Below are 46,860 nucleotides of genomic sequence, written 5' to 3' on the forward strand. Positions count from 1 at the left end.
AATACCTTTCTTGCCCCCCCAGGGCGACCGCACCCCCCCTCCCCCACCCCCACCCCACCCCCCCCAGCCTCCTCCCTCCCCCCTCCCCCCCCCCCCCCCCCCCCCCCCCCCCCGTAGCCGTACGTACGAGAAGGGGTTCTGCTCAGCCCCAGCCCCGCGCGTCCTGCTTGAGGGCGGTGTCGACCGTCAGGGCCGTCGCCACCACGAGGCTCAGCAGCGGCTCGGGCAGCTGGTAGTGGATCTGCAGGACGTAGTTGTCCGCCGTCGTGAACAGCGTCTTGGCGAGGCCTTCCCAGGTCTTGGTGATCCGGGCCACCTCGTTGTCCGCGTGGTCGACGATCGCGAAGTTCCACGCCCGCCAGTTCTCCGCCTTGATCGCGCCGACCTGCTGGCCGTTCGCGTTCATCGCGAAGTTGATCTTCCCGATCATGTTCTTCTGCACGATCTCACCGACCGGCGAGCCGTCCGGGCGGGTCACGACGACCCGGGACTTGAAGATCTTCGCGGGCCGGGTCAGCACCAGCTGCGGCTGACCGTAGGCGTCGCGGATCTCCAGCTTGTGCGTCATGAACTGGTCGAGGCTGGAGACGAAGCGCAGGATCTTCTTCAGCGCGCTCTGGCCGACCTCGACCACCGAGCCGATGTCGCGGCCGTTCTGATCCATGACCTTGTACTCGTTGGTCAGCTCGATCAGCTTGGCCTTCTGGTTCACGACCAGGACCGGCTCGGTGAAGAGGGTGCCGCCACCGGGCCCGCCGGCCGCGACGCCGGCCTGCTGCTGAACCTGCCGCTGCACCTTGGCGTCAGCGGTCTGCTGCTGCGGGATGTGCGCGGCGGGCTGCTGGGGCGCGGCCTGCTGGGCCGGGTTCGTGTGCTCGGTCCACTGCGCGCCGTCCCAGTAACGGAGCGTCTGGGCGGCCCCGTGCGGATCGGGGTACCAGCCTGCAGGTGTGTTCGATTGCGTGGTCACCGGGGCACACTACCCTGCTGTGACCCGTACCTGACCAGTCCGCACGGAGCGGTGTTCATCGCCCGTTCACCCCGTGATGATGGCCGGGTCGCTCACGCCGGGCTGCCCGTTCTCGACGTGGCCGGCGAAGCCGCGCAGGAAGGCCGCGTCGGCGTCCGAGGTGACCGTGAGGTCGTACCAGCGCTCGCTCGCCTCGAGGGTGATGGTGTTCTTCACGGTGGCGCCGGGCCGGACGGTGACCGTGACCGGGCTGCCGCCGTAGCGGTTCACGAGCTTCAGTTTCACCGTGCCGGAGCCCTTGTTGGTGAAGGTCAGCTCGACGTCGTCGCCGACGTAGCGGGCCGTGACCTCGGGTCCGGCGACCTTGTTACGGCCCTTGAAGAGGCGCAGGAAGCCGTTCGGGCCGTGCACGGCGAGGTCGTACGAGCCGCCGGAGTAGGCCGAGTTCCAGGTGTCGGAGAGGGTCTTGCCAGCCTCGGTGGTGTAGGGCCAGGGGCCGTCGGTGCGGTTGTTGGAAGTGACCAGGAACGCCGCACCCGCCTGCGCGCCGGAGGCGAAGGAGAGCGTGAACTTCCCGGCCGCCGTGTCCGCCGAACCGTCCACCACCGGGGCGTACTTGAGCGGTCGGGTGGGACGCGAGCCGCGCTCCTGCTTGGGCAGGGCGGGGTTGGCCGGCGGGACGGGCACGTAGTCGGGGTGCCGGTCGTGGTCCGGCGGCTGGTAGCCGGCCGTGGAGGGCAGCGTGACCGGCTGGGTGTCCTTGCGGGAGAAATCGAAGGCGGCGGTCAGGTCGCCGCAGACCGTGCGGCGCCAGGGCGAGATGTTCGGCTCCTGGACACCGAAGCGACGCTCGATGAACCGGATGATCGAGGTGTGGTCGAAGGTCTCGGAGCAGACGTAACCGCCCTTGCTCCACGGCGAGACGACCAGCATCGGCACCCGCTGGCCGAGCCCGTAGGGGCCGGCGGGGTGGCTGTTGTCGCCCTTGAACAGGTCGAGCTTGGGGTCCACGGTCGACAGGCCCTGGGCGGCGGAGGCCGGCGGGAAGGGCGGGATCACGTGGTCGAAGAAGCCGTCGTTCTCGTCGTAGGTGATGAACAGCGCCGTCTTGCCCCACACCTCGGGGTCGGCGGTGAGCGCGTCCAGGACCTGGGCGACGTACCAGGCGCCGTAGTTGGCGGGCCAGTTGGGGTGCTCGGTGAAGGCCTCGGGGGCGACGATCCAGGAGACCTGGGGCAGCGTGCCCGCCTCGACGTCCGCCTTGAGCTGGTCGAAGAAGCCCTCGCCCTTGCGCGCGTCGGTGCCGGTGCGGGCCTTGTCGTGCAGCGGGTCGCCGGGCTTGGCGTTGCGGTACTGGTTGAAGTAGAGCAGCGAGTTGTCGCCGTAGTTGCCGCGGTAGGCGTCGTTGATCCAGCCCCAGGAGCCGGCCGCGTCCAGGCCGTCGCCGACGTCCTGGTAGATCTTCCAGGAGACGCCGGCCTGCTCCAGGCGCTCGGGGTACGTCGTCCAGCCGTACCCCTTCTCGTCGTTGCCGAGGACCGGGCCGCCGCCCTTGCCGTCGTTGCCGGTGTAGCCCGTCCACATGTAGTAGCGGTTGGGGTCGGTGGAGCCTATGAAGGAGCAGTGGTAGGCGTCGCAGATGGTGAAGGCGTCGGCGAGCGCGTAGTGGAAGGGGATGTCCTCGCGCGTCAGGTACGCCATCGTCGTCGAGGACTTGGCGGGCACCCACTTGTCGTACTTGCCGCCGTTGAACGCGGTGTGCCCGTCGTTCCAGCCGTGCGGGAGGTCCTGGATGAACGCCATCCCCAGGTCGTCGGCGTCCGGGTGGAAGGGCAGGATGTCCTTCGTGCCGTCGGACTGCTTCCAGACGGACTTGCCGTTCTGCGTCACCGGACGCGGGTCGCCGAAGCCCCGCACGCCCCGGAGCGAGCCGAAGTAGTGGTCGAACGAACGGTTCTCCTGCATCAGGACGACGATGTGCTCGACGTCCTCGACCGAGCCCGTGCGGTAGGTGGCGGGCAGGGCGGCCGCGCGCTGGATGCTGCTGGACAGCGCGGTGAACGCCGTCGTGGCGCCCGCGAGTTGAAGGAAGCGCCGCCGGTTCACTTCGGTCATGAGTGAGGGTCCTCTCGTCCTTCGTTCCTGACGTACGCGATGCCGCCGGATGACGGAATCTGCGCGCAGCGAGTGTTCCAAGAGCAGCAAACGTCAGGGAAGGGTCTGATGGCGCCGATGTGAAAGTCGTCGGTACGACAGGGGTTGAGGCGCGAGCCGCGCTCTGACTGCTACAGGGTGCTGGGCGCAGGCAGTCGTCGTGCGGTCTCCTCGGCGGCCGTCCGGCCGTGGGCCGCCCGGATTTCGGCGGTGAGGTCGGCCGCGCTCACCGTGTGCTCGGGCGTCTCCCCGGCTTCCTGCACCACCGCGGCCAGGGCGCATCCGAGCTGGGTGGCTCGCCGCAGGGGCCGGCGCCAGGCGATCCCGGTGAGGAACCCGGCCCGGAAGGCGTCGGCCACGCGGGCCGGGCCGGTGACCCCGGCGGCGAGGGCGGGGATGCGCACCGGACGGCTGTCGCGCACGGCGATGCGGACGCCGGCGGGGCCGAGGGTGGTCACGCAGACGCCCACCCGGTCCAGGAGCTGCGACCGGGTCCAGCCCGTGCGCTCGTGCAGCAGCGAGATCCCCGGCTCGTCGGCGAACAGGTACCGCGCGCCCTCGACGAGCCGCCTGGCCTCGTCCCGGGCGAGCCCGTCCACCTGCCCGGCGGGGTCCACGGCGACCGGGACGCCGAGGTCCCGGCAGGCCGCAGTGTGCGCCGGCATCACCTCGGGGCGGCCCTGCGTCACGAGGGCGAGGTCGAGACCGCCCGCCCGGCGGGCCGCCGCGCGCACATCGACGCGGTCGGCCTCCGCCGGCGCTCCGGAGTAGAACGCGGCGATGCGACGGCGGTCCGCGTCGGTGGTGCACTCCAGGCGTGCGGTCCGCAGCCGGTCGCTGACCAGCAGCGCCCCGGTGTCGACGCCGTGCCGCTCCAGGCGCTCCCGTTGTGCCGCGAAGTCCGCGCCGACCGCGCTCAGCAGCACCGGTCCCAGGCCGAGCAGTCCCAGGCCACAGCAGACGTTGGTGGCCGCGCCACCGGTCGTACCGTCAGGTCGTCGACGAGGAACGACAAGGAAACGCTGTCCAGTTGCCCGGCGAGCAGCTGCCGGGTGAAGCTCCCCGGAAAGGTCATCAGATGCTCGGTGACGACCGGTCCGGTGACGGCGATCCGCATCGGGTCAGTCGCCCTGGAGCTGCGCCTGCAGTCCCATGTGGTCGACGAGGGGCCACACCTCGCTGACGAGGCCGTCCCGCAGCCGGTAGAAGACGTGGGCGCGCTGCGAGACCGACCGGCCCGTGGGAGCGTGGCCCCGGAAGGTGCCGGTGTGCCGTCCGGTGGTCACCCCGCGCACGGCCACGACGTCGCCCTCGGAGACGATCCCCTCGATCTCGAAGTGCAGGTCGCTGAACGACTCGTGCAGGGAGCGCCAGGTCGACCTGATCACCTCGGGCCCTGTCTCGCCCGAGTACAGCGCGTTGTGCATGACCGCGTCCGGGGCCGTGATCTCGTCGGCGATCCGGTCGTACTTCCCCTCGTTCACGGCCTCCTCGTACAGCCGCAGGATCACGGCCTTGTTGGCCTCGGCGACACTCGTCATCGGCTCACTCCAGGATCGCGGCGGCGCCGGCCCGGGCCGGCGGGGTGGTCGGTGCCGTCAGCATCGGCACCGACCGTCAAGAAGTCCTGGAGAACGGGTGAGGTATGCCGCCCTGGGCGGGGCCACCTGCGACGACAGCGGCACATCAGTGGTTCTTCAGTGCCGTCTCCCATGGTCGTCGCGGTAGGCGACCCCGAGGAGATGTCTCGCATGAAGGCTCTGGTGCTGTCGGGCGGTTCGGGCACCCGCCTGCGGCCGTTCAGCCATACGATGCCCAAGCAGCTCATCCCGATCGCCAACAGGCCCGTACTGGAGCACGTCCTGGGGAACGTGCGGGAGCTGGGGGTCGTCGACGTCGGCGTGGTCGTCGGCCACCACGCCGAGGAGATCGCCGCCGTCGTCGGCGACGGCTCACACCTGGGTCTGCACGTCACCTATCTCCGCCAGGACCGGCCCCTGGGGCTGGCCCACTGCGTGCTGCTGGCCCGGGAGTTCCTCGGTGACGACGACTTCGTGATGCTGCTGGGCGACAACGTGCTGCCCGACGGGATCCGTTGCGTCGCCGAGGACTTCGCGGCCTCACGGCCGGCCGCACAGCTCGCCGTGCAGAAGGTCGCCGACCCGAGCGCCTTCGGCGTCGCGGAACTCGACGCGAGGGGCGAGGTGCTGAGGCTGGTGGAGAAGCCGGGCACCCCTCGCAGCGATCTCGCGCTGATCGGCGTCTACTTCTTCACGCCCGCCGTCCACGAGGCGGTGCGGGCCGTCCGGCCCAGCGCCCGGGGCGAGTTGGAGATCACCGACGCGGTGCAGTGGCTCGTGCGGCGCGGGATCAGGGTCGCGGCCACGCAGTACGCCGGCTACTGGAAGGACGCCGGCCGGGTCGACGACGTGCTGGAGTGCAACCGCCGGCTGCTGGAGGAGGTGCGGCCCGCGGTCGACGGAGTCGTCGACGCCGCGAGCTCGCTCGTCGGACCGGTGGTCGTGGAGGCGGGCGCGCGCGTGGTCCGGTCACGGATCGAGGGCCCGGCCGTCGTCGGGGCGCACACGCTCGTGGAGGACAGCCGCGTCGGCCCGTACACCTCGCTCGGGCGGGACTGCGTGCTGCGCGGGGCCGAGGTGCACGGCTCCATCGCCCTGGACGGAGCACGGCTGTCCGGCGTCCGCGGACTGCACGACTCGCTCATCGGCCGCTGGGCCGACGTCGGCCCCGGGCGGCACGGCGCGCGCAGGCACCGGCTCGTGGTGGGCGACCACTGCCTGGTCGAGGTGGAGCCGTGAGGATCCTGGTCACGGGCGGTGCCGGGTTCATCGGCTCCCACTACGTCCGGACGCTGCTCAGCGGCGGATACGGGCCGGCGGGCGTCTCGGTCACCGTCCTGGACAGCCTGACGTACGCGGGCGACCGCGCCCGGCTGCCCGAGCGGCATCCGCGGCTGGACTTCGTCCACGGTGACGTCCGCGACCTGACGCTGCTCTCGGAGCTGCTGCCGGGTCACGACGCCGTGGTGCACTTCGCCGCGGAGTCCCATGTCGACCGAGCCATCGCGGCACCGGCCGAGTTCGTCTCCACCAACGTCGCCGGCACCCAGACACTCCTGGAGGCCTGTCTGCGGGCTCGCGTAGGCCGCGTGGTGCACGTCTCCACCGACGAGGTGTACGGCTCCCTCGCCGAGGGCGCGTGGACCGAGGCGGCGCCGCTGCAGCCCAACAGCCCCTACGCCGCCTCCAAGGCGGGCTCCGACCTGATCGCCCGCTCCTACTGGCGCACGCACCGGCTCGACGTGTCGATCACCCGTTGCTGCAACAACTACGGCCCCGGTCAGCACCCCGAGAAACTGATCCCGCTCTTCCTCACCCACCTGATGGAGGGCCGGCAAGTTCCGCTGTACGGCGACGGGCGCAACGTGCGGGAGTGGCTGCACGTCGACGACCACTGCCGGGCGGTTCACCTGGTGCTCACCCGGGGTCGCGCGGGAGAGGTCTACAACGTGGGCGGCGGCACGGCGCTGACCAACCTGGAGCTCACCCACCGGCTGCTGGCCCTGTGCGGTGCCCCTGCCTCGATGATCCGGCGGGTTCCCGACCGCAAGGGCCACGACCTGCGGTACGCCCTCGATGACAGCAGGATCCGCGGGGAGCTGGGCTATCGCCCCCGCATCCCGTTCGCCGAGGGGCTCGCGTCCACGGCCGCCTGGTACCGCGCCAACTCCGCGTGGTGGAGGGCCGCCAAGTACCCGAACGGGGCCGCGCATCCGCGCGCGGAGCGGACGCTGCGCAGCGGCTGACCGCGGGCGCTCCGCCCGTCCACGGGGAACGGCCGCAGCCGCCCCGTCACGCCGGGTGCGACACGATGCGGGGCAGTGCCTCGGCGAGCGCCGCACGCCAGGGGCGCGGGGCCGTCAGGCCGAGCGCGTGCCAGGCGTCGTGGCCGAGGACGGTGCGGCCGGGGCGCCGTGCGGCCGACCGCATCCGGTGGCCGGCGACGGGGCGGATCCGCTCGGGGTCCTCCCCCAGCAGCCCGAACACCGTACGGGCCAGGCCGCACCACGTGGTGCGGCCCGCGTTCGTGGCGTGGTGCACCCCGGTCGCGCCGGCCCGGGCCAGGGCGACGATGTCCTCCGCCACGTCGGCGCTCCAGCTGGGCTGGCCCCACTGGTCGTCGACCACCTCGAAGCGGGCCCCCGTCCGGGCCCGGCCGGCCACGGTCCGCACGAAACTGTGCCCGTGCTCCCCGTACAGCCACGCGGTGCGCACCACCGCCCCCGTCTCGGGCAGCAGTTCCAGCACCGCCCGTTCTCCGGCCAGCTTGGTCCTTCCGTAGGCGTTGAGCGGGCGGGGCGGGGCGTCCTCCGGGTACGGCAGGACCGACGTCCCGTCGAAGACGTAGTCGGTCGACACATGCACCAGCCGGACCGCTTCGCGGGCGCAGAGCGCGGCGAGACGGCGGACCGCCGCGGCGTTCACCCGGTGGGCCGCCTCCTCGTGGGCCTCCGCGTCCTCCACCCGGGTCCAGGCCGCGCAGTTGACCAGGACGGCGGGCCGATGGCGCCGGACGGCGTCACGGACGGCACGGTCGTCGGTGATGTCCAGCTCCCGGCGTGTCGCCGCGACGACGGGTGTCCCCGACCGGCGCAGCGACGCGACGAGATCGCGGCCGAGCAGGCCGCCCGCGCCGGTCACCAGCCAGCGGTCGCTCACGGTTCGGGCTCCCGGCCGTCGACCAGGTCCGCGGCGGACACCACGCGGACGTCCGGTATGGGCACGATGAACCTGCCTCCTGCGGCCAGGTAGTCCTTCTCCTTGCGGAGGATCTCCGAGGCGTAGTTCCAGGCCAGCATCAGGTAGTAGTCCGGCGGCGTCCGCTTCGCGGGGGCCGGCGGCCGCACCGGGATCCGGCTGCCGGGCAGCAGCCTGCCCTGTTTCGCCGGGGTGGTGTCGACGCAGTACGCGACCGTGCGGGCGTCGATCCCGCAGGCGTTGAGCAGGGTGTTGCCCTTGGCCGGCGCGCCGTAGCCGGCGACGGTGTGTCCCTCGGCGGTGAGGGTGCGCAGGAGTGCGGACAGGGAGGAGCGGGTCCGCTCGACACGGGCCGCAAATGCCCGGTAGGTCGCGTCGGCGCCCAGCCCCAGCGCCTCCTCCTCACGCAACGCCGCCGCCACGTCGTCCGACTCCGGCAGGCGGCTGTGGCGCAGGCCCGCGTGGACGACGATCGAGCCGCCGTGCACCTCGTCGGCGCGGTCCACGGCGAGGATCCGCAGGCCGCCCCGTGCGAAGAGCCGCCGCAGCGTGCCGACGGAGAAGTAGGAGAGGTGCTCGTGGTAGATCGTGTCGAACTGGTTGTGCCGCAACAGGTTGGCCAGGTACGGCACTTCGACGGTGAACACGCCGTCCGGGTGCAGCAGGGCGCGCACCCCGTCGAGGACCTCGGTGACGTCGTCGATGTGCGCGAACACATGCCGCGCGAGGATCAGATGGGCCCGGCCGTGCCGGTCAGCGACCGCGGCCGCCAGGCGCGGGTCGAAGAACTCGGCGAGTGTCTCCACGCCGTTGGCCTGTGCCACGGACTGCAGGTTGCGCGCGGGATCGATGCCGAGGACGCGCACTCCCGCGTCGCGGAAGGCCATCAGCTGGGTGCCGACGTTGCTGCCGATCTCCACGACCAGGGCGCCGGACGGGATCGCGAACCGCCCGACGGCGTTGCGGGCGAGCCGCCGGATGTGCTCGGTGACCGTTGCGGAGTCGGATGACACGTACGGGTAGTCGCGGAACATCAGAGCGGGATCGACCACGTGCCGCAGGCACATCAGACGGCAGCCGCGGCAGTGCACCACGTCGAGCGGATAGCGTGGTTCGGCGGCCGCCGGAGCCCCGGCATCGAGGTATGCGTTGGCCAGTGGCTGAGTGCCGAAGGAGACGACGTCGGCCCAGTCGTCGCCGCCGCAGACCCGGCACCGGGTCACTGTCCGCAGGGGCTGCGCCATCACGGTCATCGCTGCTCTCCTCTCACTTCGCGGTGTCCGGGGCGCGCTCGCCGGGCGCACCGTCCGGCTGGTGCCGTACCGCGGCCCGAAAGGTGCCGGCGTCGCGCTTGAGCGCGTCGGGCAGCCGGGTGCCGAGCCCCGCCTCCTCGTTGCGGCCCTTGTGCAGGACGGCGAGCGAGTGGAAGAAGTGGATCGCGACGACGGTGCGGTCCGTCTCCTTCGACTCGTAGGTGTGGTCCGACAGCAGGTCCTCGTAGTTGAGGCCGTCGACCAGCGACTTCAGGTATCCGGTGGTGGTGCTCGTGGTGGCGAAGTCGCTGCTGGTCCCGCCGAAGGAGGGCCAGTACGACGTCTGCAGGTCCTCGACGGCGTAGAACCCGCCGGGCCGGACATGCGGGAACAGCGCCTCGAAGCTGGTGATCTGGTCGGCGCAGACGTGGCTGCCGTCGTCCACCACGATGTCGATCGGGCCCGTCCGGGCGACGACCTGTTCGAGGAAGGCGGGATCCGACTGGCTGCCGAGGAAGGTCCGCACGCGCCGGGTGTCGACGACCGACTTGTCCGTGACGTCGATGCCGTAGACCATCGCGCGCGGGAAGTACCGCTTCCACATCTGCAGTGACGCGCCGCCCTCCACGGGGTTCTCGTCGCCGCCCACGCCGATCTCCAGGACCGTCAGGGGCCGGTCGCGCAGGGCGGCGAAGAGCGACTCGTAGTGCCGCGTGTACCAGTGGGAGCCCCACTTGTCGCTGCCGAACCGGGCGGCGAGCCGGCTCAGGTCGCCGTGCTGCCGGTGCCTGTCCTCGAGGACCGCGCACCAGTCGACGCCGTCGCCGCGCGATCCGGCGGTGAGCACCCGGGCGACCTCGTGGGGGCCGTCGTGGGCCGCCGCCCGGCCGAAGACGGCACGGTAGAGCGCCAGGAAGTCCAGCAGTGTGTGGCTGATGTGCACGTCGACCCGGGAGTCCGGCTTGGGAGGGCCGTCCGGGCTCCACGGGAACTCGGCGGTCCGGACCGCGCCCCTGTGGTCCGCGGTCACGGTGTATCCGTGGGCGTGCACGCCGGTCCCGATGTCGTACTGGATCACCAGGCCGTGCGCGGGCAGGGCGGGGCCGAGGTCGTAGAGGATCTCGTGGAAGAGCCGGTCCAGCACGGGTACGTACCCGGTCCTGCTGACCAGTTGCAGGACGTCGTCGTCCGGGTGGTCGGCGGTGGCGAGCATCTCCGGCAGGGGGTCCGCCGCGGTGGTGTCGGTCACGGCTGCCTCCGTACGGCCGTCTCGGGGCCGGACGGGGTGGCGGCCGGCCGGGGCTGTCGCCGCTCGGCGGTGAGTTCCGCCAGCCGGGACACCAGGTCGTTGGGGCTCGGCAGGTGCGTGAGGCCGGCGCGCAGGGTCGCGGCCCCGGCCTGGAAGGAGGGGTCCTCCAGGAGCCGGACGAGGCCCTTGCGCACCTCGTCCGCGCCGAAGGCACTGTCGATGTCGGGGCCGACTAGTCCGGCTCCGTGCCGGGCGACGAACCGCGCGTAGTCGGCGGAGACTCCGGCTTTCCGGGCGACGACCAGCTGGGGCACGCCGTGGGCCCAGGCGGCGGCGAAGGTTCCGCCGCCGCCGTGGTGGATGATCGCCGCGCAGGTCGGCAGCAGCAGGTTGAGCGGCACATAGTCGACGAGCCGTACGTTCGACGGCACGCGCTCGACCGTCGCCAGCTGGTCGGCGTTGAGGGTGGCCACCAGCTCGACGTCCAGGTCGGCGACCATCTCCAGCAGGTCGAGCATGGGCAGGGTGCTGTTGCGGTCGAAGAACTGGCGTCGGCTGGTGCCCAGGGTCAGGCACACCCGTGGCCTCTCCGGCGCGGCCCGCAGCCAGTCGGGCATGGCCGCCGTTCCGGTGTAGGGGACCCAGCGCATCGGGAGATACGGGTGCTCGACCGGCAGGCGCAGTTCGGCGGGCAGCGGGTCGATGCTCCACTGGCCGACGAGCAGTTCTTCGTCGAAGTGCTCGCCCAGCCGGTCCAGTTCGGGCCGCATCAGGTCCGCCATCCGGTCCGTGGGGAGCGCGGTTCCGGGGCGGGCCAGCTCGGCCAGGAAGCGGGAGCGGGTCCAGGCGAAGTAGTCGGGGCCCCACAGGAAGCGGGCGTGCGCGGCCCCGCAGGCGCGGGCGGCGAGGGGGGCCGCGAAGAACATCGGGTCCCACAGCACCAGGTCGGGCCGCCAGGCCCGGGCGAAGGCGATCAGATCGTCGGTGACCCGCCGCTGCGCGGGCCGGTCGGCGGCCGCGTAGGCCATCCAGAACGGGGACATGAGGTAGCGCCGGATCAGCTGCCACAGGTCCCGCTCCGCGGGGTCGCCCGCGAGCGGATCGACGATCCCGTCGATGCGCGGATCCTCGGCGCACTCCTGCACCGCGGCGCCCAGGTCCGTCGGTTCCCCGACCGGCACGGCGGTCAGCCCGGCGGCGGTGATCGCTCCGGTCAGGTCCGGATGACCGGCGAAGCAGACCTCGTGTCCCGCACCCTGCAGGGCCCAGGCGAGCGGGACGTAGGGGTGGAGGTGAGGGATCGACGGCATGATCGTGAAGAGGACTCGCACCTTGGTCTCCCATCGGGGCGTGCGCCGCTCGGGACAGGGGCTTTGGGGCATCGGGACGTGGCGCCGGAAGCGCTGCCGTCCAGCGTCGATGTGCGCCGTGAAGAAGCGCTGAGGAACCGGTAAGTGCACGCGAGGGGCCGTCCTCCGTCAGAGGAGCTTCAGCGGATCTGGAGGGTGCTGCGGAGAATCTGGGCCAGTCCGCCTTCCGCCGACGTGGGGAGTGATCACCGATGACAGGTCCGGAGTCCGGCAACCGTGACGTCGTCCTGCGGCTCTACCAGGAGGCGTTCAACGAACGGCGCTACGACGAGGTCACCAGGGATCTCGTGGCGCCGGACGCCGTCATGCACCACGCCCCCTACCCGGAGCGGGGTCCGCAGGTGGTGAATGTGACCTGGGGGGCGCTCCACCGGGCGTTCTCCGACGCGGAGTTCACCGTGGAGCGGATCGTCGCCGAGGGCGATCTGGTGGCCGTGCTGGGCGTGACCACCGGCACGCACACCGGTCCGTTCGCCGGTACGCCGCCCACCGGCCGACGGGTGTCGGAGCGGGCTCAGGTCTTCTACCGGCTGAAGGACGGCCGGATCACGGACATCTGGGCGATGGTCGACCGGCCGGGCCTGCTGCGGCAGTTGACCGAGCACTGAGGGACATACGGAACGCCGCCGGCCCTTCAAGGCCGGCGGCGTCCGCGTGTCATGTGCCGCGATGAAGGCCGGGGGACCGCCCGGGATCAGTGGGATTCCGCGGGCTCCTTCACCGGTGCTGCCGGCACGGACACGCGCCTGCGGATGAACAGGGCGGTGACCACCGCGGAGGCGAGCGCGAGCGCCGCGGTGACGAGGTACACGGCCGTCAGTCCGTGCGCCCCGGCCTCGTGCAGGGCGGTCAGACCGGTGTGCCGGCCGCCGCTGAGGGCGTCGACACCGGCATCCGGGTCGGACACCTTGCCGACGAGGTCGTGGCGCACGGCGTCGACGAAGAACACCCCCAGCAGGGCCACTCCGAGGGCCTGGCCGAGCTGGCGGAAGGTGGCCATCGCCCCGGAGCCCATGCCGGCCCGCTCGGGGGGCACGGACGCGAAGATCGCGGTACCGCTGGCGGGCATGCCCACGCCGATGCCGATGCCCATGACCGCGAGGCCGGGAAGGATCGTGACCCAGTCCGACCCGCCGTCGACGAGGATGCCGTTGAGCACACAGCCCACGCCGATCAGGAGCAGGGACAGCGGGATGGTGATCCGCGGGGAGACCTTGCGCAGCCGGGGCCCGGTCAGGGTGGAGGCGAGGAAGGTGCCCACCGCGAGCGGCAGCAGCGCCAGTCCCGCCTTGATCGCGCCCAGTCCCAGTGCCGACTGCAGCCACAGCGAGGTGAACACGAGGCAGGCGAAGCCCCACGACGAGGCCACCGCGCTGAGCATGAGGGACAGGAAGGAGGCGTTGGTCATGAGCTTCAGGTCGAGCATCGGATACGGGCTGCGCCGCTCCACGCCGACGAACAGCACCAGGGCCAGCGCCGCGACGGCGAGCAGGCCGAGGACGGTGCCGGAGCCCCATCCGTCGTCCCCGACCCGGATCAGGGCGTAGGTGAGGGCGCCGGAGCAGAGCGCGAAGCTCACGATGCCGGGCACGTCGACGCGGGCCTTCTCCGGCTGCTTGGACTCCTTGACGCACACTGAAGTCAGGATGTAAGTCAGCACGCTCACGGGGACGTTGACGTAGAAGATGGCCCGCCAGCTCATGCCCTGGGTCAGCAGGCCGCCGAAGATGGGGCCGACGGCGGCGGCCACGCCGATGACCGCCGACCACACGCCCATGGCGGTGCCCCGGTCCTTCTCGTCGTAGGTGGTGCCGAGGAGGGCCATGCTCGTGACGAACATCGCGGCGCCGCCGACGCCCTGCACTCCGCGCGCGGCGATCAGCACGCCCGGACTGGTCGCGAGGCCGCACAGCAGCGAGGCCGCACCGAACAGGGCCAGGGAGAGCAGATAGGTCCTGCGGCGCCCGAACAGGTCGCCGAAAGAGCCCGAGCTGAGCGTCAGCGCGGCGAGCACCAGCGTGTAGATGTTCAGCACCCACTGCAGGCTCGTCAGCGAGGCGTCGAGCCCGTCGGCGATGTCGGGCAGGGCGACGGTCACCACGGTGGTGTCCACGATGAGCATGAACGACCCCAGACACACCGCGACGAGGGGCCACCATTTACGCATGAGATTTCCTTTCGTCCTCCGGTCACCCAAAGGATCGGAAAGGAGGAGAGGCGAAGCCAGCCGGAAGGGGTTTGGCGACGAATATCTGCGTGCTCTTCAGGCCCGCGGTGAATATCGCCTCTCGCGTATCAGAATCTGACCTTTTCCCGCGTGAGGTCCGGCAGGACGGCACCGGCGCGTTTGATCGTGCGGTCCACGGTCGCCGTCTCCATGCTGCGCACCGCGTCCAGGGAGGCCACGCTCTGGGTCAGATACCGGTACAGGTCCCCGTGGTCGCGGCAGATGACGGAGGCCATCAGGTTGGTGGGACCGGTGGTGACCGCGGCGAACCAGACCTCGGGGTGCCGGGCGAGGGCTTCTGCGACGGAGACCAGTGCGGACGGCCGCACGGACATCCACAGCCGGGCCTCGCAGCGGTAGCCGAGCGCCGCGACCGGCAGGTCGAGCTCGTAGGAGAGGATGCCGGTGCGCCTGAGGTGTTCCAGGCGTCGTTTGACGGTCGACTCCGACCAGCCGGTGCCGTCGGCCAGTTCGCCGTATCCGGCCCGGCCGTCGCGGGAGAGGATCTCCAGCAGGGCGTGGTCCTCCTCGGACAGGCTGACCGGCCCGTCGTCCACCACGGGCGGCTCCGGCAGCAGTTGCTCGACCTGGTCGGGGGTGAGCGACTCCATGCCGGACCAGGTGCGCGGGGTGGCGAAGCCCTGGAGCATCGAGTGCGCCGTGACGGAGACGACGCGGTGGGTGCGGGAGAGCTTCTGCAGCAGGAGGGTGTCGTCGCCGTGGGCGCGGGCCTGGGTGCTGCAGACGATCTCCGTCCCGCCGGACAGCAGGTGCACCCAGAACGTGTCGCCGCGTCGGGCCAGGGCCGTGGCGATGGCGCCCGACGCATCCGGAGTGCAGTGCAGGCGGATGGTCCAGGGCGCATAGCCGAGCAGGCTGAGGTTGACGGAACCGACCACCCTGAGCAGGCCGGCCCCGCGCAGCCGCCGGTAGCGGCGGGCGATGGTGCTGTCCGAGATGCCGAGCACCTTGGCGATCTTGCTGAAGGGTGCCCTTCCGTCGATCTGCAGCGCGTGCGCCAGATCGCGATCGAGACGATCAAGTGTGGGGGTATCCATCCGGCAAGGCTAACCGGTGCCGAAATCCATCAGAAGGACCGTGGAGTTGGCGGACTAGATCGGGAGGCCCAGGCACATTCCTCCGGTGGCGTCCAGCAGGTGGCCGGTGGTCCAGCGGCTGTCCTCGGACGTGAGGAACGCGACGACGCCGGCGATGTCGTCCGGGTGGCCGATCCGGCCGAGTGCCGTGGCGGCGGCGATGCCCGCCATCGCCTCGGGGTGTTCCTTCAGCGGCGCGATCATGTCGGTGTCGGTGACGCCCACCGCCACGGAGTTGACGGTGATCCGCCGCGCGCCGAGGCTGTGCGCGAGGGTGCGGGCCATGATGTCCAGGGCGCCCTTCGTCATGCCGTAGACGAGTTCGTGGGACACCGCGATCCGGGTCACCGACGAGCTGATGTTGACGATGCGGCCGCCGTCGTTCATCAGCGGCAGGGCCCGCTGGACGATGAAGAACGGCGCCCTCACATTGACCGCGAAGACACGGTCGAAGCCGGCTTCCGAGGCGCCGGCGACGGATCCGGAGTGCCCCACCGCGGCATTGTTGACCACGATGTCCAGCGGCCGTCCGGCCAGCCCCTCGGCCAGCCCGGCGAACAGCCGGTCGAGGTCCCCCTCGGTTCCGAACTCGGACCGGACGAGGAAGCCGCGGCCCCCGGCCGCCTCGATGGACGCCAGCGTCTCCTTCGCCCGGTCGGCATGCGTGGCGTAGTGCACGGCGACCAGCGCGCCCTCGTCCGCGAGCCGGCGGGCCACGGCCCGTCCGATCCCGCGCGACGACCCGGTCACCAGTGCCGTCTTCCCGGCGAGCTTCCCCATGGACGAACTCCCGTCTTCCGTCACGGCCGTGGGCCACAGCAGGCGGATCGAGTCTCCCGAGGCCGTCCCAAGAGCCGCTGAACAGTTGCTGAAGCGGCCTGGCCCGCGCCGACGACATGCCCGTTTACGGGTTCCTCAGCGCCTGTGGAGGAGCCGAAGTGACGCTTGGCGAGGTGCGGTTGGAACGTTGTCGAGCGATACCGGATGGGATGCCTCATGCCTGACGTTCAAGTTCCGGTTCTGGTGGTGGGCGGCGGCATGACGGGCCTCGCCGCGGCCCTGTTCCTGCGGCAGCAGGGCGTCGACTGCCACGTGGTGGAACGCAACACGTCCGTGTCGCAGATGCTGCGCTCCACCCATGTCAGCCCGCGCACCATGGAGTTGCTGCGCACGCTCGGCATCGAGCGGCGGGTGCGGGAGGTGGCCGAGCGGTTCGTCCCGGGCCGGCTCTGGTCGGCCGGAAACCTGCCGCCCCGCCACCTGCCGCGCGCCATCATCAGGGCGGGCTCCCTGGCCGACCTGGCCACCGGTGACGCCGTCGTGATGGCGGAGGGGGAGAACGACTTCCACGACATCGGCCCGTCGGAGGCGGTCTGGTGCGGCCAGGACAAGGTCGAGCCGATCCTGCTGGACGAGGCCCTGCGGCGAGGTGCGCACCTCGACTTCGGCACCGAGCTGGTCTCGTTCACCCAGGACGACGACGGGGTGAGCGCGGTCCTGCTCGATCGCGGCACGGGTGCGCGGCGGACCCTCCGTGCGCGGTTCCTGATCGCCGCGGACGGCGCGCACAGCCCCGTACGCAAACGGCTCGGCATCGAGCTGGAGGGCCACGGCAGTCTGGGCCATGTCTTCAACGTGCTGTTCGACGCGGACATCGAGTCCCGGCTGCGCGACCGGCGCTTCATGATCCTTTACCTGACCGACCCCGACGCTCCGGGCATGCTCTTCCGCCTCGACGAGGGGCGATGGATCTACGGCGTCTTCGGCGACCCCACGGTCCTGGCCCCCGAGAGGATCTCCTTCGAGGAGTGCTCCGCGCTGGTGCGCAAGGCGACCGGCGAAGCCGATCTGCCGGTTCGGGTACGGGAGACCAAGGGCTGGTGGATCGGCCACGGCATCACCGGCACCTATCGCGCGGGCCGCGTCCTCCTCGCCGGCGACGCCTGCCACGTGATGCCGCCGACCGGCGGTTTCGGCGCCAACCTCGGTGTCCAGGACGCCGCGAACCTCGCCTGGAAGCTGGCCGCCGTGCTCCACGGCTGGGCCGGCGAGTCCCTGCTGGACACCTATGAGAGCGAGCGCCGGCCGGTGGGCCGGGCCACCATCGACCAGGCCTGGATGCGGCACATGCGGTGGAGCGACCCTCAGGACGCCACCCGGCGCGACGAACGCGACCAGACCGTCGTCACCACGGCCTACCGCTACTCCTCGTCCGCCCTGATCGGCGCCGAGCACGCCGAGCCGTTCGGCCATGAGCTGGAGATCGACGGCCGGCCCGGCATGCGGGTGCCGCACGCCTGGCTGACGCTGCGGGGCAGCCGGGTCTCCTCCGTCGACCTCACCGGCGAGCGGTTCCTGCTCTTCACCGGGCCCGAAGGCCGGCAGTGGGCGGCAGCCGGGCGGGCGGTGGCCGAGCGGCTGGCCGTCCCGCTCGACGTGCTGCCCCTAGGTGCCCCGGACGGCCCGCTGGATCCGCACGACGACTTTCTGAAGGCCTGCAGGCTCGCTCCGGGCGGGGCCCTGCTGGTCCGGCCGGACGGTTTCGTGGCCTGGCGCTGCGACGGCGCCGCCGGCGACGCGGAGCGCGCCCTCGAGGACGCCCTCACCACGATCACGTCCCGCTCCCCGCTCGAAAGGAACTCCGCGTCATGACGGATCTCCGTCCCGCCGCCGGTCCCACCGTCGGCATCGCACCCGAGAACGGCTACTTCACGACCGTCAACATCTTCCACACCTCCCCGGAACGGCAGGCGGCGCTCACACAGGTCCTCGTGGACGGCATGCACCTGCTGGAGAGGCAACCCGGTTTCGTCGCGACGAGCCTGCACCGCAGCCATGACGGCCGGCACGTCGTGGCCTATGTCCAGTGGGAGTCGAGGGAGGCCTTCGAGGCCATGCGCGCCCGTCCGGACGCCCAGGGCCACTTCCGGTCCGTCGGACGCCTCGTCGACTCCGTCGACGCCGTCGCGTGCCGGGTCGTCCACAGCCACGACCGGTCCTGAACCGCGCTCCCGCGAGCCGCGGCCCCGCCACCCCCGCCCGGACCGACCCCGGATCATCTGAGGAGCCCTCATGCGCGCAGTGACCATCCCGTCGTTCGGCGGCCCCGACGTCCTGGCCGTCGCCGACCTGCCCGTCCCCGAACCCGGCCCCGGCGAGGTGCGGGTACGGGTCGCGGCCGCCGCCGTCCACCCCCTCGACATCGTCGCCCGGTCGGGCTTCCTCGGCCCGATGCTCCCCGCGGGGCCGCGCTACGTCCTGGGCGCCGACGTCGCCGGCACGGTGGACGCCGTCGGCCCCGGCGTGACCGGCCTGCGCCCCGGTCAGCCCGTGATCGGCATGTCCGACTGGCCCGACACCAAGAGGGGAACCCAGGCCGAGTACGTGGTGCTGCCGCACGACGTCCTGGCTGCGGCCCCCGACGGCGTGGACCTCGCCACGGCCGCCACCCTGCCGCTGAATGCACTGACCGCGCGTCAGGCCCTCGATCTGCTGGGCCTGGAGCGGGGCGACCTCCTCGCCGTCACCGGGGCGGCCGGCGGGGTCGGAGGCTTCGCCGTGGAACTGGCGCGGCACCGGGGGCTGGCGGTCGTCGGGGTCGCGCGGCCGGGGGACGAGGAGTTCGTGACCGCCCGGGGCGCGACCTTCGTCGCCTCGTCGCCGGACCCGGGCGCCGCCGTGCGGGCGGTCGCGGCGAGCGGTGCGAGCGGGCTGCTGGACGCCGCCGCCATCGGGGCCGCCGCCCTGGACGCGGTGCGGGACGGCGGCGTCTACGTCGGCGTCACCCCGCCCTTTCCCCCGCCGCCGGTGCGCGGCGTCCGCACCGAAGTCGTCCTGGCGCGCGGCCTGTCGGAGCAGCTCGCGGAGCTGGCCGCGCTCGTCGCGGAGGGACGCCTGTCGCTGCGTACCCCCAAGGTCTTCCCCTTCGAGCAGGCGGGCGAGGCGCACGCCCTGGTGGCCGAGGGAGGCGTCCGCGGCGGCGTCGTGCTCGTGCCGTAGCCGGCCGTGTGCCGCCGCTCCCGTCGTATGCAGGTCACCGAGATGCAGATCCCGGACGCGTTTCTGCTGGTCCCGGAGTACCGCCGGGACCGGCGTGGGGCCTTCTTCGAGATGTTCCGCCACGAGGAGGTCTCGCGGGCGGTCGGGCGTCCGCTGACGATCCGCCAGGGCAGCTGTTCCGTTTCCCGGCGCGACACCATACGCGGCGTCCATGGCAGCGCCGTGCCGCCGGGCGAGGCCAAGCTCGTCACCTGTGTGCGGGGTGCGGTCCTCGACCTCGTGGTCGACCTTCGGACGGGTTCGCCGGCCTTCGGACGGTACGACAGCGTCCTGCTGGATCCGGGGTCCGGGGCCGGGGTCTACCTCTCACAGGGACTCGGCCACGCCTTCCGCGCGTTGGAGGACGACACCTGTGTCACCTATCTGACCTCGACGGAGTACGCGCCGGAGGTGGCCGTCGGCGTCCATCCGCTCGACCCCGCGCTGGCGCTGCCCTGGCAGCTGACCGAGCCGCCGGTCCTGTCGGACAAGGACGCCGACGCGCCGACACTGGCACAGGCGGAGGCGGCCGGACTGCTGCCGCGGTACGAGGACTGCCTCGCGCTCTACGCCGCCCTGGCCGCCGGCCGAACGCCCGCCGGCTGACCCGTCGACGCCACCGCGAGGGGGGGGGGGGGGGGGGGGGGGGGGGGGGGGGGGGGGGGGGGGGGTGGCGGGGGGGGGGGGGGGGGGGGGGGGGGGGGGGGGGGGGGGGGGGGGGGGGGGGGGTCCCCCCCCCCCCCGCCCCCCCCCCCCCCCCCCCCCCCCCCCCCCCCCCCCCCCCCGCTGGCGTCGACGCTAGGGCTTGTGGGCCACCACCAGTCGTTCCGTGGCCGTGATGGGCTGGACGGAGATGTCGGTGAACCCCGCTCCGGTCAGCCAGGTACGGCACTGTGCCGCCGTGTACTCCCCGCCGCCGGTGCGCACCAGCCGCATGTTCAGGCTCATCAGCAGGGAGCGCTCGGGGCCGCGACGGTCGTCGTCGAGCAGTTCCTCGTAGATCAGCAGCGCACCACCGGGGCGGAGCGCGTCGTACGCGCGGCGCAGGAGCAGGACGCGGGTGTCCTCGTCCCAGTCGTGCAGGACGTGTCCGAGGACGAGGACGTCTCCCTCGGGCAGCGGGTCGGTGCGGAAGTCGCCACCCTGGAAGGTGACGCGGTCGGCGGTGCCGAGCCGGGCCATGTGCTCGTCGAACAGGGGCTTGAGCGGCGGCACGTCGAAGCACGTTCCACGCAGCCCGGGGTGGGCGCGCACCAGATGCGCCAGCAGGTTGCCGCGGGCCCCGCCGAGGTCCACCACCTGCTCGCGCGCCGACCAGTCGAAGCGGTCGGCCAGGCGCCGCGTCACGGCCGCCGACACGCTGTCCATGGCGTCCATGAAACCGCGCACCTGATCGAGGTCCTGGTACCAGTCCGTGAACGACTCCGTGCCCTCCTGCCGGCCGCCGCTGCGCAGCAGCGCGGTGAGCCGGCCCCAGGCCGGGTAGAGGGCGTGGCCCATGAAGGCGAGGAAGCCGCCGACGTAACCGTCCTTGCCGCGGTCCAGATAGCGCGCGGCGGCGGGCGCGTTGGCGTACCGCTCCCCTTCGCGGTGCAGCAGCCCGAGCGCGGTCAGGGCGTCCAGGTGGTCCCCGGCCGCGCCGGGGTCGAGACCGAGGGCCCGGCACAGTTCCGCACGGCCGGCCGGACCTTCGGCCTCGAGCCAGGTGAACAGGCCGAGTTCCACGGCGCTGAACAGCGCCTGTGCCCGCCAGAACCCGCCTGCGATGTCCATGACCCTCTGCAGTTCGGCATCCTCGACGGCGTCGCCGGCTGCGTCAACGGACCCCATGGAGCTCTCCTCTCGTGGAAGTGATGTCCTGCATGATCAGCGAGGTGACGACCGCGGGGTGCGCGGTGTGGAAGAGGTGTCCGCCGGGCACCACGCGCAGGTCGAACCGGCGTGAGGTGTGCCGCTCCCATCCGGCCACGGACTCGGGGCCGGACAGCGGATCGTCCGCCCCTGCCACGGCGACCAGGGGGACGGGCAGCGGCCGCGGCGGGCGCGGTGGCAGCCCCGCGAGCCAGCCGATGTCGCTGCGGAGCACGTCGACCACGCGCGCCCGCACCCGAGGGTGTTCGAGCACCGCGCGCGGAATGCCGCCCAACTCGGCGATCTCGGCCAGAAGTTCGTCGTCCGCTAGTCGTGCCCAGCGCTTCGCCCACGGACAGTCGAGGTGGGCGGGCCGGCAGGCCGCCAGGTACAGGCGGACGGGTACCGGCCCTTGTCCGCACAGGAGTTCGCCGGTCGCGAGGTGGGCGAGGATCCCGCCCATGCTGTGGCCGTAGAGGGCGAAGGGGCGGTCGATGCGGTGGCGCAGCGCGGCGACCAGTTCCGCCGGATCGAAGCGCGGGGATTCGCCGATGCGGTTCTCGCGTCCGGGCAGTTGCACGGGCTGCACCGCGACGCGCGGGCCCAGCGTCCGCCGCCACGTCAGATAGTGGGCGCTGCCGCCGCCCGCGTTGGGCAGGCAGAACAGGAGCGTCTCCGCCTCGGCAGGCACCGGTCCGCCGAGGAACCAGCGCGCGTACGGGTCAGGAGCCACCGTCGCCGTCCGGGGTGTGCCGGTGGACGTGTACGACCTCGCAGAAGATCGGCACGATGTCATCGGTGATGGCCCGGCAGGCCTTGAAGTGGTCCTGCACGTCGGGGTGTTCGTGCATGGCGTCGAAGTCCGCCCTGCTGCGCCACTGCGCGTAGTTGATCACTTTGGTGCCGTCGTCGCTCTTGTGGAGGTTGGCGGAGACGAAGCCGGGGAAGCGCTCGATGACGTCGGTGGCGTCGAGGATGACGTCGTAGAGGCGGTCCTGGTCGGCCGGCTCCACGGTGAACACGTTGACCAGGGTGTAGTGGTGGTCCTCGAGACGAACGGTGCCCATGGGGGCAGCTCCCTTCGGAGGGTTCGCGGGCGGGTCAGACGGCCCGCACGACGAGCGCGGAGTTGAAGCCGCCGTGGCCGCGGGCCACGACGAGGGCGGCTCGGACCGGCACCCGGCGGGGCGCGCCGACGACCAGGTCGATCCGGTGGTCCGCCGGGACGTCGCCGATGTGCACCGCGGGCGGCACCACGCCCTCCCGCAGGGTCATCAGCGCGGCGAAGACGTCGAGGGGGGCGCCGCCCGCGTACAGCCGGCCGGTCATGGTCTTCGGCACGCTCACGGGGACGGCCCGGGGGCCGAAGACCTCCGCGAGGGCGTTCGCCTCCGCCGCGTCCGGTCCGGGTGTCGCGGCGCCGTCGGCGAACACGGCGCCGATGTCGCCGGGGTCCAGCCCCGCGTCGTCCAGCGCGCCGCGGATCGCCCTGACGAGGTTGCCGGGGCGTCCGGAGCCCGGGCGGGGGTCGAACGTGGCCGCATGGCCCGCGATCTCCCCGTACACGGTCCGGGCCCCACGGCTCTCGGCGTCGTCGAGGGTCTCCAGGACGAGTACGGCCCCGCCCTCGCCGGGTACGTAGCCGGCCGCCGCGCGGTCGAACGGCAGGTAGGCACGGGCGGGGTCCCGACGGGTGCTCAGCAGTCCGTTGGGTATCTGCGCGGTCAGCCCCCACGGGGAGAGCGGCGCGTCGAATCCGCCGCCGAGCACGACCCGCAGGTCTCCGCGGCGCAGCCGTCGCCGGGCGGCCGCCAGCGCGTCCAGTCCCCCGGCCTGTTCGGTCACCAGCACGCTGCCGGTTCCCCGGGTGCCGTGCCGGATCGACAGCTGCCCGGTGTTCACCGCGTAGAACCAGGCGAAGGACTGGTAGGCGCTGACCCGCCCCGGCCCCTGGCTCCACAGCTTCTGCAGTTCGCGCTGGCCGAACTCGAATCCCCCGCAGCCGCTCGCCGTGATCACGCCGGCGTCGAAGTCGCCCACGTCCGCCAGGGACACGTCGGCGTCCCCGAGGGCCTGGTCGGCGGCGGCGAGGGCGAACTGGGTGACCCGGTCCGTCTGCGGGAGCAGCCGTCCGGGCACCTGCTCGGCCGGTACGAAGCCGGGGACCTCGCCGACGACGCGGACCGGATAGCGCGAGGAGTCGAACCGGGTGATCGGCCCGAGACCGCTGCGGCCCGCGAGGGTCGCCCGCCACTGCTCCTCGGCACCCAGCCCGTTGGGGGCCACGACACCGGCCCCCGTCACCACCACGCGTGCCGTCATGCCGTACCCCCCTGCCAGCGCCGCAGGACGGCCGCGCTCTGGAATCCGCCGAAGCCGCTGCCGACGGTGAGCGCCGAGTCCACCCGGGCCTCCCGGGCGACCAGCGGCACATAGTCGAGGTCGCACTCCGGGTCGGGGTGGCGCAGATTGGCGGTGGGCGGTATCACGCCGTGCTCGACGGCGAGTGCGCAGGCGGCGATCTCGATGGAGCCGACCGAGCCCAGGGCGTGTCCGATCATGGACTTGATGGAGCTGATCGGCACGTCGTGGGCGGCCGGGCCGAGCGCCCGTTTGAACGCCGCCGTCTCGTGCAGGTCGTTCTGCTTCGTGCCGGAGCCATGGGCGTTGATGTAGTCGAGGTCCTCGGGGGCGAGGCGGCTCTGGGCCATCGCCGCGCGGATCGCCTCCGCCATCTCCGCGCCGTCGGAGCGCAGTCCGGTCATGTGGTAGGCGTTGCAGCGGGTGGCGAATCCGGCGAGCTCGGCGTAGACGTGGGCGCCGCGCCGGCGGGCGTGGTCCAGTTCCTCCAGGACGAACACGGCTGCGCCCTCGCCCAGGGCGAACCCGTTGCGGGTGCGGTCGAACGGCCGGCAGGCGCCCGCCGGATCGTGGTTGTCGGGCGAGGTGGCGCGCAGCGCGTCGAAGCAGGCGTAGGTGATCGGCGACAGCGGGGCGTCGGTGGCCCCGGTGATCACCACGTCCGCGGCGTCGTCCCGGATCAGGTCCAGGGCGTGCCCGACGGCGTCGAGGCCGGAGGTGCAGCCGGTGGAGACCACGGTCGCCGGGCCCTCGGCGCCGCACGCCCAGGCGACCTCGCGGGCCATGGAGGACGGGACGAAGCAGTCGAAGAGGGTGTCGGCGGCCAGCCGGTGATCGACCAGCCACTCCCGGCCGCCTGAGCTGACCCGCACGTACTGGCTCTCCAGGCCCATGGTGAGGCCGACGGCCGTGCCCATGCTGACGCCGACGCGGGCGGGGTCGGTGCCGTCCGGTTCCAGACCGCTGTCCTCCATCGCCTCGGCGAGGCCGACGAGCGCGAACTGCACCATCCGGTCAAGGCCCTCGGCCTGCCGGCGGGTGAGCCCGGCGGCCAGGGGGTCGAAGTCGACCTCGCCCGCGATGCGCGACCGGAATCCGGTGGCGTCGAACAGCGACACCGGACGGGTCGCGGACCGGCCCGAAGTGATCTGTTCCCAGAAGGGTTTCGCACCGACGCCGCCGGGTGCGACGACGCCGACACCGGTGATGACCGCCCGGCGCATGCTCACTTTCCCACCACCGGCGGAGGGGCACTCGGCGACGCCGGCTTCTCCACCTCGACGTGGCCCTCCTCGGGGCTGGGCGCGAGGGGTGCCATCTGGAACACGAGGAGGGCGGGCTCCGTGCCGCGGTTCTCGTAGCGGTGGGAGCCGAACCGGGGTACGAGAACCGCCTCGTGGGCCCCGACGGTGAGTTCCTCTCCGTCGACGCGCACCAGGACGGCACCGCGCACCACGAAGACGAACTCCTCCGAGTGTGGGTGGTAGTGCTCGGCGACGTACTCGCCGGGCTCCAGGGTCATCGTTCCGAGAAATCCCGTGCTGGCTCCCACGCTCGCGGGCGTCAGCATCGGTCGTATGGTCCCGCCCAGCCTGGTGCTGGCCGGTGCGTCGTGCATGGATATCTTGATCAGACCCGGCACAGGGTGCTCCTCGGTGAGGGGCGGACGGCGCCCGCCCGGTGGATCGGCGGCTCGGTCCGGGCCGCTACGCCCGCCAGTGGTAGAACTCTTCGGCCCGGGTGTCCGTCAGGGTGCGGCAGTCGGGCGCGTAGGGCCGCAGGAAGCCGGCCAGTGCGTCGCGCGTCTCGATGAACTCCGGGGCGGTGCGGGCGTCGAGGATCCGGTCGGCCAGGGCACCCTGTACGTCTTCGGCGGCTTCCACCAGGTGGACGTACAGGCCGCGGAACCGGTAGAGGGTGCGGCGGGCCACGCCGATCTCGCGCGGCAGCCGCGTCGCGTCGTGGGACGTCCAGATCTTCGCGACCTGGTCAGCGTCGCGCGGATCCATGCGGTCGATGAAGACAACACGCTGCATGAGCACTCCCTGCGATCGTCTCAGTCGTCCGCGAGCCGCGTCCTGATGGCCTCGCGATCGATCTTTCCGTTGGGGTTGAGCGGAAGCCCGGACCAGAAGGTCACGGTGCGCGGCACCATGTGCCGGGGCAGCCGCTCGGCCAGCGCGCGCAACGCCTCCTCGCCGTCGTCCGTGTCCCCGGTGCACACGGCGTGCAGCGCCGTCGCTCCGCCGGGTTCGGTGAGGACCACGACGATGGCGTCCCGCACGCCCGGCCGCGACCGCAACGCGGCCTCGATCTCGCCCAGTTCGACGCGGTAGCCCTGGACCTTGACCTGGTGGTCCAGCCGGCCGTGGTGGACCAGTTCGCCGCCTTCCACGCGCACCAGGTCGCCGGTGCGGTACCAGAGGCCGTCGTCCGGCGGGCCGGACCCGGTCCACGGGCGGGCGGCACGGCCGTCGTGGCGCAGGAAGCGGTCCCTGTTGTCGGCCGGGTCGAGATAGCCGGCGAACCGCTGCGGGCCGCGTACGCACAGCTCGCCCGTGGTCGCCGGGCGCCCCTCCCCGTCCAGCACCAGGGCCTCGTGCCCGGGGTGCACGGTGCCGATCGGCACCGTGCCGTTGGAGGTGGCGGGCCAGGCCGCGGGGTCGGCGGGGAGCCGGAACCGGGCGCAGCTGAGGGTGAGTTCGGTCGGTCCGTACAGGTTCTCCACGACACTGGCCGGGGCCGCCCGGCGCCAGGCCGCGGCCTGTTCGAGGGTCAGCTGCTCGCCGCAGAACAGGCTCCAGCGCAGTCCGGGCATGCCTGACTCGGGCAGCCGGCCCAGCCGCTGCGCCAGGGAGATCACCGAGGGCACGGAGAACCAGTGGGTGAGGGCGCGCTCGGCGACGAACCGTGCGGGGGCGAGCAGTTCACCGCGGCCGGGGACCACGAGGGTGGCCCCGGAGCCCCAGGTGGCGAAGAGGTCGAAGACCGACAGGTCGAAGGTGAGGTCGAAGGTCTGACTGACCCGTGCGCCGGGGCCGAGGGCGTAGCGCGGGACGACGTCCGCCAGGTAGGCGTCGATCTGACGGTGCCCGACCGGCACTCCTTTGGGCGTGCCCGTGGAGCCCGAGGTGAACAGGACGTACGCCGTGCCCGCGGGGTCGGCCGCCACCGGCGGCGACGGCGCGGCGGGCTGCCGCAGCAGGGCCTGCACGTCGTCCGCACCGAGGGTGAGCGCCGGTACGGGCAGGTGGGGCACCGGCCGCTCGCCGATCACCACCGCCGGGTCCGCGACCCGCACGATGTGCTGGTTGCGTGCCGCGGGGAAGGACGGGTTGAGCGGCAGGGCGGCGGCGCCCAGTCGCAGCGCGGCCAGATAGCCCGCGTACGCCGCCGGGCTGCGGCCCGCGTGAATGCCCACCCGCTCGGGAGGGCGGCCGTGGAGCCGAACGATCTCGTCGGCGACCTGCCCGGCGACATGGTCGAGTTGACGGTACGTCAGGGTCGTGCCGGACACCTCTAGGGCGTCCCGGTCGGGGTGGCGGGCGGCGGCCGCGGCGAACCAGTCGAACAGTGTCCGGCCAGGCCTGACGGGCTTCTCGAACATCGGGTCTCCTCGGACCAGGGCACGGAGGAGGGGTGCGCGGGCGACACGGCTCCGGCCGGCGTCAGGCGACGGCGGCGGCCTGTTCGACCTTCCTCTTGATGGCGTCCATCTGGATGCGGGTGTTGTCGTTGATGCGCCGGGTGATGGCGGCGTCGTCGAAGGGTGCGTCCGGCTTGGCCTCGAACTCCTGCCGCCACCGCATGAGGGTGCCTGCGCCGTCGGGCTCGTACGTCCAGTGGATGCGCATGTACGTGAAGGGACCGGTCTCCACCCGGTGGGCACGCACGGAACGGGAGCCCGGGTCCATGGTGCGTTCGCTGACCCAGCTCCACACCGTGCCGTCGTCGTCCGGCACCATCGTCAGCCGGAACCGCACGGTGTCGCCCTCCTCGTGGAGGACCTCGACGGCGGCGTACTCGGTGAAGAGCTGCGGCCAGGTCCGCACGTCGTTGGTCAGCCGCCACACGGTCTCCAGCGGAGCCGCGATGTGGACGGAGTTGTCGGTGCTGCTCGCCATCACTCACCCCTTTCGACGCGGGCGTTCACCTGGTCCAGGAGCTGCTGGACGGTCATGGCTGCTATGTCCTCGGGGAGTTCGATTCCGTGTCGTTCGGATATCACCTTGTGGATTTCGATGAGCCCGACGGAGTCCACGCCGAGTTCGCTGAGCGAGACGTCGCCCGCGGATTCGACGTCCTGTTGCTCCAGTCCGATGTGGGTGGTCAGGATCTCCTGGAGTTCCGCGGTATCCATGCCGACCAGTTCCATGTTCACCTCCGTGGTGTGCGATCGACCGGGTGGGTCAGACGGGACGGCACTCGAGCAGGTCCCAGTGGAAGACGGGCTCGTTGACCAATTCGAAACCCGTGCGGGAGAACAGCCGGTGCCAGTCCTCGATCGTCCGCTTCCGGCCGCCGTGCAGCACGAGCATGTCGATGTCGAGCAGCTTTCCGTGATCCCATTCGTTCCCCGGTTTCAGTACCGAGTCGACGATGAGCAGACGTGCGCCGGTGTCGCCGATGGCCTCCCGGATCCGACGCAGCGCGCGTTCCGCCTCCTCGTCCGAGAAACGCATGAACACGGCCTTCACGAAATAGCATGCGGCGCCCCGGGGAACCGGGTCCGCGAGCAGGTCGCCGCCCACGATCCGGGCGCGGTCGGCCACGCCGTGCTCGGCGAGCACCCGCTCGGCCTTGCGGGCCATCCAGGGCAGGTCGACGAGGGTGGCCGTCATCCGCGGATACCTGCGCAGCGCCTGCGCGAGGAAGTAGCCGTCACCGCCGCCGAGATCGGCCAGGGAGCCGAACCGGCCGAGGTCCCACTGGTCGAGTTCCTCCTCGGCGAACTGGCGGGCCCAGTAGGACTGGAACTCGTCGCAGAAGCGGTCCGCCTCGGGGTTCGCCTCCAGGTACGCGTTGAACGTGACGCCGAAGACCTCGGGGAAGGCGGGCTGTCCGGTCCGCACACTGTGCAGGAGCTCGTCGAAGGGCCGGGAGGTGAGCTGCATGTGGTTGTAGCGCACGAGCGGCAGCACGCCGTGCGGATTGTCGTGGGTGAGCGCCTTCGCCACCGGGGTGGTTCGGAAGACGCCGGTCGGCCCCTCGGCGAAGATGCCGAGCATCGCCGTGCACCGCAGCAGCCGCAGCAGCGCGGTCTCGTGCGCGCCCGCCCGCTCGGCCAGTTCGGACACGGGCAGGGGTTTTTCGTCGAGGAGGTCGGCGATCCTCAGTTCGGTGAGGGCGTGCACCATCTGGAAGAGCCGTCCGCCGGAGGCGAGCAACACCAGCTGGAGCCCGTACAGGTCGTTCGGCAGAAACTGCTCGGCGGCGGTCTCGGGGGCCTTTTCCTGGACCTCACTCACTGCTGCACACTCCTTGGGATCTCAGGCCTGCTGCGCAGGACGTCATTGACCTTTTCGAGCACCTGACGGGGTGTTCTCATCTCACCCAAGGCGTCTTCCGAGAGATCGATGCCGTACTCGAACCTGATCTGGTTGATGACTTCCAGAAGGGCGACGGAGTCGTATCCGAGATGGGAGAACAGCACGTCCACGATGTCACCGTCCAGCGCGCCGTCCTCGGCCTCACCGGCATGGGTGCGGGTCAGGTCGATCAGCTTTTCGAAGGTCAGTTCCGGCACACCGTCACTTCCTCCCCGGACTGACGGATTCTACTTTCTCGATGTCGTCCTCGGCCCATCCTGGGAGCGGCCGCTGAAGAATCTCTGACTACGTGGTGAAGGCGACGGACGGGAGAACGCGCCCGGGCGTTTCCGGCGCCGCTGCGGACGTGAATTCGTCCTGGCGGTCCAGTACGAACAGACGCACCAACTCGGGCAGCCGGTAGCGCACCTCGCCTCCGGGCCGTGACGACCCCGCCAGCAGCAGCCGGCGGTCGTGCAGCCGGCCCAGCAGCGCGTCCACGGTGACCGGGGGCAGGCCGAGCAGCGGCGTGACGTCCTCGGCGGAGAAGGCGGACGACGCGGCGAGGCCGGTGACCTCGGCTCGGCTGAGCCGGTGCAGGACGTGCCGGCACGGCGTGTCGAGGCCGCGGCAGGACTGCTCCAGCCGATGGGTCAGATCCGCGTCGCCGGCCCTGAGCAGGTCGAGGCGGCGCCGGGGGTCGGCGAGGCGCGCCGCCGCCTCTTCCAGCGACAGACCGGCGGACAGGGCGAGTCTGGAGCCCACCGCGCGCAGGGCGACCGGGAGATGTTCGCAGCGCTCGGCGATCGCCAGCGCGGTGCGGCGTTCCGGCCCGGACCAGCGCCGGCCGGTGACGGTGGCGAGCAGCTCGACGGCCTCCGCGGGCCGCAGCGGCTCGACCTCTCTGCGGTGGGCGCCGCTCAGTCCGTACAGCGGTGCGCGGCCGGTGATCACCACACCGCAGCCGGGGCCGCCGGGCAGGAGGCTTTCGACCTGGTCCTCGCAGTCGATGTCGTCGAGGAGGAGGAGCACCCGGCGATCGGCGCACCAGCTGCGGAACAGCTGGGCGCGGCCGGCCAGATCCTGCGGGATCTGCTCCGGCAGAAAGCCGGCGCCCCGCAGGAACGAGCCGATCACCGCGTGCGGTTCGGGCGGCGCTGCGTCGCCGTCGGCCTCGTCGGCGCGGAAGCGGGCGAAGAACTGTCCGTCGGGGTAGAACCGCCGCAAGCGGTGCGCCAGCCTGGCGGCGAGCGCGGTCTTGCCGACCCCGGCCATACCGCACAGCGCGACGATCCGCGGCGCCGGTCCGTCACCGCCGCCACGGCCCAGCAGCCGTTCCAGCTCGGCGAGTTCGTCGCCGCGTCCGCAGAAGTCCGCTATGTCGGGCGGCAGCTGTGCGGGCGGTGTCAGCCTCGTCCGGTGCGGGCGCACCGGACCGGCACCCTCCTCCAGTGCCGGGTCGCCGGCCAGCAACGCCCGGTGCAGCCGCTGGACTTCGGGCGAGGGCTCCAGGCCCAGTTCGTCGGTGAGCGTCTCCCGCAGCCGCCGGTACACGTCCAGCGACTCGTGACGCCGGCCGGCGCGGTGCAGGGCGAGCATCAGACGGGAGTGGAGCCCTTCGTGCAGTGGATGACGCACGGTGAGCGCCTGGAGTTCGGGAAGGATGTCGAGTTGCCGGCCGAGCCGCAGATAGGCCTCGACCCTGAGTTCGATCGCCTGCATCCGGGCCTCCTCCAGGCGGGCCGCGGACGCCTCCAGGAAGGGCCCCTTCGGCACGTCGGCGAAGACCGAGGAGCGCCACATGGCGAGCGCCCGGTCGAAGGCGGCCACGGCACCCATGTGGTCCCCGGCTTCGAGGGCGCGCTTGCCCTGCTCGAAGCGGCTCTCGAAGACGTGGGCGTCGATGTGCTCGGCGGGTGCCCGCAGGGCGTACCCGCTGGAGTCCGTCTCCAGACGCACGCCGGTGTCTACCCCGGCGGCGGCGAGAAGTTTGCGGATCTGGTACACGTACGTCTGCATGGTGGCCGACACGGTCGCCGGGGGGTGGTCCTGCCACAGCTCCTCGACGAACCGGTCGATGGGCACACTGCGGCCGCGCGAAATGAGCAGGACCGACAGAACGGTCCGCAGCTTCGGGGCGAGCAGTACGGGGCGGTCGCGGTCGGCCGCCACTTCGAGATTCCCCAGTATTCGGAACTGCACTCCGTCACCTCGGATTTCCCGGTTCTGGAGCCCCGCTGAAACCGGTGTCGGCCGGCTGTGAGGGGGCACGTGTGCGCGCCGCATCCGCGGGTGCTTTCGGGCCGCGGGACGCGCCGGGAAACAGCTTTGTGAAGCGGACTATATTCGTGCGGCCCGCCTCTATATCGGGGCTATACGAGGATCCGGCGAATCGGCCGGAAGGACTGCTTCCGAATGTGCGCAGGAAATCCGTTCACAGGAACTGGTCGACGAAGTGCGCGAAGTCGTGGCACACATCCCAGACGCTTCCGGGATACGGGACCGTCGCGCGGCAGAACGTCAGGGCGGCGCTCTGCCGCACGGCCTGGCACCCCTCCCGCGCCCCGAACCGCCCCAGCCAGGACGTCAGCACCCGGGCGAAGGCCGCCGTCCGCTCCCTCTCCACGCCCGGCTGCCGGGTCCGCTCGGCGACGAGCAGCCGGAACAGCACGGGCAGCACGTACGTCGGCGGGTCGCCCGGCGCGGTCTGCGCCACCGTCACCACGCGGGCATCGACCATCGCCTCCAGCAGGTCCTCGGCCTCACACTCGGCGACGTCCAGGACTGCCGCGGCGGCCCACACCGGGATCTCGGAGGTCCCCAGCAACACCAGCCGTCCAAGGGCCGCCCGCAGCTCGTCGGGGAGCGTGGCATAGGTCCCTTCCAGACTGACCCGCACGTCGAGGTCGGAGACGGCCAGTTCGTCCAGCCGGTGGCGCGAGGCATCGGCCATCCGGTCCGCCAGCCGGGCCAGGGACCAGTGCGGTTTGGCCGCCAGCCGGGTCGCCGCGCAGCGCACCGCCAGCGGGAGCCGGTCGCACAGCTCGACCAGCCGGCCGGCGCTCCTGGCGTCGGCCGCCACGCGCGCGGGGCCGATCACCGCGCTCAGCAGACCGAGAGCCTCCCCCTGTTCGAAGCCCGGGAGGTCCAGGCCCCGGGCACCGGCGAGCGCCGGCAGCCGCATCCGGCTGGTCACCAGGCCACGCGCCGTTCCCGGGCCGGGCAGCAGGTCACGGATCTGCCGCTCGTCCGCCGCGTTGTCGAGCAGCACCAGCATCCTGCGGCCCGCGAGGCGGTCGCGGTACATCCGCACCCGTTCGTCCAGCGACCCCGGCAGCTCGCCCGGAACGCCCAACGCGGGCAGGAACAGGCCCAGCACCTCGAAGGGATCCCCAGGCCGCTCCCCCGGCCCGCTCATGTCCGCGTACAGGCTGCCGTCGGGGAAGTCCTGCGCACAGCCGTGGGCCACGTGCACGGCGAGCGCGCTCTTGCCGGTGCCCGCCATTCCGGAGATGGCCGTGACGGTGTCGCGCCCCGCGCACAGGTCCGCGCAGAGCGCGCGTGCGGGCGCCGTGCGGCCGGTGAAGTCGGTGAGGTCGGCGGGGACCATCTCGGGCCGTTCGGCATCCCGTGTGACGACCTGGATCCGCTGGTCCGGGACGCCGGGCGGGTCGAGTCCGGGATCGGCGCGCAGGATGCCCTCGAAGACCCGGTTGAGCGTGGCGCTCGGCTCCACGCCGAGTTCCTCGACGAGCACCTGGCGTCCCTGGCGGTAGACGTTGAGGGCGTCCGCCTGCCGCCCGCAGCGGTAGAGGGCGGTCATGAGCTGGGCGCGGATGCGTTCGCGCAGCGGGAACTGCTCGACGAGGTCGCCGAGTTCGGCGACCAGCCGGGCGTGCCGGCCCAGCGCCAGGCCCGCCTCCGCGTGCCCTTCGACGGCAGCCATCCGGGACTCCTCCAGGCGGGCCAGTTCGGTCTGCGCAAGGTGCTCGGTGGTGCCCGTCAGCGCCGGCCCCCGCCACAGGCTCAGGGCCCGGGTCAGCCGGTCCGACGCGGCCTCGTAACGGCGGCGGCCGAGCTCGTCGTACCCGAGTGCCGCGAGGTGGTGGAACTCGGCCAGGTCGAAGGCGGCCTCGTCCGAGCGCAGCACGTAGCCGTCGGATTCCCGCGCCACGTCCGCGTGAGGCGCGAGCAGCTTGCGCAGCCGGGAGACGTAGGTGTGGATCTGGGCGCGCACCGTCGTGGGCGGCCGCGCGCCCCACAGGGCGCTGCTGAGCCGGCTTTTGGAGAGGACACCGCCCTCGGCGAGCAGAAGTGCCGCCAATGCCGTTCTGGGTTTCGTTCCGTGCAGCGGTACCGGCTGCTCGTCCTTCAAGACCTCGACCAATCCAAGGACACGAAACTCCATCTGGCCCCGTCCCAGCCCGGCAAAGCCGTGGGGAAATTCCGGACGCGGCGCGTTTCACCGGCAGCCACCGGCCGCGTCGCGCCCTTCTCCGCAGGGGGATCGTCCCCTTGTCCGCCTGCGGTCCCCCGGTTTTTGACCGTGTTCGACTTCAGGTTGACCTCGGTGACACACCTCGGCGGCGCGGCCCCGGGCGCTTCGCCTGGATGCTAACGACCAAGGTGACAGTTCCCTACCCGTCACGCGGGGAATGATGGTTGTCGGCAGCCGTTCGGCGCGTTTTCATCGATTCCCGGCATGCTGCCGCCGCGACTTTCGGCTATCCGTCGTCGCGCCGGGTCCCGGCCTCCGTGCCCTCGTGAACCCGCGCGCTGCGCCCACGCGCTTCAGACAAGAACCAGCGACCTCTCAGACCGGGCCCCCACACTCGCCGGGACACCACAAGCCCTCAGCCGGAAGGAGCACCGTGTCCCGTCGCTTGTTCACCTCGGAGTCCGTGACCGAGGGTCACCCCGACAAGATCGCTGACCAGATCAGCGACACCATTCTCGACGCGCTTGTGCGCGAGGACCCGACCTCCCGGGTCGCCGTCGAAACCCTGATCACCACCGGTCTGGTGCACGTGTCGATCGGCGCGCAGTCCCCGGACATCGCGCAGGGTGTCGACACGGCCTACGAGTCGCGGGTCGAGGGTGCCGCCGCAGGTGGAGAATTCGACGAGCTGGACCGACAGGGTGCGGGCGACCAGGGCCTGATGTTCGGTTACGCGTCCGACGAGACGCCGACCCTGATGCCGCTGCCGATCTTCCTGGCGCACCGCCTGTCCAAGCGGCTGTCCGAGGTCCGCAAGAACGGCACGATCCCCTACCTGCGCCCGGACGGCAAGACGCAGGTCACCATCGAGTACGACGGCGACAAGGCCGTCCGCCTCGACACCGTGGTCGTCTCCTCCCAGCACGCCAGTGACATCGACCTGGAGTCGCTGCTGGCGCCCGACATCCGCGAGTTCGTCGTCGAGCCGGAGCTGAAGGCGCTGCTGGACGACGGCATCAAGCTGGACACCGAGGGCTACCGGCTGCTGGTCAACCCCACCGGCCGCTTCGAGATCGGCGGCCCGATGGGCGACGCCGGCCTGACCGGCCGCAAGATCATCATCGACACCTACGGCGGCATGGCCCGCCACGGCGGCGGCGCCGAGACCGAGAAGATCGAGAAGGCGATCGACGAGGTCTTCGACCTCCGCCCGGCCGCCATCATCCGCGACCTCGACCTGCTCCGCCCGATCTACGCCCAGACCGCCGCCTACGGCCACTTCGGCCGCGAGCTCCCCGACTTCACCTGGGAGCGCACCGACCGCGTGGACGCCCTGCGCAAGGCGACGGGAGCCTGAGATGACCACCGTGAAACAAGCCGTCACCACCAAATCCGCCGAAGGACAGAAAGATATAAGGGAGTTGACTGCAGATCTCGCCGAGCGGCAGCAGGCTGTGCTCCGGGGACCGGGTCCCCGGGCGACCGAGGCACAGCACGCGAAGGGCAAGCTGACGGCCCGCGAACGGCTCGCGCTCCTCTTCGACGACGGTGCCTTCACCGAGGTGGAGGCCTTTCGCCGGCACCGCGCCACGGGGTTCGGCGTGGAGGCCAGGAGGCCGTCCACCGACGGGGTGGTCACCGGCTGGGGTCCGGTGAACGGCCGTCAGGTCTTCGCGTACGCCCACGATTTCCGCATCTTCGGAGGCGCTCTCGGCGAAGCGCATGCCGAGAAGATCCACAAGATCATGGACATGGCCGCGGCCGCGGGTGCGCCGCTGGTGGGGCTGTGCGACGGGGCGGGAGCGCGCATCCAGGAGGGCGTGACGGCGCTGGCCGGATACGGTGGGATCTTCGCCCGCAACACCCGCAACTCCGGTGTGATCCCCCAGATCAGCGTCGTCCTGGGCCCGTGCGCCGGCGGGGCCGCCTACTCCCCCGCGCTCACCGATTTCGTGTTCGTCGTACGCGGCATCTCGCAGATGTACATCACCGGCCCCGATGTCGTGCACGCCGTCACGGGCGAGGAGGTCAGCCACGAGAAGCTCGGCGGCGCCGACGTCCACGCGGCCGTGTCCGGCGTGGCCTCCTTCCTCCACAGCGACGAGCACGCCTGTCTGCAGGACGTGCGCTACCTGCTCTCACTGCTGCCGGCCAACAATCGTGAACTGCCGCCGCATGGGCCACCGTCGGACCCGGTCGACCGACGCTGCGAGGACCTGTACGACCTGGTGCCGGTCGATCCGTCCCTCGCCTACGACATCCGCGGGGTCATCCACGAGGTGGTGGACGACGGGGAGTTCCTGGAGGTGCACGAGGCGTGGGCCACCAACGTGGTGTGCGCCCTGGCACGGCTGGGCGGCCGGGTCGTCGGGGTGGTCGCCAACCAGCCGACCGCGCTCGCGGGCGTCCTCGACATCCACGCTGCGGAGAAGGCCGCGCGCTTCGTGCAGTTCTGCGACTCCTTCAACATCCCGCTCGTCACCTTCGTGGACGTACCCGGCTTCCTGCCCGGCGTCGACCAGGAGCACGGCGGGGTGATCCGGTACGGCGCGAAGCTTCTCTACGCCTACTGCAACGCCACGGTGCCGCGGATCTCCGTGGTGCTGCGCAAGGCGTACGGCGGCGCGTACATCGTCATGGACTCCCGGTCGGTCGGCGCCGATCTGGCGCTGGCCTGGCCGACGAACGAGATCGCGGTCATGGGTGCCGAGGCGGCGGCGAACGTCGTCTTCCGGCGCGAGATCGCCGAGGCCGCCGATCCGGACCGGGTGCGCCGGGCCAGGGTCGAGGAGTACCGGCGGGAGTTGACGCATCCGTACCATGCCGCGGAACGCGGGCTGGTGGACGATGTGATCGATCCGGCGGACACCCGCGCCCGGCTGATCGACGCGCTGGACACGCTCGCGGCCAAGCATGCGCCGCTGCCCAGCCGCAAACACGGGAACCAGCCCCAGTGAACGCCATGGACACCGGCCCGACCGTGCGCATCGTGCGCGGATGCCCGAGCCCGGAGGAGGTCGCCGCGGTCGCGGTGCTCCTGCTCACCCTGACCGGTGCGGCGCCCCACGAGCACCCTGTTCCGCTCCGTCCCGCTGTATGGGCGGCCCACGGGGATCCCGGCCATCGCCCGGCCGGTGCCTGGGTCTCCCGGCCGGGCCCGGGCTGGCACCCCGGGCGCTGACCCGCAGGGCCCCGCCGACTCCCCTCCGCGACCGGTCGGCGCGCACCCCGGCTCTCGAAGGCGCCCTCGTGGCACCGGTTCACGGCGGGCGTGGGCGGGGGGACACACGAGAGGAGGACGATCCGGTGGCACGCGGAAGAGTCGAGGCGCTGCTGCGGAGTTGGGCGAGACGGGTGGCGCGCGGGGTCATCGCGGCCGGGAGCATGTGGGTGGGGGACCCGTGGGCCGCGCTCGGCGATGCGGCACCGCCCGGGCACCCGGAGCGGCTGCGGCCCGAGGTGCCGCTGAGTGCTGCCGAGCGGGCCCTGCGCAGGGAGCTGCGGAAGGCGGTCGGCACGGCCTGGTGGTATCCGCCGTGATGCGTTGCCACCGCAGCGTTTTCTGCCGGAATCCGGCAGGCCTCTCGGCTCGCTGACGCAAGTTCCCACGGCGAAGGACACGCTCCGAGGCACCCGCGCCCACACCGTCGGCGTGGTCACAATCCGGCCGACCGGCCAATTCCGAGTGGAGAGCGGGTCCGAGAGCCGGCACAGGCGCACGACAGGTGGGAGGGAAGCCACGTCACACGGGGTGGAGCGTCCCGTCCCGGCTTCGGGATCCGTCAGCTCTCGCTCCCACCGCGCAGCAATCCGTCTTCATGGGGCCTGTCACTGGAGGCACCCGACCCCGATGCGGGAATTTTGTAGGCAGGCACGCAGAACGCTCTGCCCGTGGTGATCGAAGGGTGACGACGTGAGGCAAGAGGAACGGCCGGACGACCGTCGAGCGGCGCCCGCACTCCCGAGCGGCGTCGGTCTCACCGCGCTGAAGGCGGTGATCGAGCGGTGCGAGGAGACCAGGCGGCCGGACCGGCTCTTCGAGGACCGCCTCGCCCAGCATCTCGTGGCACTCCTCGTCAATGTCGCCCGCGGAGTGGGGCTGCTGCCCTCCCAGGCCCCCGAGGGGGCGCGCGCGGCCGTGCGGGACGCCGTCGCCGTGCGGACCCGCTACTTCGACCGTGCACTCGTCGAGGCGGTGGGCGAGGGCAGGCGGCAGGTGGTGCTGCTGGGTGTCGGCATGGACTCCCGGGCGTTCCGGCTCCGCTGGCCCGCCGACACGGTGCTGTTCGAGGTCGACCGCCCCGATGTGCTGGCGCTGAAGGAGTACATCGTGCAGCGGTCGGGGGAGGTACCGAACTGCATGCGCGTCCCGGTACCGGCGGATCTGCGGGGCGACTGGCGGGGAGCGCTGCGCACCCTCGGCTTCAACCCCTGGCGGCAGAGCGTCTGGCTCGCTGAGGGCTTGCTGCCGTACCTGACTCCGCCGGCGGCCGACACGCTGATGGACGAGGTCACCGCGATGTCCGCGCGGGGCAGCCGGCTGCTGCTGGACCATTTCGGCGACGCGCTGGAACGGTTCCCCGTCTACGCGGAGATGCAGCGGACGCTGGGCGCCATCGGGGTGCCCCTTCATCCGACCGCCCGCGACCCCTGGTCGTGGTTCTCCCGCTTCAACTGGGCGCCCGAGGTGGTGGACTCGCACGCCCTCGCGGCCGGGACGGGACGGGAGACCCCGGCACTCCTGCGGCTGGCGGGGCCACGCCGGGGCCGCGCCTGGTGGATCGCCCGGGCCACCCGCTGAGGCCACACCCGCTTCCGTCTGATGCAGGCCGTGGGCAGGCCGGTCAGCGGAGTACGAAACCGGTGCCGAGGTCGTCGTACGAATCGATCTCGAAGCGGTGCTCACCGGTCCGGTACGCCGTCCCCGTGACCTCCGGTACGACGGCGGGGCGGCCGTCGGCGGTCAGTTCCCGGACGATCCGGGCGTGGAACCGGGTGCCGACGAGCGAGTCGTGCACCAGGATCTGCCCCGGCCCGAGGTGGCCGCTCGCCGCGAGCACGGCGACGCGTGAGCAGGTGCCGGAGCCGCACGGGGAGCGGTCGACCTGGCCGTCGGCGAAGACGGTGACGTTGCGCTGGTGCGGGTTGCCGTCCTCGTCGGTGCCCAGGTCGTCGTACAGGATCGTGCCGTAGATGCCGCTGAGGCGGTCGTCGACGGGGTGGCGGGCGTGCTCGGTGTCGTTCAGAGCCCACTTCACCTCGCGTCCGACCGAGATGAGATCGGAGTAGTGCTCGGGGGTGACGGCCAGTCCGACGCCGGCGGCGTCGAGGTGCGCGTAGATGGCGCCGCCGTAGGCGATGTCGACGACGACGTCCCCGCGTGAGGTCCGGACGGTGACGGGTCCGGCGAGCCGGTAGCTGGGGACGTTGACGAAGTCGACGCCGGTGATCCGCTCGCCGTCCGTGTGCACGCGCAGGGTGACCCGGCCCGAGGGGACGTCGATGACGACCGTGGTGCTGCCGGAGGGGTCGCGGCTGACGCGGCCGGTCTGCACGGCCCAGACGGCGAGCGCGATGGAGCCGTGGCCACACGCGGTCGAGAAACCGTCCTTGTGCCAGAACAACACCCCGAAGTGGGCGCCCCCGTCGTCGGGCGGGGTGATGAACCCGCCGTACATGTCCGCGTGCCCGCGGGGTTCGAAGCACAGCAGCTTGCGCAGGTTGTCCGTCTCGGGGTTGCCGATGGCGAACACACGGCGCTCGGCGACGGTGGCCCCTTCGATGGCGACCGGCGGATCGGGGACGATACGGAACGGCTCACCGCCGGCGTGGTAGTCGGTGGTGGAAACCTGGCAGATGGTCATGAGGTCCTTCGTGGAAGCTCGTGTGCGCGTGCGTTCACATCGTGCAGGCTCCCCTTCCTGCACACCGAGTTCCGCCTCCAGGCTGCACTGACAGAGCCGGAGGGTGCCTCAGATGGCGTCGCGAACGGCCCGTTCGAAGCCCGTGACGTGACTGCGGGCAAGCTGTGCCGCCGTGTCGGAGTCACCGGTGACGATCGCCTCGATCAGCGGTCCGTGCTCCTCGACGTGGCCGGCCATGTCGGACAGACGGTCGACGAACAGGCACCAGATACGGGTGGCCAGGTTGTCGTAGCGGACGAGTGTGTCCTGCAGGTACGGGTTGTGCGTGGCGGCGTAGACGGCGCGATGGACCTGAAGGTCCAGGCGCATGAGCTCGGTGGCACCGCGCCGACGGGAATCCGCGCGCTCCAGCTCCCCCCGCAGAGCCGTCAAGGTCGCGCGGTCCGTGGCCGTGGCGCGCCGCGCCGCCTGGGCAGCGGCCAGGGGCTCCAGCTCCTGGCGCACCTCGGAGATGTGGGCCAGGTCCCTGATGTTGACGTCGGTGGCGAAGGTGCCGCGGCGGGGGTAGGTCGTGATCAGGCGCTCGTACTGGAGCCGCTTGAGCGCCTCGCGCACCGGCGTACGTCCGACGCCGAGGGACTGTCCCAGCTGCTCCTCGTTGATCGGCGCGCCCGGCCGGATGTCGAGCATGACGAGCCGGTCACGGATGGCGCGGTAGGCGCGCTCGGCGAGGGAGAGCTCCTCACCCATGGGCTCTGTCGCCGCCTGCTCCATGAATGCCCCCTTGACCTGTCCGGGCTGCCTACCATACCTTACCGCAGAGGCTGATATATCAGTTTGCCCATTAGTTGGCTCTCAGGATGGTGCACAGATGGCAACGAACCCGTCGCCCACCACGCTCACCTCCCCCCTCTCCCTCCCGCTCAGCGCACTCGACCCGGATGTCGCCGCCGCCGTCGACGCCGAACTGCACCGCCAGCAGTCCACCCTCGAGATGATCGCCTCCGAGAACTTCGCCCCGGCCGCCGTCATGGAGGCCCAGGGCTCGGTCTTGACCAACAAGTACGCCGAGGGCTACCCGGGCCGCCGGTACTACGGCGGCTGCGAACACGTCGATGTCATCGAGCGGCTGGCCGTCGACCGGGTGAAGGAACTCTTCGGCGCCGAGGCCGCGAACGTGCAGCCGCACTCGGGCGCGCAGGCCAACGCGGCCGCGATGTTCGCGCTGCTGAAGCCCGGCGACACGATCCTCGGCCTCGACCTGGCGCACGGCGGTCACCTGACCCACGGCATGCGCATCAACTTCTCCGGCAAGCTGTACAACGTCGTGCCGTACCACGTGCGCGAGTCCGACATGCGCATCGACATGGACGAGGTCGAGCAGCTCGCCCTCGCCCACCGGCCCAGGATGATCGTCGCCGGCTGGTCGGCCTACCCCCGTCGGCTGGACTTCGCCGCCTTCCGGCGGATCGCCGATGCGGTGGGCGCGTATCTGCTGGTGGACATGGCGCACTTCGCCGGGCTGGTGGCCGCGGGCCTGCACCCGAGCCCGGTGCCGTACGCGGACGTCGTCACGACCACCACGCACAAGACGCTCGGCGGCCCGCGCGGCGGGGTGATCCTCAGCCGGGCCGACCTGGCCAAGAAGATCAACTCCGCGGTCTTCCCGGGCCAGCAGGGAGGCCCGTTGGAGCACGTCATCGCGGCGAAGGCGGTGGCCTTCAGGGTCGCGGCGGGCGCGGAGTTCAAGGAGCGCCAGCAGCGGACCCTGGACGGCGCCCGCATCCTCGCCGGACGGCTGCTGGCCGACGACGTCGCCGAGGCCGGGATCACCGTGCTGACCGGCGGCACCGAGGTCCACCTGGTCCTGGTCGACCTGCGGAAGTCCGCGCTCGACGGGCAGCAGGCCGAGGACCGGCTGCACCGCATCGGTATCACCGTCAACCGCAATGCGGTGCCGTTCGACCCCCGTCCGCCGATGGTGTCCTCGGGGCTGCGGATCGGCACCCCGGCCCTGGCCACCCGCGGCTTCGGCGAGGCCGAGTTCCGGGAGGTCGCCGACATCATCGCCGAAGCCCTGAAGGGCGAACAGGCCGACGACGTACTGCGCGACCGCGTCGCGAAGCTCGCCGGTGCATTCCCCCTCTACCCCCATCTGAACGGAGCCGCGGCATGACAGCCGAGCCGCTGCCGGAGCATCCCGACTTCCTCTGGCGCAACCCCGAGCCGCGCTCCTCGTACGACGTCGTCATCGTCGGCGCGGGAGGCCACGGCCTGGCCACCGCCTACTACCTCGCCAAGAACCACGGCATCACCGACGTCGCCGTCCTGGAGAAGGGCTGGCTGGCCGGCGGCAACATGGCCCGCAACACCACGATCATCCGCTCCAACTACCTGTGGGACGAGAGCGCGGCCATCTACGAGCACGCTCTCAAGCTGTGGGAGGCGCTCCCGGAGGAACTGGACTACGACTTCCTGTTCAGCCAGCGCGGCGTCCTCAACCTCGCCCACACCCTCCAGGACGTCCGTGAGGGCGTGCGCCGCGTGGGCGCCAACCGCCTCAACGGAGTCGACGCCCAGTGGCTGGAGCCGGAGGAGGTCGCCAAGGTCTGCCCCATCCTCAACGTCTCGCCCCGCACCCGGTATCCGGTCCTCGGCGGCACCTTCCAGCCGCGGGCCGGCATCGCCAAGCACGACCACGTCGCGTGGGCGCTGGCCCGTCGCGCCGACGAGTTGGGCGTGGACCTGATCCAAGGCTGCGAGGTCACAGGCTTCCTCAAGGACGGCGACCGGGTGGTGGGCGTCGAGACGAACCGCGGGCGCATCCTCGCCGGCCGGGTCGGCCTCGCCGCCGCCGGCCACAGCAGTGTGCTGGCCGAGCTGGCCGGCTTCCGGCTGCCGGTGCAGTCCCACCCGCTGCAGGCGCTGGTCTCCGAACTGCACGAGCCGGTACACCCGACCGTGGTGATGTCGAACCACGTGCACGTCTACGTCTCCCAGGCGCACAAGGGCGAGCTGGTGATGGGCGCCGGCGTCGACTCGTACAACGGCTACGGGCAGCGCGGCTCCTTCCACGTGATCGAGCGGCAGATGGCCGCCGCCGTCGAGCTGTTCCCGATCTTCGCGCGGGCGCATGTGCTGCGGACCTGGGGCGGCATCGTCGACGTCACCCCGGACGCCTCCCCGATCATCGGCAGCACACCCGTCGAGAACCTGTACGTCAACTGCGGCTGGGGCACCGGCGGGTTCAAGGCCACCCCGGCCGCCGGCTGGGCCTTCGCGCACACCATCGCCACCGGCGAGCCGCATCCCCTGAACGCCCCCTTCGCCCTCGAACGCTTCACGACGGGCGCACTGATCGACGAGCACGGCGCAGCAGCCGTGGCCCACTGAGGAGGACCTGGTGCTTCTGATCGCCTGCCCGTGGTGCGGTCCTCGGGACGAGACCGAGTACCACTACGGGGGACAGGCCCACATCCCCTACCCCGAGAACCCCGCGGAACTCTCCGACGCGCAGTGGGCCGAGTACGTCTTCTACCGCGACAACCCCAAGGGACCCTTCGCCGAACGGTGGGTGCACAGCACCGGCTGCCGCCGCTGGTTCAACGTCCTGCGCGACACCGTCACCTACGAGGTGCTCGCTTCCTACCGGCTCGACGAGCCCCGCCCCGAACTGCCCCAGGCCGGAGGGAACCGATGACCGACCAGCGCTTCCGGCTCCGGCAGGGGGGCCGCATCGACCGCGACACCGTGCTGCGGTTCACCGTGGACGGACGGGAGTTGACCGGGCACCCCGGAGACACCGTCGCCTCGGCGATGCTGGCGAACGGCCTTGTCGAGGTCGCCCCGTCGCTCTACCGCGGCCGCCCGCGCGGCATCGTCGCCGCGGGCGTCGAGGAGCCCAACGCCCTGCTGCAGCTCGACGGCCCGTGCTCGGAGGGCATGCTGCCCGCGACCACGGTGGAGCTGTACGACGGCCTGTCCGCCACGACGCTGTCCGGGATGGGCCGGCTCGACCCGACCCCCGACCCCGCCGTCTACGACAAGAAGTACGTCCACACCGACGTCCTGGTCGTCGGCGCCGGACCGGCCGGGCTTGCGGCGGCCGCCGCTGCCTCCGTTTCCGGCGCCCGCGTGATCCTCGTCGACGACCAGCCCGAGCCCGGCGGTTCGCTGCTCTCCGGCGCGCAGACCGACCTCAAGTGGGTCGCCGAGGCCCGTGCAGCGCTCGACGCCGCCCCCGAGGTGGTCGTCCTGCACCGCACCACGGCCTTCGGCTCGTACGACGACAACTACGTGCTGGCCCTGCAGCGGCGCACCGACCATCTCGGAGCCGACGCCCCCGATCCGTCCGAAGGCGTCTCGCGCCGGCGACTGTGGCACATACGGGCCCGCCAAGTCGTCCTGGCGACCGGCGCGCACGAGCGTCCACTGACCTTCGCCGGCAACGACCGCCCCGGAGTGATGCTCGCCGCGGCCGTGCGCACGTACCTCAACCGGTACGCGGTGGCCCCGGGCTCCCGGGCCGTGGTCGGCACGACCAACGACAGCGCCTACGACACGGTCGCCGATCTCCACACCGCCGGCATCGACATCGCCGCCGTCGTGGACGCGCGCCCGGAGCTGTCCCGGCGGGCCGCCGAGGTCGCGGTGGCGACCGGGGTACGGGTGCTGACGGGCAGCGCGGTGGTCGGCACGACGGGCGAAGGCCGGCTCACCGGCGTCACCGTCCAGGCCCTCGACGAGAGCGGTCGGCTCACCGGGGCTCCACAGTCGTTCGCCTGCGACCTGCTCGCCGTCTCGGGCGGCTGGAGCCCGGTGGTGCACCTGCACAGCCAGCGCCAGGGACGGCTGCGCTGGGACGAGGACCTGGTCGCCTTCGTCCCCGACGGCACCGTACGGGACCAGCAGGTCGTGGGTGCGGCGCGCGGGACGTACGACCTGGACGGCTGTCTGGCCGAGGGAGCGCGGGCAGGTGCGCGGGCCGCGACGGAGGCCGGGTTCCCGGTGCCCGTACCGTCGCCCGGCGCTGCCCGGTCCGCAGGCCCCGTGCGTGCCCTGTGGCTGGTCCCCGCCCCCGACGGCGAACCCGGCACCTGGGACACCCACTTCGTCGACCTCCAGCGCGATGTCACGGTCGCCGATGTCTGGCGCTCCACCGGCGCCGGCATGCGCGGTGTGGAGCACGTCAAGCGCTACACCTCGCTCGGCACGGCGAACGACCAGGGCAAGACGTCCGGCGTCAACGCGATCGGTGTCATCGCCGAGGCCCTCGGTGCGGGTGCGTCCCCCGGGGAGATCGGCACCACGGCCTACCGGGCGCCGTACACGCCGGTGGCCTTCGCGGCCCTGGCCGGTCGTGAGCGCGGCGAGCTGTTCGATCCGGAGCGCACGACGTCCATCCACAGCTGGCACGTCGCGCACGGTGCGCAGTTCGAGGACGTCGGGCAGTGGAAGCGTCCTTGGTACTACCCCCGACCCGGTGAGGACATGGACACGGCCGTGGCCCGCGAGTGCCGCGCGGCCCGCGAGGGAGTGGCGTTCATGGACGCCTCCACCCTCGGCAAGATCGAGATCTGGGGTGCGGACGCGGGCGAGTTCCTCAACCGCATCTACACCAACGCCTTCAAGAAGCTCAAGCCCGGCATGGCCCGCTACGGCGTCATGTGCAAGCCCGACGGCATGATCTTCGACGACGGTGTGACCCTGCGCCTCGACGACAACCGCTACTTCATGACCACCACGACGGGTGGCGCCGCCGGCGTCCTGGACTGGCTGGAGGAGTGGCTGCAGACCGAGTGGCCGGAACTCGACGTCCACTGCACCTCGGTGACCGAACAGTGGGCCACGATCGCCGTCGCCGGCCCGCAGTCGCGCCAGGTCGTGGCCCAACTCGCCCCCGATGTGGACCTGTCCGCCGAGGCGTTCCCCTTCATGGCCTTCCGCGAGACCACCCTGGCCTCCGCCATCCCGGCCCGCATCTGCCGGATCTCCTTCTCCGGCGAACTCGCCTACGAGATCAACGTCTCCGCGTGGTACGGCCTGGCCGTCTGGGAGCAGGTGTACGAGGCCGGGCAGCCTTACGGCATCACCCCGTACGGCACCGAGACCATGCACGTCCTGCGGGCCGAGAAGGGCTACATCATCGTCGGCCAGGACACCGACGGCACCGTCACCCCGCAGGACGCGGGCATGTCCTGGGTCGTCTCGAAGCAGAAGGACTTCATCGGCAGGCGCTCGTACTCCCGCGCCGACACCTCCCGCACCGACCGCAAGCAGTTGGTCGGCCTGCTGCCGAGCGACCGTACGACCCGGCTGCCCGAGGGCACCCAGCTCGTCGCGCCGGGCGTGCCCATCACCCCGGAGGCCGGGCCGGTACCGATGCTCGGCCACGTCACCTCCAGCTACCACAGCCCGGCCCTCGGGCGCCCCTTCGCCCTCGCCCTCGTCGCCGACGGGCGGGCCAGGATCGGCGAGACCCTGCTCGCCCCGGTGGGCGAGGACCTGGTGCCCGTCGAGGTGACCGACTTCGTCCTCTACGACCCCGAAGGGACCAAGCGAGATGGCTGAGCCGACCGGGGCAGGCCCCGCACCACTGCGCACCAGCCCCCTGGCACATCTGGCGGAGCGGATACGCGCCGCCACCGTCACCGGCGACCGCGGTGTCACGCTGACCGAGGTGCCGTTCCTCACCATGGTGAACCTGCGCGTCGACCCGGCGTCCGAAGCGGCCGACCGCCTGGAGCAGACCCTGGGGGCGCCCCTCCCCCGCCAGTGCGGCCACACCACCGCGTCCGGCCCCCGCACGGTCGTCTGGCTCGGCCCCGACGAGTGGCTCCTGCTGTCCGAAGAGCCCATCGACACCGCCGAGTTGCGGCAGGCACTCGCCGGAGCCCCGGGCTCGGTCGTGGACGTCTCGGCGAACCGCACCACGCTGGAGCTGAGCGGTCCGTCCGCCCGGCAGGTGCTGGAGAAGGGCTGCCCGCTGGACCTGCATCCCCGTGCCTTCGGTCCGGGCCGGGCCGTGTCGACCACGGTGGGACCCGTCCCGGTGCTGCTCCGGCAGGTCGACGACGCGCCGACGTACCGGCTCTTCCCGCGGTCCTCGTTCGCCGACTACCTGGCCCGCTGGCTCATCGACGCGATGACGGAGTACCGCGGACCGGAGGTGCCCTGATGGCATGGAAAGCGTTGGATCCGTCCTCCGACCCCGCCGCGCCACCGGTCGAGTACGTGCTCGCCCTCGACTGCCCCGAGGCTCCCGGCATCGTCCATGCCGTGTCGCGGTTCCTGGTCGAGCACGACAGCGACATCATCGACAACCGGCAGTTCGGCGACCGTCGCGACGGCCACTTCTACATGCGGGTGCACTTCGCCACCCTCGACGGTGAGAACACCACCCAGACCCTGTGCCGGGACTTCGCCGCCGTGGCCCGTCCGTTCGCCATGCGATGGCACCTCGAACCGGTCGGCACCCGGCGCCGCGTGCTGGTCATGGTGTCCCGCTACGGCCACTGCCTCAACGACCTGCTCTTCCGCGCCCGCAGCGGCGACCTGCCCATCGAGGTGGGGGGGGGGGGGGGGCCCCCCCCCCCGACCCAAAAAAACCCCTCACCCAGCACAAAACCCCCCTCTTCCCGTTGCCGGTTGCCCCCCCGCACAAAACACAAGACGAAGCACAA

46 protein-coding genes are annotated in these 46,860 nt (G+C 71.8%); 18 read left to right on the forward strand and 28 right to left on the reverse strand.

The features are described from left to right. Positions 1 to 142 precede the first annotated feature (142 nt). From ACZ5DS_RS09800 to ACZ5DS_RS09820, 5 genes are all read right to left on the reverse strand, one after another. Entirely contained in the window at positions 143 to 970 is an 828-nt protein-coding gene (locus ACZ5DS_RS09800; RefSeq protein ID WP_468235594.1) for an LURP-one-related family protein, read from the reverse strand. A 66-nt stretch (positions 971 to 1,036) separates the two neighbouring features. Continuing rightward, positions 1,037 to 3,085 carry a phosphocholine-specific phospholipase C gene (locus tag ACZ5DS_RS09805; RefSeq protein WP_468235596.1) on the reverse strand — a complete coding sequence of 683 codons (2,049 nt, stop codon included), beginning with the start codon at positions 3,083 to 3,085 and terminating at the stop codon, positions 1,037 to 1,039. A 170-nt stretch (positions 3,086 to 3,255) separates the two neighbouring features. Then, on the reverse strand, positions 3,256 to 4,050 hold the full coding sequence (locus tag ACZ5DS_RS09810) for a PfkB family carbohydrate kinase (RefSeq protein ID WP_468235598.1): 795 nt from the start codon (positions 4,048 to 4,050) through the stop codon (positions 3,256 to 3,258). Next, positions 4,041 to 4,241: a hypothetical protein gene (locus ACZ5DS_RS09815; protein WP_468235600.1), complete on the reverse strand. Its 201-nt coding sequence runs from the start codon at positions 4,239 to 4,241 to the stop codon at positions 4,041 to 4,043. The genes ACZ5DS_RS09810 and ACZ5DS_RS09815 overlap by 10 nt, the downstream gene beginning before the upstream one ends. 4 nt (positions 4,242 to 4,245) lie before the next feature. Then, entirely contained in the window at positions 4,246 to 4,665 is a 420-nt protein-coding gene (locus ACZ5DS_RS09820) for an ester cyclase (protein ID WP_468235601.1), read from the reverse strand. 210 nt (positions 4,666 to 4,875) lie between these two features. Between ACZ5DS_RS09820 and ACZ5DS_RS09825 the strand changes: the two genes are divergently transcribed. Together ACZ5DS_RS09825 and rfbB are read left to right on the forward strand one after the other, a co-directional pair. Continuing rightward, positions 4,876 to 5,943: a glucose-1-phosphate thymidylyltransferase gene (locus ACZ5DS_RS09825; protein WP_468235602.1), complete on the forward strand. Its 1,068-nt coding sequence runs from the start codon at positions 4,876 to 4,878 to the stop codon at positions 5,941 to 5,943. Beyond that, the gene (gene rfbB, locus ACZ5DS_RS09830; RefSeq protein ID WP_468235604.1) at positions 5,940 to 6,950 is read left to right on the forward strand and encodes a dTDP-glucose 4,6-dehydratase; all 1,011 of its coding nucleotides are present in this window, start codon (positions 5,940 to 5,942) and stop codon (positions 6,948 to 6,950) included. The genes ACZ5DS_RS09825 and rfbB overlap by 4 nt, the downstream gene beginning before the upstream one ends. Positions 6,951 to 6,996: 46 nt before the next feature. Here the strand turns inward: rfbB and rfbD are convergent, their stop codons facing one another. The 4 genes from rfbD to ACZ5DS_RS09850 are packed head-to-tail and all read right to left on the reverse strand — an operon-like array spanning position 6,997 to position 11,735. After that, positions 6,997 to 7,863 (reverse strand): dTDP-4-dehydrorhamnose reductase, encoded by an 867-nt coding sequence (gene rfbD / locus ACZ5DS_RS09835; RefSeq protein ID WP_468235605.1) that lies wholly within the window; start codon positions 7,861 to 7,863, stop codon positions 6,997 to 6,999. Then, positions 7,860 to 9,155 (reverse strand): class I SAM-dependent methyltransferase, encoded by a 1,296-nt coding sequence (locus ACZ5DS_RS09840; RefSeq protein ID WP_468235607.1) that lies wholly within the window; start codon positions 9,153 to 9,155, stop codon positions 7,860 to 7,862. Before ACZ5DS_RS09840 ends, rfbD begins: the two co-directional genes overlap by 4 nt. Before the next feature lie 13 nt (positions 9,156 to 9,168). Then, positions 9,169 to 10,404 carry a methyltransferase domain-containing protein gene (locus ACZ5DS_RS09845; protein WP_468235609.1) on the reverse strand — a complete coding sequence of 412 codons (1,236 nt, stop codon included), beginning with the start codon at positions 10,402 to 10,404 and terminating at the stop codon, positions 9,169 to 9,171. Further along, positions 10,401 to 11,735 (reverse strand): activator-dependent family glycosyltransferase, encoded by a 1,335-nt coding sequence (locus tag ACZ5DS_RS09850; protein WP_468235611.1) that lies wholly within the window; start codon positions 11,733 to 11,735, stop codon positions 10,401 to 10,403. The genes ACZ5DS_RS09845 and ACZ5DS_RS09850 overlap by 4 nt, the downstream gene beginning before the upstream one ends. A 230-nt stretch (positions 11,736 to 11,965) precedes the next feature. Here ACZ5DS_RS09850 and ACZ5DS_RS09855 point away from each other — a divergent pair, with 230 nt between their 5' ends. Beyond that, entirely contained in the window at positions 11,966 to 12,382 is a 417-nt protein-coding gene (locus tag ACZ5DS_RS09855; protein ID WP_468235612.1) for an ester cyclase, read from the forward strand. Between the two features lie 86 nt (positions 12,383 to 12,468). On the opposite strand, the gene ACZ5DS_RS09860 is transcribed toward ACZ5DS_RS09855, so the two are convergent. The 3 genes from ACZ5DS_RS09860 to ACZ5DS_RS09870 all read right to left on the reverse strand — a co-directional run bounded on the left by ACZ5DS_RS09860 (position 12,469) and on the right by ACZ5DS_RS09870 (position 15,878). Beyond that, positions 12,469 to 13,941 (reverse strand): MFS transporter, encoded by a 1,473-nt coding sequence (locus ACZ5DS_RS09860; protein WP_468235614.1) that lies wholly within the window; start codon positions 13,939 to 13,941, stop codon positions 12,469 to 12,471. Positions 13,942 to 14,069: 128 nt separating this feature from the next. Next, positions 14,070 to 15,059, reverse strand: a complete 990-nt coding sequence (locus tag ACZ5DS_RS09865) for an Lrp/AsnC family transcriptional regulator (RefSeq protein WP_468235616.1) — start codon at positions 15,057 to 15,059, stop codon at positions 14,070 to 14,072. 54 nt (positions 15,060 to 15,113) lie between these two features. Beyond that, on the reverse strand, positions 15,114 to 15,878 hold the full coding sequence (locus ACZ5DS_RS09870; RefSeq protein ID WP_468235618.1) for an SDR family oxidoreductase: 765 nt from the start codon (positions 15,876 to 15,878) through the stop codon (positions 15,114 to 15,116). A 216-nt stretch (positions 15,879 to 16,094) separates the two neighbouring features. On the opposite strand from ACZ5DS_RS09870, the gene ACZ5DS_RS09875 reads away from it, so the two are divergent. The 4 genes from ACZ5DS_RS09875 to ACZ5DS_RS09890 all read left to right on the forward strand — a co-directional run bounded on the left by ACZ5DS_RS09875 (position 16,095) and on the right by ACZ5DS_RS09890 (position 19,742). Continuing rightward, positions 16,095 to 17,750, forward strand: coding sequence for an FAD-dependent oxidoreductase (locus ACZ5DS_RS09875; protein WP_468235620.1), 1,656 nt, complete (start codon positions 16,095 to 16,097; stop codon positions 17,748 to 17,750). After that, positions 17,747 to 18,100: an antibiotic biosynthesis monooxygenase family protein gene (locus tag ACZ5DS_RS09880; RefSeq protein WP_468235621.1), complete on the forward strand. Its 354-nt coding sequence runs from the start codon at positions 17,747 to 17,749 to the stop codon at positions 18,098 to 18,100. The genes ACZ5DS_RS09875 and ACZ5DS_RS09880 overlap by 4 nt, the downstream gene beginning before the upstream one ends. Positions 18,101 to 18,170: 70 nt before the next feature. Continuing rightward, positions 18,171 to 19,097 carry an NADP-dependent oxidoreductase gene (locus ACZ5DS_RS09885; protein ID WP_468235622.1) on the forward strand — a complete coding sequence of 309 codons (927 nt, stop codon included), beginning with the start codon at positions 18,171 to 18,173 and terminating at the stop codon, positions 19,095 to 19,097. Positions 19,098 to 19,124: 27 nt separating this feature from the next. Further along, positions 19,125 to 19,742, forward strand: a complete 618-nt coding sequence (locus ACZ5DS_RS09890; RefSeq protein WP_468235624.1) for a dTDP-4-dehydrorhamnose 3,5-epimerase family protein — start codon at positions 19,125 to 19,127, stop codon at positions 19,740 to 19,742. 192 nt (positions 19,743 to 19,934) lie between these two features. On the opposite strand, the gene ACZ5DS_RS09895 is transcribed toward ACZ5DS_RS09890, so the two are convergent. From ACZ5DS_RS09895 to ACZ5DS_RS09960, 14 genes are all read right to left on the reverse strand, one after another. Beyond that, positions 19,935 to 20,966, reverse strand: coding sequence for a methyltransferase (locus tag ACZ5DS_RS09895; RefSeq protein ID WP_468235626.1), 1,032 nt, complete (start codon positions 20,964 to 20,966; stop codon positions 19,935 to 19,937). Continuing rightward, complete coding sequence (locus tag ACZ5DS_RS09900; protein ID WP_468235628.1) at positions 20,953 to 21,720, reverse strand: thioesterase II family protein; 768 nt, start codon at positions 21,718 to 21,720, stop codon at positions 20,953 to 20,955. Before ACZ5DS_RS09900 ends, ACZ5DS_RS09895 begins: the two co-directional genes overlap by 14 nt. Continuing rightward, positions 21,710 to 22,054 carry an antibiotic biosynthesis monooxygenase family protein gene (locus ACZ5DS_RS09905; protein ID WP_468235630.1) on the reverse strand — a complete coding sequence of 115 codons (345 nt, stop codon included), beginning with the start codon at positions 22,052 to 22,054 and terminating at the stop codon, positions 21,710 to 21,712. The genes ACZ5DS_RS09900 and ACZ5DS_RS09905 overlap by 11 nt, the downstream gene beginning before the upstream one ends. Before the next feature lie 34 nt (positions 22,055 to 22,088). Beyond that, the gene (locus ACZ5DS_RS09910; protein WP_468235632.1) at positions 22,089 to 23,309 is read right to left on the reverse strand and encodes a ketosynthase chain-length factor; all 1,221 of its coding nucleotides are present in this window, start codon (positions 23,307 to 23,309) and stop codon (positions 22,089 to 22,091) included. After that, positions 23,306 to 24,571 carry a beta-ketoacyl-[acyl-carrier-protein] synthase family protein gene (locus ACZ5DS_RS09915; protein WP_468236401.1) on the reverse strand — a complete coding sequence of 422 codons (1,266 nt, stop codon included), beginning with the start codon at positions 24,569 to 24,571 and terminating at the stop codon, positions 23,306 to 23,308. The genes ACZ5DS_RS09910 and ACZ5DS_RS09915 overlap by 4 nt, the downstream gene beginning before the upstream one ends. Positions 24,572 to 24,573: 2 nt before the next feature. Continuing rightward, positions 24,574 to 24,918 carry a cupin domain-containing protein gene (locus ACZ5DS_RS09920; protein WP_468235633.1) on the reverse strand — a complete coding sequence of 115 codons (345 nt, stop codon included), beginning with the start codon at positions 24,916 to 24,918 and terminating at the stop codon, positions 24,574 to 24,576. Positions 24,919 to 25,054: 136 nt separating this feature from the next. Next, on the reverse strand, positions 25,055 to 25,384 hold the full coding sequence (locus ACZ5DS_RS09925) for a TcmI family type II polyketide cyclase (RefSeq protein WP_468235635.1): 330 nt from the start codon (positions 25,382 to 25,384) through the stop codon (positions 25,055 to 25,057). Between the two features lie 20 nt (positions 25,385 to 25,404). Beyond that, positions 25,405 to 26,955 carry an amino acid adenylation domain-containing protein gene (locus tag ACZ5DS_RS09930; protein ID WP_468235637.1) on the reverse strand — a complete coding sequence of 517 codons (1,551 nt, stop codon included), beginning with the start codon at positions 26,953 to 26,955 and terminating at the stop codon, positions 25,405 to 25,407. Between the two features lie 61 nt (positions 26,956 to 27,016). Further along, entirely contained in the window at positions 27,017 to 27,472 is a 456-nt protein-coding gene (locus tag ACZ5DS_RS09935; protein ID WP_468235639.1) for an SRPBCC family protein, read from the reverse strand. After that, positions 27,472 to 27,723, reverse strand: coding sequence for a phosphopantetheine-binding protein (locus ACZ5DS_RS09940; RefSeq protein WP_468235641.1), 252 nt, complete (start codon positions 27,721 to 27,723; stop codon positions 27,472 to 27,474). Before ACZ5DS_RS09940 ends, ACZ5DS_RS09935 begins: the two co-directional genes overlap by 1 nt. Positions 27,724 to 27,757: 34 nt before the next feature. Further along, positions 27,758 to 28,816: a methyltransferase gene (locus ACZ5DS_RS09945; protein ID WP_468235643.1), complete on the reverse strand. Its 1,059-nt coding sequence runs from the start codon at positions 28,814 to 28,816 to the stop codon at positions 27,758 to 27,760. Further along, positions 28,813 to 29,094, reverse strand: a complete 282-nt coding sequence (locus ACZ5DS_RS09950; RefSeq protein WP_468235645.1) for an acyl carrier protein — start codon at positions 29,092 to 29,094, stop codon at positions 28,813 to 28,815. The genes ACZ5DS_RS09945 and ACZ5DS_RS09950 overlap by 4 nt, the downstream gene beginning before the upstream one ends. A gap of 88 nt (positions 29,095 to 29,182) precedes the next feature. Beyond that, positions 29,183 to 31,078, reverse strand: a complete 1,896-nt coding sequence (locus ACZ5DS_RS09955; protein ID WP_468235646.1) for an AfsR/SARP family transcriptional regulator — start codon at positions 31,076 to 31,078, stop codon at positions 29,183 to 29,185. Between the two features lie 232 nt (positions 31,079 to 31,310). After that, positions 31,311 to 33,200: an AfsR/SARP family transcriptional regulator gene (locus ACZ5DS_RS09960; RefSeq protein ID WP_468235647.1), complete on the reverse strand. Its 1,890-nt coding sequence runs from the start codon at positions 33,198 to 33,200 to the stop codon at positions 31,311 to 31,313. Between the two features lie 547 nt (positions 33,201 to 33,747). On the opposite strand from ACZ5DS_RS09960, the gene ACZ5DS_RS09965 reads away from it, so the two are divergent. The 5 genes from ACZ5DS_RS09965 (at position 33,748) to ACZ5DS_RS09985 (ending at position 38,115) form a co-directional block, all read left to right on the forward strand. Then, a complete protein-coding gene (locus ACZ5DS_RS09965) occupies positions 33,748 to 34,671 on the forward strand; it encodes a methionine adenosyltransferase (protein ID WP_468235648.1) in 924 nt (307 codons plus the stop codon). A 1-nt stretch (position 34,672) separates the two neighbouring features. Then, the gene (locus ACZ5DS_RS09970) at positions 34,673 to 36,271 is read left to right on the forward strand and encodes an acyl-CoA carboxylase subunit beta (protein WP_468235650.1); all 1,599 of its coding nucleotides are present in this window, start codon (positions 34,673 to 34,675) and stop codon (positions 36,269 to 36,271) included. A 5-nt stretch (positions 36,272 to 36,276) separates the two neighbouring features. Beyond that, positions 36,277 to 36,495 (forward strand): acyl-CoA carboxylase subunit epsilon, encoded by a 219-nt coding sequence (locus tag ACZ5DS_RS09975; protein ID WP_468235652.1) that lies wholly within the window; start codon positions 36,277 to 36,279, stop codon positions 36,493 to 36,495. 125 nt (positions 36,496 to 36,620) lie between these two features. Beyond that, positions 36,621 to 36,854: a DUF6059 family protein gene (locus ACZ5DS_RS09980; protein WP_468235653.1), complete on the forward strand. Its 234-nt coding sequence runs from the start codon at positions 36,621 to 36,623 to the stop codon at positions 36,852 to 36,854. Positions 36,855 to 37,227: 373 nt separating this feature from the next. Next, positions 37,228 to 38,115 (forward strand): SAM-dependent methyltransferase, encoded by an 888-nt coding sequence (locus tag ACZ5DS_RS09985; protein ID WP_468235655.1) that lies wholly within the window; start codon positions 37,228 to 37,230, stop codon positions 38,113 to 38,115. Positions 38,116 to 38,158: 43 nt separating this feature from the next. Here ACZ5DS_RS09985 and ACZ5DS_RS09990 read toward each other — a convergent pair whose 3' ends face one another. Together ACZ5DS_RS09990 and ACZ5DS_RS09995 are read right to left on the reverse strand one after the other, a co-directional pair. Further along, a complete protein-coding gene (locus ACZ5DS_RS09990; protein WP_468235656.1) occupies positions 38,159 to 39,178 on the reverse strand; it encodes a proline racemase family protein in 1,020 nt (339 codons plus the stop codon). A gap of 108 nt (positions 39,179 to 39,286) precedes the next feature. Continuing rightward, positions 39,287 to 39,952, reverse strand: a complete 666-nt coding sequence (locus tag ACZ5DS_RS09995) for a GntR family transcriptional regulator (RefSeq protein WP_468235657.1) — start codon at positions 39,950 to 39,952, stop codon at positions 39,287 to 39,289. A gap of 97 nt (positions 39,953 to 40,049) precedes the next feature. Between ACZ5DS_RS09995 and glyA the strand changes: the two genes are divergently transcribed. The 6 genes from glyA to ACZ5DS_RS10025 form a co-directional block, all read left to right on the forward strand. Continuing rightward, positions 40,050 to 41,354 carry a serine hydroxymethyltransferase gene (glyA, locus tag ACZ5DS_RS10000; RefSeq protein ID WP_468235658.1) on the forward strand — a complete coding sequence of 435 codons (1,305 nt, stop codon included), beginning with the start codon at positions 40,050 to 40,052 and terminating at the stop codon, positions 41,352 to 41,354. Then, the gene (locus tag ACZ5DS_RS10005) at positions 41,351 to 42,571 is read left to right on the forward strand and encodes a sarcosine oxidase subunit beta family protein (RefSeq protein WP_468235660.1); all 1,221 of its coding nucleotides are present in this window, start codon (positions 41,351 to 41,353) and stop codon (positions 42,569 to 42,571) included. Before glyA ends, ACZ5DS_RS10005 begins: the two co-directional genes overlap by 4 nt. Before the next feature lie 10 nt (positions 42,572 to 42,581). Next, positions 42,582 to 42,878: a sarcosine oxidase subunit delta gene (locus tag ACZ5DS_RS10010; RefSeq protein ID WP_468235661.1), complete on the forward strand. Its 297-nt coding sequence runs from the start codon at positions 42,582 to 42,584 to the stop codon at positions 42,876 to 42,878. Next, positions 42,875 to 45,748 (forward strand): sarcosine oxidase subunit alpha family protein, encoded by a 2,874-nt coding sequence (locus ACZ5DS_RS10015; protein ID WP_468235662.1) that lies wholly within the window; start codon positions 42,875 to 42,877, stop codon positions 45,746 to 45,748. Before ACZ5DS_RS10010 ends, ACZ5DS_RS10015 begins: the two co-directional genes overlap by 4 nt. Beyond that, entirely contained in the window at positions 45,741 to 46,355 is a 615-nt protein-coding gene (locus tag ACZ5DS_RS10020; RefSeq protein ID WP_468235664.1) for a sarcosine oxidase subunit gamma, read from the forward strand. Before ACZ5DS_RS10015 ends, ACZ5DS_RS10020 begins: the two co-directional genes overlap by 8 nt. After that, positions 46,355 to 46,860, forward strand: a 506-nt coding sequence (locus ACZ5DS_RS10025) for a formyltetrahydrofolate deformylase (protein ID WP_468235666.1), incomplete at its 3' end; no start/stop codon positions are given. The genes ACZ5DS_RS10020 and ACZ5DS_RS10025, both read left to right, overlap by 1 nt.

It is taken from the genome of Streptomyces sp. NPDC031100 (assembly GCF_055570785.1).

Excerpts from the sequence above, each read along its gene's own strand:
- ACZ5DS_RS09805 (WP_468235596.1), bottom strand. The coding sequence starts at position 3,085 with ATGACCGAAGTGAACCGGCGGCGCTTCCTTCAACTCGCGGGCGCCACG.
- ACZ5DS_RS09815 (WP_468235600.1), bottom strand. The coding sequence starts at position 4,241 with ATGCGGATCGCCGTCACCGGACCGGTCGTCACCGAGCATCTGATGACC.
- ACZ5DS_RS09820 (WP_468235601.1), bottom strand. The coding sequence starts at position 4,665 with ATGACGAGTGTCGCCGAGGCCAACAAGGCCGTGATCCTGCGGCTGTAC.
- ACZ5DS_RS09825 (WP_468235602.1), top strand. The coding sequence starts at position 4,876 with ATGAAGGCTCTGGTGCTGTCGGGCGGTTCGGGCACCCGCCTGCGGCCG.
- ACZ5DS_RS09840 (WP_468235607.1), bottom strand. The coding sequence starts at position 9,155 with ATGACCGTGATGGCGCAGCCCCTGCGGACAGTGACCCGGTGCCGGGTC.
- ACZ5DS_RS09855 (WP_468235612.1), top strand. The coding sequence starts at position 11,966 with ATGACAGGTCCGGAGTCCGGCAACCGTGACGTCGTCCTGCGGCTCTAC.
- ACZ5DS_RS09860 (WP_468235614.1), bottom strand. The coding sequence starts at position 13,941 with ATGCGTAAATGGTGGCCCCTCGTCGCGGTGTGTCTGGGGTCGTTCATG.
- ACZ5DS_RS09865 (WP_468235616.1), bottom strand. The coding sequence starts at position 15,059 with ATGGATACCCCCACACTTGATCGTCTCGATCGCGATCTGGCGCACGCG.
- ACZ5DS_RS09870 (WP_468235618.1), bottom strand. The coding sequence starts at position 15,878 with ATGGGGAAGCTCGCCGGGAAGACGGCACTGGTGACCGGGTCGTCGCGC.
- ACZ5DS_RS09875 (WP_468235620.1), top strand. The coding sequence starts at position 16,095 with ATGCCTGACGTTCAAGTTCCGGTTCTGGTGGTGGGCGGCGGCATGACG.
- ACZ5DS_RS09880 (WP_468235621.1), top strand. The coding sequence starts at position 17,747 with ATGACGGATCTCCGTCCCGCCGCCGGTCCCACCGTCGGCATCGCACCC.
- ACZ5DS_RS09885 (WP_468235622.1), top strand. The coding sequence starts at position 18,171 with ATGCGCGCAGTGACCATCCCGTCGTTCGGCGGCCCCGACGTCCTGGCC.
- ACZ5DS_RS09890 (WP_468235624.1), top strand. The coding sequence starts at position 19,125 with ATGCAGGTCACCGAGATGCAGATCCCGGACGCGTTTCTGCTGGTCCCG.
- ACZ5DS_RS09895 (WP_468235626.1), bottom strand. The coding sequence starts at position 20,966 with ATGGGGTCCGTTGACGCAGCCGGCGACGCCGTCGAGGATGCCGAACTG.
- ACZ5DS_RS09905 (WP_468235630.1), bottom strand. The coding sequence starts at position 22,054 with ATGGGCACCGTTCGTCTCGAGGACCACCACTACACCCTGGTCAACGTG.
- ACZ5DS_RS09910 (WP_468235632.1), bottom strand. The coding sequence starts at position 23,309 with ATGACGGCACGCGTGGTGGTGACGGGGGCCGGTGTCGTGGCCCCCAAC.
- ACZ5DS_RS09915 (WP_468236401.1), bottom strand. The coding sequence starts at position 24,571 with ATGCGCCGGGCGGTCATCACCGGTGTCGGCGTCGTCGCACCCGGCGGC.
- ACZ5DS_RS09920 (WP_468235633.1), bottom strand. The coding sequence starts at position 24,918 with ATGCTGACGCCCGCGAGCGTGGGAGCCAGCACGGGATTTCTCGGAACG.
- ACZ5DS_RS09925 (WP_468235635.1), bottom strand. The coding sequence starts at position 25,384 with ATGCAGCGTGTTGTCTTCATCGACCGCATGGATCCGCGCGACGCTGAC.
- ACZ5DS_RS09930 (WP_468235637.1), bottom strand. The coding sequence starts at position 26,955 with ATGTTCGAGAAGCCCGTCAGGCCTGGCCGGACACTGTTCGACTGGTTC.
- ACZ5DS_RS09935 (WP_468235639.1), bottom strand. The coding sequence starts at position 27,472 with ATGGCGAGCAGCACCGACAACTCCGTCCACATCGCGGCTCCGCTGGAG.
- ACZ5DS_RS09940 (WP_468235641.1), bottom strand. The coding sequence starts at position 27,723 with ATGGAACTGGTCGGCATGGATACCGCGGAACTCCAGGAGATCCTGACC.
- ACZ5DS_RS09970 (WP_468235650.1), top strand. The coding sequence starts at position 34,673 with ATGACCACCGTGAAACAAGCCGTCACCACCAAATCCGCCGAAGGACAG.
- ACZ5DS_RS09975 (WP_468235652.1), top strand. The coding sequence starts at position 36,277 with ATGGACACCGGCCCGACCGTGCGCATCGTGCGCGGATGCCCGAGCCCG.
- ACZ5DS_RS09990 (WP_468235656.1), bottom strand. The coding sequence starts at position 39,178 with ATGACCATCTGCCAGGTTTCCACCACCGACTACCACGCCGGCGGTGAG.
- ACZ5DS_RS09995 (WP_468235657.1), bottom strand. The coding sequence starts at position 39,952 with ATGGAGCAGGCGGCGACAGAGCCCATGGGTGAGGAGCTCTCCCTCGCC.
- glyA (WP_468235658.1), top strand. The coding sequence starts at position 40,050 with ATGGCAACGAACCCGTCGCCCACCACGCTCACCTCCCCCCTCTCCCTC.
- ACZ5DS_RS10005 (WP_468235660.1), top strand. The coding sequence starts at position 41,351 with ATGACAGCCGAGCCGCTGCCGGAGCATCCCGACTTCCTCTGGCGCAAC.
- ACZ5DS_RS10015 (WP_468235662.1), top strand. The coding sequence starts at position 42,875 with ATGACCGACCAGCGCTTCCGGCTCCGGCAGGGGGGCCGCATCGACCGC.
- ACZ5DS_RS10020 (WP_468235664.1), top strand. The coding sequence starts at position 45,741 with ATGGCTGAGCCGACCGGGGCAGGCCCCGCACCACTGCGCACCAGCCCC.